41 protein-coding genes (2 of these 41 cut by a window edge) are annotated in these 57,671 nt (G+C 45.5%); 21 read left to right on the top strand and 20 right to left on the bottom strand.

The window, feature by feature from the left end; translation table 11 throughout:
* From X939_RS0115940 to X939_RS0115890, 10 genes are all read right to left on the bottom strand, one after another.
* Positions 1–1,733 carry the 5' portion of a SusC/RagA family TonB-linked outer membrane protein gene (locus X939_RS0115940; RefSeq protein WP_025764290.1) on the bottom strand. The gene continues 1,684 nt to the left of window position 1, outside the view, so 1,733 of the gene's 3,417 nt are visible here — the first part of the coding sequence; it begins with the start codon at positions 1,731–1,733; the stop codon falls past the left edge of the window.
* 19 nt (positions 1,734–1,752) lie between these two features.
* The gene (locus X939_RS0115935; protein WP_025764289.1) at positions 1,753–2,766 is read right to left on the bottom strand and encodes a FecR family protein; all 1,014 of its coding nucleotides are present in this window, start codon (positions 2,764–2,766) and stop codon (positions 1,753–1,755) included.
* A gap of 4 nt (positions 2,767–2,770) precedes the next feature.
* Positions 2,771–3,481 (bottom strand): RNA polymerase sigma-70 factor, encoded by a 711-nt coding sequence (locus X939_RS0115930; protein ID WP_025764288.1) that lies wholly within the window; start codon positions 3,479–3,481, stop codon positions 2,771–2,773.
* A 233-nt stretch (positions 3,482–3,714) separates the two neighbouring features.
* Positions 3,715–5,409 (bottom strand): RagB/SusD family nutrient uptake outer membrane protein, encoded by a 1,695-nt coding sequence (locus tag X939_RS0115925; protein ID WP_025764287.1) that lies wholly within the window; start codon positions 5,407–5,409, stop codon positions 3,715–3,717.
* Between the two features lie 21 nt (positions 5,410–5,430).
* The gene (locus tag X939_RS0115920; RefSeq protein WP_025764286.1) at positions 5,431–9,042 is read right to left on the bottom strand and encodes a TonB-dependent receptor; all 3,612 of its coding nucleotides are present in this window, start codon (positions 9,040–9,042) and stop codon (positions 5,431–5,433) included.
* A 123-nt stretch (positions 9,043–9,165) separates the two neighbouring features.
* Positions 9,166–10,062, bottom strand: coding sequence for a FecR family protein (locus X939_RS0115915; protein WP_025764285.1), 897 nt, complete (start codon positions 10,060–10,062; stop codon positions 9,166–9,168).
* 323 nt (positions 10,063–10,385) lie between these two features.
* A complete protein-coding gene (locus tag X939_RS0115910) occupies positions 10,386–11,498 on the bottom strand; it encodes a tail fiber domain-containing protein (protein WP_025764284.1) in 1,113 nt (370 codons plus the stop codon).
* 969 nt (positions 11,499–12,467) lie between these two features.
* Positions 12,468–13,013 (bottom strand): sigma-70 family RNA polymerase sigma factor, encoded by a 546-nt coding sequence (locus X939_RS0115900; RefSeq protein ID WP_025764283.1) that lies wholly within the window; start codon positions 13,011–13,013, stop codon positions 12,468–12,470.
* 204 nt (positions 13,014–13,217) lie between these two features.
* Positions 13,218–14,066, bottom strand: coding sequence for a CHRD domain-containing protein (locus X939_RS0115895; protein ID WP_025764282.1), 849 nt, complete (start codon positions 14,064–14,066; stop codon positions 13,218–13,220).
* Positions 14,067–14,203: 137 nt separating this feature from the next.
* Positions 14,204–19,555 (bottom strand): S8 family serine peptidase, encoded by a 5,352-nt coding sequence (locus tag X939_RS0115890; RefSeq protein ID WP_025764281.1) that lies wholly within the window; start codon positions 19,553–19,555, stop codon positions 14,204–14,206.
* A gap of 381 nt (positions 19,556–19,936) precedes the next feature.
* Here X939_RS0115890 and X939_RS0115885 point away from each other — a divergent pair, with 381 nt between their 5' ends.
* Positions 19,937–20,710, top strand: coding sequence for a shikimate dehydrogenase family protein (locus tag X939_RS0115885; RefSeq protein WP_025764279.1), 774 nt, complete (start codon positions 19,937–19,939; stop codon positions 20,708–20,710).
* Here X939_RS0115885 and ribD read toward each other — a convergent pair.
* Positions 20,696–21,769 carry a bifunctional diaminohydroxyphosphoribosylaminopyrimidine deaminase/5-amino-6-(5-phosphoribosylamino)uracil reductase RibD gene (gene ribD / locus X939_RS0115880; protein ID WP_025764278.1) on the bottom strand — a complete coding sequence of 358 codons (1,074 nt, stop codon included), beginning with the start codon at positions 21,767–21,769 and terminating at the stop codon, positions 20,696–20,698. The genes X939_RS0115885 and ribD overlap by 15 nt on opposite strands.
* Positions 21,770–21,860: 91 nt before the next feature.
* Here ribD and prmC point away from each other — a divergent pair, with 91 nt between their 5' ends.
* Both prmC and X939_RS0115870 read left to right on the top strand, forming a co-directional pair.
* Positions 21,861–22,724 (top strand): peptide chain release factor N(5)-glutamine methyltransferase, encoded by an 864-nt coding sequence (gene prmC, locus X939_RS0115875; RefSeq protein WP_025764277.1) that lies wholly within the window; start codon positions 21,861–21,863, stop codon positions 22,722–22,724.
* Between the two features lie 167 nt (positions 22,725–22,891).
* Positions 22,892–23,845, top strand: coding sequence for an AAA family ATPase (locus X939_RS0115870; RefSeq protein WP_025764276.1), 954 nt, complete (start codon positions 22,892–22,894; stop codon positions 23,843–23,845).
* Between the two features lie 12 nt (positions 23,846–23,857).
* Here X939_RS0115870 and yidD read toward each other — a convergent pair whose 3' ends face one another.
* On the bottom strand, positions 23,858–24,067 hold the full coding sequence (gene yidD / locus X939_RS23415) for a membrane protein insertion efficiency factor YidD (RefSeq protein ID WP_084299509.1): 210 nt from the start codon (positions 24,065–24,067) through the stop codon (positions 23,858–23,860).
* Between the two features lie 55 nt (positions 24,068–24,122).
* Between yidD and lgt the strand changes: the two genes are divergently transcribed.
* A complete protein-coding gene (gene lgt, locus X939_RS0115865) occupies positions 24,123–24,950 on the top strand; it encodes a prolipoprotein diacylglyceryl transferase (protein WP_025764275.1) in 828 nt (275 codons plus the stop codon).
* A 94-nt stretch (positions 24,951–25,044) separates the two neighbouring features.
* Complete coding sequence (locus tag X939_RS0115860; protein WP_025764274.1) at positions 25,045–25,653, top strand: hypothetical protein; 609 nt, start codon at positions 25,045–25,047, stop codon at positions 25,651–25,653.
* 78 nt (positions 25,654–25,731) lie between these two features.
* On the opposite strand, the gene X939_RS0115855 is transcribed toward X939_RS0115860, so the two are convergent.
* Positions 25,732–26,718, bottom strand: a complete 987-nt coding sequence (locus X939_RS0115855; RefSeq protein ID WP_025764273.1) for a peptidoglycan DD-metalloendopeptidase family protein — start codon at positions 26,716–26,718, stop codon at positions 25,732–25,734.
* Positions 26,719–26,894: 176 nt separating this feature from the next.
* The gene (locus X939_RS0115850; RefSeq protein WP_025764272.1) at positions 26,895–27,434 is read right to left on the bottom strand and encodes an RNA polymerase sigma factor; all 540 of its coding nucleotides are present in this window, start codon (positions 27,432–27,434) and stop codon (positions 26,895–26,897) included.
* Positions 27,435–27,982: 548 nt separating this feature from the next.
* Between X939_RS0115850 and X939_RS0115845 the strand changes: the two genes are divergently transcribed.
* The 5 genes from X939_RS0115845 to X939_RS0115825 all read left to right on the top strand — a co-directional run bounded on the left by X939_RS0115845 (position 27,983) and on the right by X939_RS0115825 (position 36,006).
* Positions 27,983–29,908: a PfkB family carbohydrate kinase gene (locus X939_RS0115845; protein WP_025764271.1), complete on the top strand. Its 1,926-nt coding sequence runs from the start codon at positions 27,983–27,985 to the stop codon at positions 29,906–29,908.
* 153 nt (positions 29,909–30,061) lie between these two features.
* Positions 30,062–31,123, top strand: a complete 1,062-nt coding sequence (locus X939_RS0115840; RefSeq protein WP_025764270.1) for a polysaccharide deacetylase family protein — start codon at positions 30,062–30,064, stop codon at positions 31,121–31,123.
* 12 nt (positions 31,124–31,135) lie between these two features.
* The gene (locus X939_RS0115835; protein WP_044199744.1) at positions 31,136–32,326 is read left to right on the top strand and encodes a sialidase family protein; all 1,191 of its coding nucleotides are present in this window, start codon (positions 31,136–31,138) and stop codon (positions 32,324–32,326) included.
* 28 nt (positions 32,327–32,354) lie between these two features.
* Positions 32,355–34,595, top strand: a complete 2,241-nt coding sequence (locus X939_RS0115830; protein ID WP_025764268.1) for a hypothetical protein — start codon at positions 32,355–32,357, stop codon at positions 34,593–34,595.
* Positions 34,596–34,626: 31 nt separating this feature from the next.
* Positions 34,627–36,006, top strand: coding sequence for a DUF3748 domain-containing protein (locus X939_RS0115825; protein WP_025764267.1), 1,380 nt, complete (start codon positions 34,627–34,629; stop codon positions 36,004–36,006).
* Positions 36,007–36,297: 291 nt separating this feature from the next.
* Here the strand turns inward: X939_RS0115825 and X939_RS0115820 are convergent, their stop codons facing one another.
* Entirely contained in the window at positions 36,298–36,969 is a 672-nt protein-coding gene (locus X939_RS0115820; protein WP_025764266.1) for a TetR/AcrR family transcriptional regulator, read from the bottom strand.
* Positions 36,970–37,116: 147 nt separating this feature from the next.
* On the opposite strand from X939_RS0115820, the gene X939_RS0115815 reads away from it, so the two are divergent.
* The 3 genes from X939_RS0115815 to X939_RS0115805 are packed head-to-tail and all read left to right on the top strand — an operon-like array spanning position 37,117 to position 41,542.
* Positions 37,117–38,778: an ATP-binding cassette domain-containing protein gene (locus X939_RS0115815; protein ID WP_025764265.1), complete on the top strand. Its 1,662-nt coding sequence runs from the start codon at positions 37,117–37,119 to the stop codon at positions 38,776–38,778.
* 3 nt (positions 38,779–38,781) lie between these two features.
* Positions 38,782–40,128 carry an HlyD family secretion protein gene (locus X939_RS0115810; protein ID WP_025764264.1) on the top strand — a complete coding sequence of 449 codons (1,347 nt, stop codon included), beginning with the start codon at positions 38,782–38,784 and terminating at the stop codon, positions 40,126–40,128.
* Position 40,129: 1 nt separating this feature from the next.
* Positions 40,130–41,542 (top strand): TolC family protein, encoded by a 1,413-nt coding sequence (locus X939_RS0115805; RefSeq protein ID WP_025764262.1) that lies wholly within the window; start codon positions 40,130–40,132, stop codon positions 41,540–41,542.
* 110 nt (positions 41,543–41,652) lie between these two features.
* Here the strand turns inward: X939_RS0115805 and X939_RS0115800 are convergent, their stop codons facing one another.
* Positions 41,653–42,684, bottom strand: coding sequence for a LacI family DNA-binding transcriptional regulator (locus X939_RS0115800; RefSeq protein ID WP_310588065.1), 1,032 nt, complete (start codon positions 42,682–42,684; stop codon positions 41,653–41,655).
* Positions 42,685–42,968: 284 nt separating this feature from the next.
* Here X939_RS0115800 and uxuA point away from each other — a divergent pair, with 284 nt between their 5' ends.
* From uxuA to X939_RS0115780, 4 genes are read left to right on the top strand one after another with little or no spacing between them, the layout of a single operon-like run.
* A complete protein-coding gene (uxuA, locus tag X939_RS24090) occupies positions 42,969–46,256 on the top strand; it encodes a mannonate dehydratase (RefSeq protein ID WP_198034432.1) in 3,288 nt (1,095 codons plus the stop codon).
* 41 nt (positions 46,257–46,297) lie between these two features.
* Positions 46,298–47,089 carry an SDR family NAD(P)-dependent oxidoreductase gene (locus X939_RS0115790; RefSeq protein WP_025764259.1) on the top strand — a complete coding sequence of 264 codons (792 nt, stop codon included), beginning with the start codon at positions 46,298–46,300 and terminating at the stop codon, positions 47,087–47,089.
* A 34-nt stretch (positions 47,090–47,123) separates the two neighbouring features.
* Positions 47,124–47,951, top strand: a complete 828-nt coding sequence (locus tag X939_RS0115785) for a ThuA domain-containing protein (protein WP_025764258.1) — start codon at positions 47,124–47,126, stop codon at positions 47,949–47,951.
* Positions 47,952–47,980: 29 nt separating this feature from the next.
* The gene (locus X939_RS0115780) at positions 47,981–49,417 is read left to right on the top strand and encodes a Gfo/Idh/MocA family protein (RefSeq protein ID WP_025764257.1); all 1,437 of its coding nucleotides are present in this window, start codon (positions 47,981–47,983) and stop codon (positions 49,415–49,417) included.
* A 70-nt stretch (positions 49,418–49,487) separates the two neighbouring features.
* Here X939_RS0115780 and X939_RS0115775 read toward each other — a convergent pair whose 3' ends face one another.
* Positions 49,488–51,053 (bottom strand): M81 family metallopeptidase, encoded by a 1,566-nt coding sequence (locus X939_RS0115775; RefSeq protein WP_025764256.1) that lies wholly within the window; start codon positions 51,051–51,053, stop codon positions 49,488–49,490.
* 168 nt (positions 51,054–51,221) lie between these two features.
* Between X939_RS0115775 and X939_RS23655 the strand changes: the two genes are divergently transcribed.
* The 4 genes from X939_RS23655 to X939_RS0115755 all read left to right on the top strand — a co-directional run bounded on the left by X939_RS23655 (position 51,222) and on the right by X939_RS0115755 (position 54,491).
* Positions 51,222–51,434: a hypothetical protein gene (locus X939_RS23655; RefSeq protein ID WP_131694797.1), complete on the top strand. Its 213-nt coding sequence runs from the start codon at positions 51,222–51,224 to the stop codon at positions 51,432–51,434.
* A 2-nt stretch (positions 51,435–51,436) separates the two neighbouring features.
* A complete protein-coding gene (locus X939_RS0115765; RefSeq protein ID WP_025764255.1) occupies positions 51,437–51,901 on the top strand; it encodes a hypothetical protein in 465 nt (154 codons plus the stop codon).
* Positions 51,902–52,405: 504 nt separating this feature from the next.
* A complete protein-coding gene (locus X939_RS0115760; RefSeq protein ID WP_025764254.1) occupies positions 52,406–54,007 on the top strand; it encodes a hypothetical protein in 1,602 nt (533 codons plus the stop codon).
* The gene (locus X939_RS0115755; RefSeq protein WP_025764253.1) at positions 53,997–54,491 is read left to right on the top strand and encodes a hypothetical protein; all 495 of its coding nucleotides are present in this window, start codon (positions 53,997–53,999) and stop codon (positions 54,489–54,491) included. Before X939_RS0115760 ends, X939_RS0115755 begins: the two co-directional genes overlap by 11 nt.
* Positions 54,492–54,666: 175 nt before the next feature.
* Here the strand turns inward: X939_RS0115755 and X939_RS0115750 are convergent, their stop codons facing one another.
* The 3 genes from X939_RS0115750 to X939_RS0115735 all read right to left on the bottom strand — a co-directional run.
* Positions 54,667–55,644: a sugar phosphate isomerase/epimerase family protein gene (locus X939_RS0115750; RefSeq protein WP_044199741.1), complete on the bottom strand. Its 978-nt coding sequence runs from the start codon at positions 55,642–55,644 to the stop codon at positions 54,667–54,669.
* Positions 55,645–55,931: 287 nt separating this feature from the next.
* The gene (locus X939_RS0115740) at positions 55,932–56,792 is read right to left on the bottom strand and encodes a phosphoenolpyruvate hydrolase family protein (RefSeq protein ID WP_025764251.1); all 861 of its coding nucleotides are present in this window, start codon (positions 56,790–56,792) and stop codon (positions 55,932–55,934) included.
* 49 nt (positions 56,793–56,841) lie between these two features.
* Positions 56,842–57,671: the 3' portion of a Tm-1-like ATP-binding domain-containing protein gene (locus X939_RS0115735; protein WP_025764250.1), read on the bottom strand. Its footprint extends 403 nt past the window's final position; the window shows 830 of its 1,233 coding nt (coding positions 404–1,233); the start codon falls outside the window, past its right edge — the gene reads right to left on this strand; it ends in the stop codon at positions 56,842–56,844.

The raw sequence follows: 57,671 nt of genomic DNA, 5'->3' as shown, positions 1-57,671 counted from the left end.
CCTGCATTGGCCGTTAACTGGAGATTCGGTGCCAGCTGGAAATCAAATTTTATATTACCCAGTAGTCGGGAAACCCTATTTATGCGGTCGGGGAGCAACAAATCGATGAGCGGATTGTCATTAGCTCCGAAATATGGGGCCGCCGTAGTGGAAATCGCCGACAAGTTCCCCTGCTCATCATAGGGCTTGGTAAAAGAATGTTGGTAGGCCAATCCCCGATATCCGCTAGCCCCCCAGCTATCATTATTTTGGAAGTTTTGCGACTGAAAACTACCGGAAAGGTTGGATGTAATCTTAATCCAATCATTTATTTTCGATTGCAAATTCAGGCGAAGACTATACGTCTGCAGGTCGGTTTTGGCCAATATCCCTTGCCGGTTAAGGTATGACACGGATCCAGAATAGATAGTTTTCTCAGTCCCCCCGCTAAAACCCAGGTTATAATTTTGTCTAAAACCTACCCGGGTGCCCAGTTTCTGCCAATCGGTATCGACCTGCCAGGCAGGATTTTCGGGATCATTATAAACAGATATATCCCTGTTGGCATTTTTAAATCCCTCAACAAATAAGAGACGTTGCTCCTCGGTAGTCATCACGTCATAGCTTTTGGATATTTTCTCAAATCCCAGGTCTGTATTAAAATTGAAGCGCACTTTCCCTGATTTCCCTTGTTTGGTAGTCACTATCACGACACCGTTGGCTGCTCTGGCCCCATATATAGCCGTAGCGGAGGCATCCTTTAATATGTCTATACTTGCTATGTCCTGAGGATTAATAGTCGAGAAATTGGTACTGAAAAGCGGGACTCCATCTACCACGATGAGCGGATCATTATTTCCGGTCACCGATCCGGTACCTCGAATGGAAATAGAGAAATTACCACTCAAATCTCCTCCTGACTGCCTAACCTGTACCCCTCCAGATCGTCCTTGCAGGGCATCGTTAAAGCCAGCCACAGGTCTGCTCTGAATTTTTTCTTCCGAAACTGATGAGACCGCCCCCGTCAAATCACTCTTTTTTTGCGTTCCATACCCTACTACCACTATCTCCTCCAACGCCTGCTTATCTTCCAGTAAGGTAATATTCAGCCGGGTTTGATTTCCAATCGTTATTTCCTGAGAAACGTAACCTACATAAGAGAATTTGAGAACCGCTGTCGTGTCGGGAACCTCCAGGCTAAACTGCCCGTCAGTCTGCGATATTACCCCCGTACTCGTACCACGGATCAAAATATTTACTCCAGGAAGTCCTTCTCCCCTCTCGTCCATTACTTTACCAGATACTCTTATCGTGAGCGGCTTGTTTGACTTGATGGCATTGTCGGCTCCCTTCTGGATAGCCTCAGGGCTAACCCCTGCCGATGATTTGCCCAGCCTGCTGGATTTTTCTTTTTTAATAATAGCATAGGTATCCTTTTTCAACAGCTTATAGGTCAGCTCGGTCCCTGATAACACAGCATCCAGATTCTCTTCGAAGCTACGGTCAAAATCGATTAGGGAAACCTTCGTTTGACGATCCTCTATGTTTTTATCTCCGAAAAGCAGATCCTGCTTGTAATACTGGCCCAGCCGTAACAGAGCATCCTGTAAACTGATGAGACTCTGACTCGCTTTTTGATTTTGTCCATAGTGGGTCAGGCTTACCGTACTCTGAGTGAATCCAAAAGGCACTGCCAGAGTTAATAGCATGGACAAGGCTATCGCAGGCCAACTTGGAGGAAGTGGTTTTTTCATTGCCAATCTGTTTAAATTGTTAAGGGGTTTGTTTAGAAATAAATATGTGGTCCTTTTTCCTAATGATCTGAAGGTCGAGCACTTGACTTATCAAATCCAACATTTCATTTTCACTTTTTGCGGTAAAAGTGCCTGAGAGCGTCAGATTTAATAGCGCCTTATCATTAACAGTGGTATGAATACTATAATTATCTTCCAGAATCTGGCTTAACTCTAAAAGGGTGGTTCTCTCAAACACAAAACGATGATCGGCCCATAAGGTATGGATGTCCGGGTTAGCAGAATGGCTTAACTTTCCCTTGTTTTTCTTATCCAATACGATTAAATCGCCCGGTTTCATGGAAACAGATTTTTCGAACTCCTCAGACTCTAGATTGAGCCGAACCTTGCCCCTCCTGAGCATTACTTTCGACCCTCTAGACCTGGCATAAACTGTAAACTCGGTTCCGAGTACTTCAATATCCAATCTATTGGGTGTCTCCACGACGAACCTTTGATGGGAAGAGGTATGAACCACGTTAAAATTGGCTTCACCAATTAAAACCACATGTCTGGTTCCGGAACCAAAGAAGTAGCGTGGCACCTTTAGTGTCGAATTGGCATTTAACACTACCGAACTCCCATCGCTCAATATCAATGATTTGATTTCTCCATTTTGGGTGCTATAAGCTTGGTATAAAAGCCGATCGCGAAATAGGTAACTCCCCATCATTACCAACAAAAGAACGGATGAAGCAACGGCCCAGTGGATAGATAGCCCTTTTACTCCTTTAGTTTTACCAGGCCCTTCTGTCGGACTATCCTCATTCATGGTACCTAACTGATGGCGTGCATGCTGATGGTAACGGTCGATGGCGCCATCCAGGTTGACCTGATATTCAGGGTACAACTGCTCGTACTCATCTAGCCACCGATAGTAGGTTTCTTCGTTGGCAATTTCCCTGGCCCACTCGTCTATCATCTTTTTTTGAATAGGAGAAGTCCTCCCAGAGAAATGACTAAAAAGCAGCTCCTTAGTGATATGGGATCTCATATTATTATGCGTAAAAAATGGTGAAGGAGGTCAGTACCAGGCTAGACTCAATGGTCTTAACTAAAGTCCCATAGACGACCAGAAGCCATTTTTGCTTTAAAAGAGTTCGAATAAATTTATTAGCTCTGTAGAGTTGAACCTCTACGGTTTTGACCGATAAATTCAACTCGCTGGCTATTTCCTGATAGCGTTTTCCTTCAAAGCGGTTCATCAGGTAGATACGGCGACGGTCTAAGGGCAAGGCCCCCACCGCATTCTGCACGTCCTGATAAAGCTCCTCAAACTGACTAATGCTTTCCGGAGTTTCAGAATTCAGCCCTTCCCACTCATCCTGGACCTCCAGATATTCCGTCCTTCTCAAATCTGATTTCAAATAATTATAGCATCTATTCCTTACGGAACGATATAGATAAAAGCGGTAGGAACTATTGATTTTGAGGAATATCTTAGCATTATAAAACTCTAGAAATATTTCTGATACGAGGTCTTCGGCCAAAGCTTTTGAGCCCACATATTTTACAGCATGACTGCATAACGGTTGAAAATACCTTCTATAAAGCAGCTCCACGCCTTTGTGAGCATCAGTACCGAAAACATGATGTATAAAAAGTTCATCGTTTTGAGGGAAAGCAGAACAGAAGGGTTCGGAATTAATAACCTGCGTCCCCGTCGCTGCTAACCTATCGCCATGATTTAATTCTGGAGTCTGGCTCATTCTTGTGAGTGATATTAGGCATCTGTTTTATGCTGTACAATCTGGCATGTACCTACAAGACATTAAATCAACTTTTATCACTTACAGCAATTGCATTTTATTTTAAAAAAATATAAAAAAAGCCAATAGAATAATTTCCCCTACTCACCTACAAAATAACCCCCGGCTCCGGCGCCAGAGGCACGGAGTCGGGGGTTAAGGTAAACTCAGGAAGAATATCTATAGAATTTTGGCTATTCCCAACCAGGATTCTGTTTAAGTTCAACGCCTGCTTCCTGGTAAAGCTTTATTTGATCTAGCGGCAAAGGTGAAAGATATACCTTCGGATCTGTAAACAGTCGCTGAGACTCAGGCTTAGAGGCCGGAATGATATATCCTTCCGTTGCCCCACCTTCAATAATAGCGTCCGTATTGGGATAGTCAGCCTTTTTTATCCAGGCACCCCGGTTAATGTCGGCATTAGCCTTGGTATCCGAATATTCAAGCTTTTTCCAACGAATCAAATCATTTAATCGGAACCCTTCCATCATCAGCTCTACCCGCCTTTCTCTGCGTATTTCCCAAATCATGGGAGGAACAGACTGGTCCCGGTTCGGGTCGTCGTAGGCGACACCATTTACTGCGGGAGAACCGCCCAGGATTTCTAATGCTGGCATACCTACCCCGGGTCTCGAACGAAGTTTATTGATAGATTTATCCAGGTCGGCTTGGGAGATTTGCCCCAGTTCTGCTACCGCTTCGGCATAATTCAATAACACTTCTCCATAGCGTATTACCGGCCCGTCGGTCTGGTTCAAAGACCCACTGCCTTCGGGTAATTCTTTAGTCTCTTCGTTCAAAAATTTATGGGTAGCATACCCGCTAGAGGAGGCATTAGGCGCATATTTACTTATGCGCAGTGCATCCACGAATGTAGACTTCAATCGGGGGTCCCGATCGGTCATAACCTGCGCGATAGTCTTGTCTCCGACATAGAGCGGAGAAACGGAAATGGGACGGCCATCTTTAGACAAATAGCTTTCTATAGCATCCTTGGACGGACCCGACTGGGGCTCCTTGTTATTATAGCTGTTTAAACTATGAGTAAGCTGACCCGTTTCATATTTACGATACATGATTATTCCCTTCGCTCCTGCCAAGCTTAATGAATTGAACAAAGAGCGGTATGGATCCATAATGCTATACCTCCCGGAGGCTATCACCTGGTCTGCTGCCCAGCGAGCGGCTTCAAGGTAGGTCTTAGACCTTGCCTGATCCAGGCCATGATACTTCTGATAGGTTCCCTCATAAAGCATGATACGCGACATAAAGGCTTGAACTACGGAGCGGTTTACCACAAGACCTTTCTCTCCATCGTCTACCCGCACATTTTCAGCGGCATATTTCAGATCGGCCAACACCTGATCCATTACAAATCCTCGAGGGTCGCGAGGCTTGTATAGGTTAGCCTGATCGCTTTCCTCCAGCACCTGATCGTACCAGGGAACATCGCCAAAGTCCTTCACCAGGTCGTGATATTCCAAGGCTCGGAAGAACCTGGCCACACCACTCCAATGCGCCTTGGCGGCATCATCCATAGGAACGGTCTGAATTCTATTTAAAAAGAGATTAGCTTTCCGTACCCATGCAAAAGTCCAGGAAGTTCCCGATGCACTGGCAGGCACATTTCTGGTAAATTGAGCAGGACTATATGGAGCAAAATCATCATTGAGGTTCTGCCCGGAAAAATATTTCCCCCAGGTGAAACCCGATCCATAGCCAGAAAAATAGGCGGGATAAAAGGCCCAGGCAAAGGTCCGAACGTTTTTTTCATTGGTCCAATACGTATCGTCGGTTAGCGCATCCAGAGGATCACGGGTAAGAAAATCCTCTTTACAACCGGTGGTAGCGAGCACCGACAAGCAAAGTATAAAAAATAACTTTTTCATAAGTTCTATATATTTCTTGTTTTAGAGCGTTAACTGAAGTCCTAGGGAGACCGTACGACGGTAGGGATATACCCGTCCAAATGTTGCCGAAGCGATGGAAGGGGTACGATAGTCCACTTCTGGATCGATAGGAATGCCTACCTTATCAAATTCGAAAAGGTTTTCTCCGTTAACATAAACCCTTAAGTTCTGCACCCGAATTTTTTCCAGGAGACGGGAAGGTAGTCGATAACCAAAATTTACGCTCTTCATTCTCATATAAGCCATATTGAGCATATACCGGTCTTGGATTCGGAAATTCTGGGTATTATTGGATTGTCCAGTGTTGGTAGGTCTTGGGTAATAAGCGTTGGGGTTGTCCTCCGTCCAATAGTCCATCTGGTGGGCATACATGGCATCGCTGGGATTATTCCCAGGAATAAAGATAGAGCCTGCTGCCCATAGGTCCCGCTTCCCTACTCCCTGAATAAAGGCGTTAAGGTCGAACCCTTTCCAGTCGGCACCTAGTCGTATTCCATATTGGTAACGGGGTGTACTATTACCTATGACCGTTAGGTCGCCATGGTCGTCCAAACTACTGCTACCTGTAAATATGGTGCCATCTCCATTGAGATCCTTGTATTTCACATCTCCAGGGCCATAAAAGAAGGTGCCTGACTCATGCTTAGTCTGTGTCGGAATGCCATCTTTCATGATATAACGTCCCGATGCATCTTTGACCAATGTCCCATCAGAATTTTGCTGAAAGTCATCATTGGTAAAAAAGCGGTCTGTTCGGTAGCCCCAAATTTCGCCAAGGGTCTTACCCTTGTAATTTCCATTCACTAGGTTGCCGTCGAATTTTGTAATTTTCTCCTGGAAGTCCGAGAAAGATAGACCCAGGCTAAAGTTCAAACCATTGGACAGGCTGTGTTTATAATCTACCGCCACTTCCCAGCCTGTCGTTTGCATTTCACCATAATTGCGTCGGGGAGCACTGGCACCGAAACTGCTAGGCAGAACAATCCCACCAGTAATCATATTACTTGTGGTCCGTTGATACCAGTCGTAGGTTACATTCAGTCTATTTTTGAAAAAACTAGCATCCACACCCAAGTCCAGGGTGCTTATTTTTTCCCAGGTTAGTGAAGGAGGCACGAGTGACGGGGTGGATACCGTCAACATATTGCTTGAACCTATCCACCAATTGGAACCAGAAGACCCCATAGTAGGCCTGAAAGTGGTGCTTCCCACATCTGTGTTTCCTAAAGACCCCCACGAAGCACGGATCTTCAGGTTGTCCAATACTGGCTTGGTGAAATCCATAAACGATTCTTTTGTCAGAATATATCCCGCCGAGACCGAGGGGAAGAAAGCCCATTGACTGCCTGAAGGGAAGAAGGATGAGCCGTCATACCGACCGTTTGCTTCCAGAAGAAGCTTATCAGCGAAGGTGTAATTAATCCTGGCGAAATATCCCTGAGTAGCCCAATGGCCTCGGCTACCGCCGGCATACTGGTCACCAGTGGCCAGGGAGAGCTCACCCAGATTCATGTCTAGCAGATCTCTGCGCTCCGATGACTGACTCCAGCTTTTAAACAAGTCAACATCCATCCCGCCCAGAATTTTAAACGAATGTCTATTTATATCCTTATAATAAGTAGCAAACGCTTTGAAAGTGTGCATTTCGTCCCAGCTCGAATTGTAGCGTACCCGATCATAGGTCGCACTGGTATAGGATTCGTATTTCAGGGGTACCCCATTCCATTGATTCCAAGCCGTTACACTTCCACCAACCTCCCGAAAGTGGTCGTTGGTATTGGAATAAGTATAATTGGTATTAATTGTAAGGTCTTTGCCTAGTTTGAATGTTCCACCCAATGTAGCCCTTACAAAATTGGAGGTATTATTATTCATATTGGCCTGCTCTACTTCAGTTACCGCATTTCTAAAGGGCTTTCCTTCGTAGGTTCCATAGGGGTATACAGCATGCCAACGGTAAAGGTAATAGAGTGGATCGTAGGTAGTTCCTCCAAAGGAGAAAGGAGCTTCCACCACATTTTTGGAAAGTAAAAGCTTGGCGTTAAGGGTAAACCAATTGTTTAAGTCAGAATTAATGGTAAAGGTACCACTGTATCTTTTGAAGACATCGGTTTTCATTTTCAATACCCCTTCCTGACCCATATAGCCCAAACTAACGTTATAGCTTGTTTTGTCATTTCCTCCACTAAAACCCAGGTTATGGTTATTCTGAGGTGCCCAATTACGCATATACATTTTACCAGCGTCCCAGGTACGGTAGAAGTAAAGGCGACCATCTTTAATTTCAAAGTCTCTCCCCAAGACCATTTCATTTCCTAGGTCCTGACCTCCGTATTGAGTGTTCCAATCCCGTATTTTCTGGATACTTTCATCTGTAAAATACATTCCCACCGTCCCGAAAGTGGTCAAGGCAGGGTTGATACGCCTAGCAGCAGATAGGGCATATTCCGCACCTTCTGCAGCAGGGGCTAGCTTAGGCATATTGGTAGGGGTACTTTGAGAAAAATTAGCTGAATAGGTTATCCGGTTCGGGGTATTTTTCTTTCCCGATTTAGAAGTAATCAAGATGACTCCCCAAGCTGCACGACTACCATAAATAGAGGTAGAAGCCGCATCTTTGAGTACAGAAATGGACTCAATATCGTCGGGGTTTACGAGTAGCAAACTTTGGATTTCAACATTGTCTAGCAAAATAAGGGGTTGAGCCCCGTTTCCTGCATTGAGCGAGCCTACAAGTCCACGAAGCCTGATTTTGGGGCTAGTCCCCAAATCTCCGGTAGTTGTGGTGATGGTAAGCCCAGGGACAGCTCCCTGCAATGCTCGTCCTACATCCGTTACCGGGCGCGACTGCATGGTCTTGTCAACGTCTACGGTGCTGACCGCACCGGTAAGATTGGCCTTCTTTTGCGTACCATATCCTACCACCACTACCTCATTTAGGCTTTTAGTATCCTCTTTAAGCGAAATAGATAAATTGGTTTGATTTCCAATCGGCATTTCCTGGGTCACAAAGCCGATAAAAGAAAACACTAAAATCCCATTAGCATCGTCCACGGATAACTGAAACTGTCCCTGGGCATCTGTCAAGGTTCCCAAAGAAGTACCTTTTAGCAATACGCTAACCCCTGGCAATGGATTTTGATCTTTATCGGTTACTTTACCTCGAATATTCTGAGCCATATGAATACCTGGCAAATTTCCGGTAGAGGCGGTAGCCAGCTCTCTAAAGGCCATGGGAAGCATGGCTTGAGGCTTATCCTTTTTTTGAAATACCACAATACTCTGGTCTGCTTCCCTATAGGTATAGTCGGTTTGATTCAGGACTTGGTCCAGAATCTGCCCTAGGCTAGCCTCCTTAAAACTCCCTGCTTGAATCTTAACCTTTCGCAGTTCCTTATTATTAAAGGTAAAATCTACCTGACTGAGCTTACTGATTTTCTCAATAGCCTTCTCTAAGGTGGTCTCTCCCAGATGTACTGACATTTTCTTCTGGGTAAACCGCTGTCCATAACCGTGCTCGGCGAGCAGAATCCCTGCCGTGGCCAATAACACCCCAAACGCGATCAATCCGGTCCTCATGACTCTGATTAGTTTAGTAGTTCTTCTTTTCATACATTAGTACGTTTATTAATCATAATTAAACAGGGCAATACAGGGGTACTTATCCGTCAAAATTTGTCCCCCATATTGCTTCAACTTGGAGTCGGACCTGTTGGCGCAGGTCCGGCTTTTTACTTACAAACAGCCTTTACCGGATATTATCACCTCCTTTCCGGATATACTATAGGTAATTCCCTGGATGTCCCGAACCAAGTCGAGCACGTCTTCCAGGCGCTGGTCGGTACCGAAACGAATACTGCTTTCACAGCCCTCAAATTTTTGATGTTCGAAATGGATATTTACCTGATAGACATTCTCAATAGCTAAAATGATATCCTCAAACCGAACCGATTTCAGTGTCACCTGACCTGAGGTCCATTCCACCATATCATCGGCTTTTACCCTGGATTCCAATGCCTTAAGTGTGTGTTTAGAGAATGATATTTCCTGATCTTTTTCTAGAATGCCAAGGGGTTTGTTACCCTCCGACACAGAGACTTTCCCACTGACCACCGTCACCACTTCATGTGAGAGTTTTTGATAGGCCTTTACCCGGAAGGAGGTCCCCAGCACTCTGGTGTTTAAATGTTGGCTACGCACGGTAAATGGGGATGTTGTATCACGTTTTACCTGAAAAAATCCCTCACCTTCTTCCAGGTACACCTCCCGGTTTTCTCCAAATTCAGCCGGATATTTTAACACACTGGCAGCATTAAGCCATACCCTAGACCCGTCTGGAAGTTCCACCTGACGGGTTGTACCTGGCGGCACCACCACCGTGAGCATGGTATGATGAGCGACCGGGCCTTTCAGGAACCAATATAAACCCAGAATACTGAATAACGCTATAGAAGCCGCAGCAGTAAATAGGTACCTTCGAAGAGGTCTTGCCTTACTTTCGACGCTCCACCCCAGGGTTCTGTCTACTCTATTTTTAATTTTTGTCTTCTTTTGTGACAAAGAATTCTCTGTCTCCCCATCTTCTGACGATGGGTCCAGCCCAAAACTGTTATATAGATCGTCGATATTCATAAATTACTGACTAGATAAATTGCCGTAGATCAAGATGACTATAGAAAACCGGCTTTATTTCCATGACGGATGAGACAAGCCGTCGTACTACAGGTCGGGCATAAAAAATTTATAATTTCAAGAAAAACAATATTAACGAACAGATTTACAAGTAGTTATTACGATAATAATAAAATAAAAATGGGCCCCTACTATCTTCGAAAAGCCGAGATAGCAGGGACCCATTCCGTCCTCTTAATTTTTTATATAAAGGCCCGCCATGATTCATTTATGGAGGGCTTACCACCATTTACTTCAATCTTATGCGGTGATTTACACGCCTATTACTTCTGTGCTGTTAGCATGGAACCGGAATTTTCACTAACTGCCAACTTTGCTTCTATCTCAGTAAGACGAGCAGTAATGGCCTCCATTTTAGACAATTGGGATTTTAATGATGCATTTTCGGCTTCCAAAGCTTCAATACGATCATCCTGCTCCTGAACTGCCTTGGTTAATAAGGAGATTATTGGAAACGCCTTAAGGGTTTGTGGTTGAATTTTCCCTTCGGCTGTCAATGCATCCTTTTCTCCACTTACGGCGCTGGGCACAATTGCCTGTAGTTCGTGGGCAATAAAACCTTCATGAACATTATGATCCGACTTGAAAATATCACCCTCTACATCCTTGTACTCAAAAGATACGGGTCTTAGCTGGTTCACTCGTGTGGTAGCTGAATTGCTCATGTTTGCTACATTTTTTTTCAAACGATAGTCACTGGTAGTTTCGAGTACGCCTAGATTGACGGCATCAATCCATAAGCGAGCATTGGAGCCATCCCAAGAAACATTGAAGGAATTGTTCTGACTGGCACCATTTGTTCCATTACGAGTACTGTAACCATAACCAGCGATTTGTCCGTAAACACTCAGCTTAGCAACCCCGAGCTGCCCCGCAGTTCCCATGCTAATGCGCCCTCCGTTATGTACATAAAATGGAAAGGCATTGATATCGGAACTTCCTTGAGGGCAAAGGCCAAAAAAGTTTCCATATTGACTCAAGCGCCATCCATTACTCTCTGCCAGCCCTATCAAATCCAAATAACCACCCACATGCGGAGCTATGGTCTTGGAAGCACCTACCCGCTTTACGGTGATGCCGCCATTGGCACTAGCATAAATCGAGGAGGAAGCGTCTGCCACATCTATTAATAGCCCCTGATTTTCCAAACCAGAAACATGCACCAAATTGGCGGGAGTCATCGTATTCACCCCTACGTAGCCGTTGCTCTTTTTAACAACAAAGGGACTACTATTGGTGGCTTCAACCTCTAGATTCGTATTGGTTCCAATAACGGTTGGGTTCGACCCGATTTTTACCTGTGCAAATGATACAAAAGTTGCGCCTACAAATGTGGCAGTGATCAAAAACCTTCTAGCAAATAAATTAGCTTTCATAGATGTTCGTTTAAGTGTTTCCTACAATATTGTCTTCAGAAAGATTCTACCAATTTTTTAAGGTCTGCCCCGCTGTCTCTTTCCATTACGACTTCCTTTTTTGCGAGAAAAATTTTTATTAGACTGACATCCATCTGAGTAATGAAATCTATTTAAAGATGTAAAAATATATACTATCAGATCTGACAAATAAATAGACAAAAAGGCAACATAAATCAATGGAATCTTAGATCAAATTAAATGAATTTAGGATAGCAAATTCTAAAAAATATTTACTTATATGCTAGTAAATACTTTCTCGTAGAAGTCATGTAATACCTAATTTGGAATTCTAGACAATCCTGACTATATGCCGGATCTGGCAGATGCAGCCTCAGGGGCGCCTTGGCATTCCCGAAGGCTAGAGGGTTGGCAAAAAGTCCCCTGGCCAACGACTCATACCGGCATGCTGAACAATATTGACATCTATTACTCAGTAGTTTAGGACAAAAATAGGTAGAGGAGTTCGCAAGCCACTTAACACTCTGCCGCTGGCCTCTTAGCGCCGGAGAGTCATTGATCCTGATGCTAGGCCCACATTGGAATTGGGCTATACGTTGAAGTGAAATATAGAAATCCTGTTAGTTAATCTAGATAAATCAGGAAGTATTGCTAAATTCTAAATTTAGTAATACAGAAATGTTTCTACAGCACACCTAACCCTTTTGTATAAAATATTCCGTTTCAAAATCGAGACATTTCCTAATGAAGAGTCAGAGACCAATCCCAGGACTAGATTGATTTCTATATACAGAGGATCACTTTTGACCTTGAATCTAAAAATCCATAGAACGGGGCAGCGCGCCATACGCGAAGTTAATGTAGCCCGACCATCCCGACTGAAATGCCCAGCATTTATGTTACGCCAAGTCGGGAAATCCCTAATAAGTAGCGAAGTAGAATGAAAAGGAGATAATTCGGCACGAAAAGTTAGCTATGAAGCCCCTTCATCCGAAGGCGTTTCACTGCTCCACCGATCTGATTTTTAACAGTTTGTACGGAGAGGGAGAGTTTCTCGGCAATTTCGCTGGGGCTGAGCTGTTCCTGGCGGCTAAGCAAAAAAATCTGTCTCATGCCCGAAGGAAAACGATCAACCTCGAGCATTAATCTCTGTTCGAGATCGGCGCAGGCAAAATCCTCGAAGAGTTGATCACTCCCATCAGATGAATTTCTGCGAATTTCAGCATGTACTTTACGACGGTAGCTGTCTTTCCGGTACTCGTCGACCAGGCGATTTTTCAGACAGGTATGTATATAGCCCGCAAAAGTGGTATGAATCTCTAAATCAGCTCGTCTAATCCATAGATCCACAAATATATCGTGGACCAGATCTTCCGCTAGGTCTTCATCTTCCAGGTTCTTCAACCCCACCTGATAAATCACCTTCCAGTAACGGCCATACAGCTCGTTGAAAGCGGACTGGTTATTGTCCTCTTTCACTAGGCTTAATAGTGCTATGTCTGATAGGTCTTTCAAGTTTCAGAGAGAAAAAGAGGTCGATGGATAAAATACCCAATGAATAATCCCCTAACTTATAGAAACCTAAAATAACATACAATAATTACCCGACATATTCTAACACATCAGGAAACACATGCTTCATCACGACCCGGTATCGGCCCGTGACGAAGCATGGTCATTAGACAAGGATAGGAAGGCGAGTGTGGCCAGGATATCCTTTCAAAAAACGATTTGACCCCTAATCTCACCACTTGGATGGGCTGCTGTATGTATATTTACATAGTACTTCCCAGCCAGCAAGTCAGCTTCGTTTAATGTGGTTCCATCTACATCCAATGAATGAGAAAAGACTCCCATACCTGCACTAGGAAGAAAGGAGCTGAGATCGACTTTGACTCCTCCATTGGTGCCTGCTGCAGCTGGTCCATGAATATGAGCCATCGTTGGATTGCCCGAAAGCCCCCTAAAAGCGAGGGTAAAGCTCAGCTTTTTGGTCGTTTTATTATACACTACGTCCATCATCCCCTCTGCGGAACTACTCACAGCTGGCACCTCTTGGGCAGGACTAATAGGAAGGTCTCTGTTTTGTACCAGCTTCATCGGATCATAAAATTCAATTTGGCCCCGGATCTCTCCTCCTGGATGAGTAGCCGTATGTATATTAAAGTAATACAGACCATTCAAAAGATCATCTTCCTTGAGAGTAGCCCCATCTATAGTCACTTGACCCATATAGATTCCTGATGGAGTGGCAGGCAAAGAGGCTCCAAAATTATGCAATACCGAAGCATTACTACCTCTTAGTGCTGGGCCATGGATATGGGCCCCGGTAGGCGCTCCCGTCAGCCCATCCCATCGAATGGTATATGAAAGTATTTTTGTGATCTCGTTATAGGAGACATCCACGCTTCCTACGGCTGCAGTGCCCACCGCAGGGTTCTCCTGATGGCCAGATAGTTTCAGTCCCATTTGCACATATGCTTTTGGCGGATTATGGTCCTGCGAACAACCTACCAGTAACCCGACCAATGCCAGAAGGGTCCAGAATTTAGTAATATTGCTTTTCATGATCTTTTCAAGTTAAAAGTGAGATAATTGCTTCAAAATTAATCATATAAAGGCATACTAAGCTTTATTTAGGGTGAGTAATGAGTGAATGGTCAGTCCCTCCTCAGCGCCCTTAGGACGCCACCTTTTTCCAATGGCTAATCTTTAATGAATTTATAAACTTCCATGTGACCCTGATAAGAAACCTCTAACAAATAGAGTCCCGCTTGAAATGCTGATTTGCGAAAGCTATAGTGCCAATACTGATTGCCACCTTTAGAGGCAATCGCTTCGGTAGCCAGAACGCGACCGGAGGGATCTAGGAGCCTGATCATTAGCTGTTGACCTGCCTCGGCCTGGTACTTAAAAGTAAGCCGTTCAGCAACGGGATTTGGGAAAACAACTGCTTCACGGTCATAAGTCAATGCCACCATCCGTATTGAGGAATAAGCGAAACTCCCGTCTTTATCTATCATTTTTAAGCGAAAGTATAAATTGCGAGCTGGACTGAATACGGGATAATCGAAGGTATAATTTCCCCCACTCTGACTTCCTGAAGCCTCTATACGACCTACTACTTCAAAATGGCTCCTTGCCATTTCTTCATCGCCATGGGCCAATTCAATTTCAAAATGATCAAAATCTCTTTCCTCCGCTGTGGTCCATAGGAGATGCACCTCCGATTGCTCTTCATTCTTTTTTGCTAAAAACTGCACCAACCTTACAGGTAAAGGACTTTCGTCCCCCAGAATTTCTTTACTAAACCAGAATTCAGAGAAATTCCGAACCTTAAACTGAGTATAATATCCCTTTTCGTAGGGTACCCTGGCCACCGATCGTTTAAACTGCCAGCCTCCACTGCCATTATTGCCTAGGTCCCCGTCTTCTATCAGTCCAGTTAAACTCGAATACTGAGATATCCCCAGCTCATAGGCCGAATGTACAGGGGTACATGAAGCGCAGTCTGTAGCCAGTATCAATTGCTGCGCCTCCGACTCTAGAAAGTACAATCGGATTTCTACCGAATCCGTCAGTGTGCTGAGTTGAGGCTTAATAGTAATATTACGGTTGAGATAATATTGATCATTGGCATGACGAACACTTCCCGGATGAATATAAGCCTGTACCTGGGTGGCCCCAAGGAGCTGGCTTCCCGATTTGATGGAGGCTACCATTTTCCCATTTACTTTAAAATCTACCCATTCACCCGAGGGTGCCAGGGTATGGCTGACAGGCCCAGCCATGCTTGGACCATCATAAATCCCCCCCTGTAAATCATAAACATGGATATCATCCAATGCGACACCCTCATTTTGTACGAAAGGATCGGTCTGTATTACGAATCGCAGACGAATCGTAGAATATCCGGTCGGCAAAGGGAGCGTGGCCACGTGCCAATAAGCCCTGTCTGCGGACCAGGCAGGGTTTCCACCGAAGGCAAAATCGTACCAGTTGGTACCTTGGCCATTGGTTCCCAGCCTTGTCCAGGCACCTCCATCACCCGAGTATTCTACGTAGGCGACATCGCAGGGTTCCGGGTCGCAGACTTCCATCTCTAGCGCCATGCTAAAGCTTAAAGTAGGGGCTGTTAGTCCTCCAATGCTAAAACAGGGGCTGTATAAAAAGGAGTATTCATGATCATTATACGCTCCCGTCAGATTGGTTTTCCAGGCCTTACTGCCACTGGCAGCATTCTTAATTTTACTAGCAGAAGGGCTGCCATAGGCCCAGGAGCTTCGTTGTCCCTCCGAATAAAAATAACCGTCGTTCGACTCAAAGTCCTGTAAATACGGGAAAGAACTGATTAAAGGTGCATGAAAGTATGTTATTATTTGTTCGTTATTGGAGGGATAACTGTCGGTAGGATAATCGACCCGCACCTTAATCGTATGCGCTCCGGGAACGGACAAATCTGCCGTGGCGGCAAAGGTATAATCCATATTGCTGCGGGCAGCAATTGTTGGAATATTTTCGGTAATGGGGCTGCCCCCGTCCACCCAAAAGGTCACGGGTATATTCGTTAGTGACCTAGATGCACTGTTGCGTATCTGCACCCTTACTGGCTCGGATGCGCCATAGCTACACAATTCTTTGGCTGGCATACTCAAGGTGGAGAGCTGAAGGTCGTCAGTTGCCGTATACAATAACAGATCATCGATGGTATAGCCATTGGCACTGTTCCAGTCGGCCGCAATATTGGTACCCCACTGTCCCCAGCGAATTTGAAAACTACTCGTTAGGGACTGATTGTTTTCTAGTAAAAGTCGACTTACTTCAATTCCCGATACAGAACGGTACCCTTCTTCCTTCCCGTTTTGATTGGCAAAAAGATCGAAAGCCTCTATCCAGCCGGCAGAGTCATTGCCACGTATCCACACCTTGTTATTGGCATGAGCCGATTGACCATGATTTTTGTATTTGAAATCGAAACGAAGATCGATGGCATTCAGATCATACGCCGCCATGTTATATGTTCCTATTAAAAAGCTGCTAACCCCTTCTGCCGTATATTTTCCGGCATCTAAAGTCATGGCCCGGCTACCAGATGCAGCAATACCCGGACCCATATAGGTACGCACTCTTCCTTCGGGCCGGGTACTCATTAAATCGTAGCGATCGCCCCCCGCCAAACCTATCTGATTACCCGTGGCAGTTTGAGAACTTAGGGACTCAAAAGTATCCTGATAGGGTAAAGTCACGGCTGGGTTGGCCAGTTGTTTATAGGTAACAGTTAGGGTATTATTGCTAGTGACCGGATCGCCGCTATGGTTAATAATGACGGAAACTTTATAAGACCCAACAGCCGAAAAATCGAAGGTTACAGGAAAAGTATGATCATAGAACCCTCCTGCAGCAATAGAAGCATTTACGTTCTGAGAATAAATGACATTATCATTGACTGAGAAATTGATGACGAAGACAGGATTGGAGGGGTCATCATCCAGATTTTTGATGCGAACCATTACCTGCTGGTTTGCGCTGAGGGCCGTCGAGGTAAGCTTCCGCCCCGAAGCATTGGGCAGAAGGATCTGTTCCACCATCAGGTCGTGGTCGGAAGCGGCCCCCACCCCAGAACCACTGGCAGGTTGATAACGTACCGCAAGCCCACGTCGTCCCGGATTAGTATTCAGTCGGGCCCGAACGGTCGCATAATAAGTCCGATCGGAAGCCAATCCCGAAAACACATAACTATTACCTGAAACAATCCCCTTCGACACCATCTCGTCCCCTTCCAGCAACATGACTTCGTAATCCGTTGCGCCTGTAACGCTGGTCCATTCAATGCCCATATATCCCTCCGACTGCGCAGCCGCCAGGCTTATCACGGGCTGCCCTAAAATAGTAAACGTTTCGCTGGTAGAGCTGACACCAGAGCCGTTTTGAATTACCCTGACTTGTACCTGATCCGAAACAATATTCGGAACTGTCCATTCTAACTGGCGGGTAGAAGCAGGTAAGTTAGCACTTCCGATGGTGGTCCAGGAAGTGCCAAGGTTGGTGGAATACTGGACCTGATAAGTACTCACTGCATCTCCAAAAGCATCCCAGGCAATCTGAACAGGCTCATTCCCCACTAATTTTTCCTTGCCTATCGGAAAAGTTAATACGGTAGAAACGGGAACGGCATCATAAACCAAGAAGTAGGCTTGCCTCGGATTTTGTGCGATACTCGTTCCGGATATTGTAAATGTATAATTACCGGGAGCGGGTTGATTCAGGACAACCTGTTCTATATTATTTAGATTGTCGACTCCTTCTGTCGCCAGATCATTGACGTTCCCCGGATTTGAAGACAATACCAAAGGTCTTTTAATTTCTCCCGCTGGAGTAGTCACGGTCAGATCCAGGTTATTAACTAAGGCCTGAGCCGACAGCGTGGAAGCTGCCGGGTCGTTCCAGTATAACATTACCTTTAATTGAGCGGTATTAGCTGGTATACTCACGGAAACAGATTTTTGCTGACCATGCGATACCGAGTCATTTCTAAATTGTGCCGACTCTAAAATCTGTAATGAACGCACCAGGTTCATCCAGCCAAATCCATATTTATAATCGGGCCCGGCATTGCCCAGGTCAGTGGCTCCATTACAGATCAGAGCTTTCATCAAACCGTTTTTTGGATTTTGACCTCCATTCAACTGCCTGTATCGCTGATATAACAAAGTGAGCCCTCCCGAGACAGCCGGAGACGCCATGCTGGTCCCGGTCGAACTGACATAAGTATCTGTGGGAACCGAGGAGCTTACAAGCGTTCCTTGGGCCATAATTTCCGGTTTTAGACGCCCGTCCCGCACTGGCCCGCGACTAGACATGCCGTTTACCACTCCCGCACTCGTGCTATTCCCTACGGTTAACACATTTTTGGAGGCCTGATATCCCCCTAACACATTGCCAAAACCAGAAGGATACTGGGCGCAAGTAATCGACCCACTATTGCCTGCAGCAAATACATGCTGTAAATGGGGCATGTCGAAAGCCTGCTGATCCAGGATTTGAGAGTACAAATCATATTTACCGAAGGTCTCGCAATTATTCACATCGGCTCCATAGCTGTTATTGGTGAGCACCATCCCATAATCCGCTACATAACTGGGGGCATAAGAAAATATCTTACCAAAATATTGTACTACCATTGTCGCTTTAGGGGCATAGCCGGTATAGCGTTCATTTTGCAAACCAGCTCCTGCCAGCGTCCCCATCACATGGACGCCATGCCTTCCGGCAGACACGCCGGCATGGTTGATAATACGACCCGTAAAGTCGACATGCTGGAAGGGATTGGAGTCATCCCCTACCCCTACTACTACCCCAGCACCTGTAAGATTGCGACCACCGGTAGTGACAGAACGCAATACGTTCGCCCTGCTATTGGCAATACTTTTATCGTTAATGGCTTCGTCGGGACCGGGTGCTGCCTGAATGAACTGAACCAGAGGTAGGGCAGCCAACCGTAATATTTCATCAGGGACCAGACGTACGGATACTATGGCAGCATGATCTACTGGATCGGGCAACAAGGAAAAGCCTTCCTTCTTCAGCGAGGCACGAAACTCTTCCAAGGACAAGACCGATACCGGACTTACCCATACCTCAATCGCTGTATCCTGGTCTGTAAGGCTAAGAAGCAAGTCTGGATCCAGCTTTTGCTCTGCTGCCAAGGGGAAAACTGCCCGCACCTTGTGACGTTGCAACAGGGAAAGCGATAATTCCCCTTTTACGTAGGCAGAAAAGGCTCGGTTTGGAATATAATCCAGCAGTTCCACACCTTCTGCTCGCATGGCATTTCGCACCACTGAGTCGGGCATTTGTTCGAACTGAATAACCAGTAACTGTCCGGGCAATGAGGGCGAGGTCATTCCATTCCGCATGCGCTTAAGGCCTTGCTCGCTAACGTTAGCCGATGGTATTATTATGCCTGATTTAAAATGTATGCTATATTCCTCAGCCTGCTGGGCCCGGACCACACCTATGGCAATCAGAAAAAAGAGGATACTGTAAATTGTTTTCATAAGGTTTTTGTATAGTGTATGTGCCCAAAAAACAGAAGGGAATCCTGGCGAAAGGATAACATAATAAAGATAAAATTTAGTAAATTTTAAACAGCTTTGATACTATTATAAGAAAAATCCCAAACTTAGATAATTTCGGATTGGAGGGAGCTTTTCAACCCAAAACATTTTTTGGAGAAAGACCAAGAAATATAGAAGTTGTTCATTTGGGTTTCTTATGACATTCGGGGCTCTCTGCCGTCCTTTTTCTTAGAAGATCCTTAAAATAATTGAATCCACTTCTATCCTACCTATTGGAATTAGTCCAAAGTCCACTTACATTTGGCTACATACAAGTAACCCTAAAGGGTAGTATTTTCTTTGCATTATCCAAAAAACATCATGAATATTTACGGACTTATCGGATTCCCTCTGACGCATTCTTTTTCTAAACGTTATTTTACAGATAAGTTTGAGCGAGAAGGAATCAAAGAAAGTATATATAACCTGAACGAAATGGAGACCTTGGATGGTCTTCTGGATTTCATCAAAAACACCCCTGAATTACGGGGACTGAATGTTACCATCCCACACAAAAAGAATGTTGTACAATATTTGGACGACCTCGACGAGGCCTCGGCTGAAAGAATCGGAGCGGTCAACACCATTAAAATATATGCCGATGGTTCTACCAAGGGATTTAACACCGACTATTACGGCTTCAAGCAGTCCCTCGAAGAGTGGTTTGACAAAAGGGGAGAAGACTGCGAAGGAATCAAGGCATTGGTACTGGGCGATGGTGGGGCTGCAAAAGCGGTAAAAGTAGCCTTGGAAGACCTACATATCCCCTTTCATATAGTCTCCCGAAGTAAGTCGGAGCATACCCTTCAATATGAGGAGCTCACAGAAGAGATCATAAAAAACCACAGACTTATTGTGAATACCACTCCCTTGGGCACTTATCCGAATACCGACTCTTTCCCTGACCTACCTTATCAATGGATTACTACAGGCCACTATCTCTATGACCTTGTATATAATCCAGCGGAGACTCAATTTTTAAAGAAAGGGATGGCCATGGGAGCTCAGGGCCTTAACGGACTTAAAATGCTGGAAATGCAGGCAGAAAAATCGTGGAATATCTGGGTTCACGAAGATTCTTTATGGAGTGTCTAAAGGGCAGTAATAGGTCCAAAGGTCTTGATCCATCTTTTCCGAATGGAATAAGCGGCCTATGGGCTTGGGAGCTGCTACCCCTTCCTTGAGCATGAGTGGGCTCTGACATCTTCTAATTTCGTCCCATAACCCGGCCTCCATAAACGATTGTAAGGTAGCGGTCCCCCCTTCTACCAGTACGGAATAGATTTTTCGCGCATAGAGGCCCTCCAACATACCTGCAATGTCCTGTAGAGACGTACATTGCAGGTAAGCCAATGTTTCTGAGTTCCCGTAACGTTCCGGCTCCAGAGGAACTGGGCTGCCCAGCTCCGTATTTACGATTATGGTGGGCTGGCTGCGGTCCAGCAAATTGGATCCTGGTGGTAAGGTCAATTTCCTATCGATAAAGATTCTGACAGGGTTGAGACCAGGCCAATGCCGCGCATTTAGGCGTGGATTGTCCAAAACTGCCGTACGGTACCCCACCAAAATGGCATCTTCCTGGGTTCTCCATTGATGCACGAGCATATTTGAGGAGGGGCCACTGATCGCAACAGGGTTGCCATGAGCTCCCCCAATGTATCCATCGGCCGATTCGGCCCATTTCAAGATCACATAGGGGCGATGAAGTCGCATGGCTCCTAAAAATCTCTTATTCAGTAAGGCTCCTGCTTCGGCTTCCACACCACAGGACACCTCTATCCCCGCTGCACGTAACCGGGCTATCCCCCTCCCGCCCACCAAGGGGTTAGGGTCGGGGTTGGCCACTACGACTCGCGCTATTTTATGTTGGATAAGCAAATCGGCACAGGGGGGAGTCTTTCCAAAATGGGAGCATGGCTCTAGGGTAACATAGGCTGTAGCACCTTCCAAAAGAGATTCATTACCTCTTTTGATTGCATCCGCTACGGCATTGACCTCGGCATGAGCTTCCCCGTAATGGCGGTGCCAGCCCTCACCTATCGCCCGGCCTTGACCTACCAAAACACAGCCCACCATGGGGTTGGGACTCACCCGACCTAAACCATATTGGGCCAGCTGCAAGGCCCTTTTCATCCATTGATTATCTGTATACATGCTACAAAAATAAGAACCAGTTTTCAAACTCAACTTTCGTGAGTTCTTATAATTTGCTAACTTTCCGCAATTAGAATAAAACATCTTTAAAATGACCTCGGCACGTCAGCTATATCAACATATATTTAAAGGCATCACGGTTTATCCTGAAAAGGAGTCTCAAGCCATCGCATTCATGCTTTTGGAGCATTTTTTAAGACTTCGTAATATCGATGTCCTCGTCGACAGACCCGTTCCAGAAGGAACTGTTCAGCCCGACTGGGATAATATAATCGGTAGGCTCAACGATAATGAGCCGGTGCAGCATATCATTGGCTCCACCGAATTTTGTGGTCTGGAGTTTCGCGTTTCTTCCTCGGTGCTTATCCCCCGTCCCGAAACAGAGGAGCTCGTAAGGATGGTAACCCGCGACTATGCCGAGCCCGATCAAGACATTGAAATCCTTGATATTGGTACCGGTAGCGGATGTATTGCCATTGTTCTGGCCCGGTTTCTACCCCATGTTAAGGTTCATGCCTGGGATGTATCTGATGAGGCCCTGGAAGTGGCTCGGGAAAATGCTCGGCAACTGATTGCCGATGTGGAATTTGCCAAGCAAGATATGCTCAACGTTAGCTTTCCTTTACCCGGAAATACCCAGAAGTTTGACTGCCTGGTTAGCAACCCCCCGTATGTTACCTATTCGGAACAAGAGCATATGCGCCCCAATGTCCTTCGGTTCGAGCCTCATGAAGCTCTTTTCGTAGAAGACAGCGACCCCTTACTTTTTTACAAGGCTATCGCCGACTTTGGCCGCCATCATATTAAGCCCAACGGCCGTTGTTATGTAGAAATTAATGAGCATTTCGGAACAGAAACTAAGGCTGTCTTTGAAGAACGGGGATATCAAAACGTTGAAATCCTAAGGGATATACATGGGAAAGACAGATTTGTGAGGGCATTTTGGACTAAATAATCCGAATCTTTTACCCTAAACAATTGCAGGAGTGGCTGGTCAGAAACCAATTGACGACCACTCCTTTTTATATTCGCTGTCGTTTGCCACAGTAAAACAGGCACGCAACAAACCTATTCCATTGAGAAGACAGGGTTCGATTTAACGATCTATTTAAAAAAATATAGATGTATTTAGAAAAAATAAAAGATGTACTCGACGAGATGGGCAAAGTAGTGGTTGGGCAAGACAAGCTCCTCAACCGTTTGCTTATCGGACTTTTTACAGGAGGGCATGTGCTGCTGGAAGGAGTACCGGGCTTAGCCAAAACCCTAACCATCAACTCCCTGGCAAGGGTGCTTCATTTAGATTTCCGTCGTATACAATTCACCCCTGACCTGCTTCCTGCCGATTTGATTGGAACGATGATTTATAAGCCAAAAATCGGGGATTATGAAGTTAAAAAAGGACCCATCTTTTCGAATATCATCCTAGCCGATGAGGTGAACCGTTCCCCGGCCAAAGTGCAGTCGGCCCTGTTGGAAGCCATGCAGGAAAAACAGGTTACTATCGGAGATGAAACCTACCAACTAGATAGGCCATTTATCGTTTTGGCTACCCAAAACCCAGTGGAGCAAGAGGGTACCTACCCTCTTCCGGAGGCGCAAATTGACCGTTTTATGATGAAGGTTTATGTAGACTATCTCAATAAACAGGAAGAATTGGAGGTGATGCGTCGTATGTCCGACATTACTTATTCTTATCAGATTCAGCCTATATTAAACAAGGAAGATATTTTTGCGATAAGGGAAAAGGTAAATAATGTGAATATTTCGGAGACCCTGGAACGGTATATAATTGAGCTGGTCTTCGCCACCAGGAAACCATTGGAATACAACCTCAAGGAAGAGGCGCGTTATATCCAATTTGGGGTCTCCCCCCGGGCAACCATATATCTTAACCGGGCGGCCAAGGCCCTGGCTTTCCTGGAAGGTCGGGATTATGTACTGCCCGAGGACATAAAAGAGTTGGCTCCAGATATCATGAATCACCGGATTCTGCTTAATTATGAAGCAGAGGCCGATGGCGTACGGACCATTTCGATTATCGAATCAATTCTTAGCAAGGTGGCAATCGGATAATCTCTGCTGGAGTTAAGGTACCGGATCGTGCCCATGACCACCCCATGGGTGACAGCTTGCCAGTCGACGTAAGCCCATCCATCCACCCTTCAAAAACCCGTGCTTCTGCACGGCTTCAATCATATACTGGGAGCAGGTGGGGGTATATCGGCACGAGTCAGGCAAGTAGGGAGATAATACACCCTGATAGATTCGGACCAACCAAATGAGTAAAAATTTCATTTTGCTTCTTGGGTATTATAGTATCTTTGAGTTTGACAATAAACATTAATAAAACATGATTTCCTATATACTTTGGGATGTAAGTCCTGAAATCTTTACCATTCCCGAGTTTATGGGAATTGGCCCCCTTCCCATCCGCTGGTACGGTTTGCTTTTCGCAGCAGGATTTTTGATAGGCCAGCAAATCATGATTCATGTATTCCGCAAAGAGAACAAAGCATTAGATGATATTGATTCCCTGACACTTTATATGGTTTTGTCCACGGTTCTCGGAGCGCGTTTTGGTCATTATTTATTCTATCAGCCCGAAGTTCTGTTTAAAAATCCATTGGAAGTGATTCTACCTCCCTACGCTGGTCTGGCCAGTCATGGAGCCATCATCGGTATCATCACCGGACTTTACCTGTATTCCCGCTCTCGAAAAGACAAAGGACAAACCTTTCTCTGGGTGGCCGACCGAATTGTGATTGTGGTGGCCCTTGCAGGCGCCTTTATCCGATTTGGGAATCTGATGAATTCCGAAATTGTAGGCCGCCCTACCGATTTGCCCTGGGGATTTATTTTTATGCAAAACCTGGAATTTGCACAGATTCCACGTCATGCGGCTCAGCTTTATGAATCCATTACCTGCTTCATTTTGTTCTGGATCCTTTTAGGCCTCTGGAATAAATACAAAGCCTCTACACCACGTGGATTGCTGGTAGGAATATTCTTCATCTGGATTTTTACCCTACGTTTTCTTTATGAGTTCTTAAAAGAGAATCAAGAAGCATTTGAGGCGAATTATATCTTAAATATGGGTCAGATTTTGAGTATACCCGCCGTAGTTCTAGGGATTTACTTCGTAATGCAATCGAGGAAAAAGGCGATAAAGGTCGGTTAATCAGCCAACTAAGGGAGTTACTCAACGGTAAAGCATTCACCAGTATTTTCATGTAAATTAGGGATAATTTAAATCCTTAATCAACTTGAATCAGATGAAAACGCAATACTTAGTACCGATGACCCTTGCCCTTACCTTATCCCTTGCAGGCTGTGGAAGTGACAAACCAGAAGAGAGAGAAGAACCCAAAAATGCCCTAGAAGCTTTCCAGCAGATGGCGGATCAGGTAGAAGAAAATGCTGGAAAGGAAGCTGTTGACCCGGTGGATTTCAGGGAATTAAAAGCCCTCCTTCCTGAAAAAATTGGTAACGTCAAACGCAAGGAAGCCGATGGAGAGAAATCGGGAGCCATGGGTTTCACTATTTCCAAAACCAAGGGCGTGTACCAAAACGAAGGGGAAGATAGCCATATATCTGTTGAAATAATGGACACGGGGGGTATCGCTGGCATAGGAGCCATGGCTCTGGCCGCTTGGACGATGGCCGATATTGACAAAGAAACCAACGATGGTTACGAAAAGACAACTAAAATCATGGGCCATAAGGCTTTTGAAAAATACAATAGTAAAAGCCAGCGCGGAGAACTAAATGTGATGGTGTCCCAACGCTTCATTGTCAATATCAACACCCGAAACCTGAGTGTTGATCAAATGCACGATGTCCTGGAAGACCTGGACTTGAGCAAACTGGAAAGCCTGGAATAACGGTTATAAAAGCCAACCCCCTCTTTATGCAAACGGAAGAGGGGGTTTTTATATCTCACCTGCCTGTTAAGTCTCTGTTCAGCGCTTCCGGACCGTTATATTTTTCACCTTATCACCCCGAAGCGGGGAATAGTTCTGCCTTGGAGTCTCATTAACTCCTACATTTTCAAAGAAGATTTTGACTCCCGTAGCTCGATTCATATCCTCTATATTTTGCATATGAAAATGTAAATGAGGCTCGGAAGAATTACCCGAATTTCCGCATAACCCCAACGGGTCTCCCTGCCTGACAGACTGCCCCTGCTTTACCAGTATAGAATGCTGCTTGAAATGAGCAAGTACAATATATTCCTGCTTACTGGTACGCAAAATCACGGTATTGCCCGGTACATAAGTGGGATTTAGAACGCCCGGTTCATTGTCTTTAATTCCATCTACTACCAATACCACTTCTCCTTCACAAGGTGCTATGATATCCCTTCCAAAGGCGTAATAATCTTCATTGGTGATGCCGTTGGTTTTAAAGGACAGGCCTCGTTGATCGCGCATCACCATGTCGAAGGCATGCTTTTGCGCCTGATTTTCTATATGGTAATTCTGCTCTTTTGTATCTCCTCCCCATACCACATGCCATTCCTCCCGAAAAGGCAGAATCAATGGACTCAGATTCCGTTCCAGGCGGGGATTAACAAGCGGCTCAAAAGGCTTTACGAGTAAGCCTCCAATTTTGCCATCTTCCGTGCTGAATATATTGAGGGTTAAAAGATTCCTTTCAAATTGCGTTTTATAGGAGGCGTAAGATTTTTCATAACCGACAAAAGACCTTTTAAGAATATTCCCCGACTGGGATCTCAATCCAATAAGGAATTTTTGGGCCTCCGTCCAGGGTAAGGCACGTTGCATTTCAAGGGAAAAATTCTCAAAAATAGCCTCGAAATCTCCCCGGTTATAAGCTAATTCGAACTGTGTAGCTGCAAGCCTGCTGACTTCCTTCTCGGTTTGGGCGAAACATAAGTCCGTCTTCAGAAAAAAAAGGATGAATATTAGATAAGGGACAATTTTCATAATCAAAAGGAATTGGTACACTAATCATAAAATCTTATGGTGCCTCCAGATCTGGCAGGAGTAGCCAAAGAACTCTATTATAGCTTTATATTCCTAGATTGTTTTCAAAAAAACACCCTTTCTATCCGAAAAAATAGAATAAATAAAAAAGTTTTAAGATAGGGGTTTAGGAGCTGTCAGCTCACGGCGTAGTCTACGCGTTCTCGCAGTAGTTGTTTGGCCTTAACCAATTGGTTTTTAACCGTATTCTTAGATATCCGTAAGAACTCAGCGATCTCCTGGTAGGATTTACCTTCCTCTAAATTCAATTTTAGAATCTGTCGACGTTTAGTGGATAGTTCTTCTACGGCCTCCTGTATCATTACCAATCTTTGTTCCTTTTCATCCAGCTCATCGTCAACCATAGCGTCCATAGCGTCCAGATAGTTAAGCCTCATCTGCTGGTTCTTCTCCATTTTTTTAAAATGATCGAAGGCCATGTTCCGCAAGCAAGTAAACAAATAGGAGTTGAAATTTTGCTCGGGTTTGATCTGCGTACGACGCAGCCATAACTTTAAAAATAATTCCTGGGTCAAATTCTCCGCTTCCTCCTCGTCTTTTAACAAAGATATGGAGAACCTTAATGCAGGTATCCTATAGTAATTGTACAGCTGAGCGAAGGCTACTTCGTCTCCCAATGTTACATTTCTTAGGGTATTTTCGTCAGGATGGTTCACGGCAGTAGGGTTTAAAAGATTCTTTTTAGAAAAATTTTGTTCAGGTATATCACCTCAATAGATTCTATTAATTCTTTGCATTTTTATATACAATAATCACCTGACAGGCATTTTAATCCTTAATGTATATTTTATAAAATCTCAATTTTACCAAATAATACAGCAATCTAAAATCAACCTGTCAACTAAAAACACTAAGAACTAAACACAAGAGAATAAATTATTTTGCGCTGGACTGCTCATTTTCTGATGATAAATATACGAGACTTGTCGCTCCCCCTAAATCGCATTATGCGTAAAATTATCCTCAAAACACGCAAAACGGTCTGAATTAACATTTAGGTTAACTTAAAGGCATTATTTGGTAATATTGGCGGGAGAATTCTCCCAGGATTCGGTGCGTCAGCCAAGAAAATTGCCTGGTATGCTTCATCAATTTACTTCTGACGGATAGCCTTCATTTGAACAGGTAGCGTATATTAGGCATATAGCTCTACCCCGATCACACCCCGGCCCTGACAAAGAAGATTCCTAAAACTTACACTGAAATGCAGACACCAGAAATTAAAGACATCCTTGAAAAAATTAGAAAAGTAAATATTGCCGTATATGGAGATTTTTGCTTAGATGCCTATTGGATCATGGACAATAGGGCTTCGGAGGTTTCTATAGAGACTGGCCTCTACACAAAGACCGTAGGACGACATTATTACAGTCCGGGTGGGGCAGGTAATGTGGTTGCCAATCTCGCTGCCTTACGACCTGCCTCTATCCGCGCCATTGGCACCGTTGGCGACGATCTGTTTGGACGGGAATTAACGAGTCAGCTTCAGGCGTTGGGGACGGACACCAGCAACTTATTCATTCAGAAAGAGCAGTTTGATACCTACACCTATCTAAAAAGACATGTTGACGAGCAGGAACAGCCTCGTATTGATTTTGGCTCGTACAACCACCGTAGCGAGGCAACAGACCAGTCTTTACTGCTAGCCATAGAAAACGCATTACAAGAATGTGAGGCACTGATATTTAATCAACAGGTTACCGGAAGCATTAGCAATAATAGTTTTATTGAGGGAGTAAATAAGCTTTTTTCTCTCTATACAGATAAGATCGTAATGTTGGACTCCCGGCATTTTAACGATAAAATCGGCCCTACGTATAGAAAACTCAATGACCGGGAATTAGCCAATCTAAGGGGATGGGCTGCCCCAGAGGAAGGGCCCATCCCCTTACGAAATATAAATTCTTTAGGAATTCAAGTATATCAAGAGACTCAAAAACCAATTTTTGTTACTTGTGGAGAAAGAGGAATTCTTTCTTTCGATCAGGAAGGGCAGCACTATACTCCTGGACTTCAGTTAAAAGGCAAACTTGACACGGTAGGGGCTGGCGACACGACCATAAGTGCGCTTACACTCTGCTTAGCCGCTGGGGTACCGGCAAAACATGCTGCAATAATGGCCAATTTTGCCGCTGGGGTAACCGTTCAAAAATGCTATACCACAGGGACGGCTAGTGCTGAAGAGATTATGCATATCGGAGCCGAACCCCATTATATTTACAATCCGGACCTTGCCATCAACGAGCGACTTGCCCATTACCTTCCGCATACCGAATTCGAAATTTGCGAGCCCGATGCCTTGCATAAATTAGGCCATATTAAGCATGCGGTTTTCGATCATGATGGCACTATTTCCACCCTGCGACAGGGCTGGGAAGAAATTATGGAACCTGTGATGATCCGTTCCATTTTAGGACCCGAGTATGACCGTGTGGATAACAATACCTATAATAAGGTGAGAAAAGTATCACTGGATTTCATCCAAAAAACCACAGGCATACAGACTATCTACCAAATGGAGGGACTGGTTGATTTGGTAAGGGATTTCGGTTTCGTTCCTGCCGATGAAATTTTGGATAAATTCCAGTACAAGGAATTATATAATAATGGTCTTATGGAAATGGTAAATATACGTATGGCCAAGCTTATCGCCGGAGAGTTGCACCAGTCGGATTATACCATGAAAGGTGCTGTCACATTCCTGCAGGCCCTTAAACAACGGGGAGTAAAGCTCTATTTGGCCAGTGGCACCGATGTTGAGGATGTTCGAACAGAAGCGGAGACACTAGGCTATGCCAACCTGTTTGAAGGAGGGATACATGGGGCATTAAAAGAATACACCAGGTTCTCCAAGAAAATGATTATTGAGAAAATTATCCGGGAGAACAACCTGCAGGGACACGAACTCGTCGTCTTTGGAGATGGTCCCGACGAGGTCCGCGAGGGGCGACGGGCCGGTGGCATCTCTGTAGGCATCACCAGCAATGAGGTTCAGCGATTCGGACATCATGCCGCTAAACGACCCAGGCTGGTTCAGGCAGGGGCCCATATACTTATTCCCGACTTCTCCCAGCATCAGAAATTACTCTCCTTACTATTTCAGAAAAATCAAAATTTGGCTCAAGCATAAACCTTTGGGGTAAGCTTTTGTGCATAATTAATTCGATATAACGCTTACCAACGGCTGGAAATTAACATCATTCTCGAGGGCAAATTCTCCAAGGTAGTTCCCGGCATTACGAAATGATGGTTAGGCAATGATAGCATCAATATCAACAAGAGCATGAAAAAAACTAAATCAATTTTCTCATCACTAGGCGTGCTTCTGGCAACAGTAGCCATGCCCCTGCATGCGCAGACCACTTATGCTGAAAAGCTCGGTTGGCCGAAAGGCACTAAGGCTGTTATATTCCATGTTGACGATGCCGGTATGTCTTACAGCTCTAACATGGGAGCAATACGTTCAATAGAGGAGGGTGTTGCCACTTCCGCCAGTATTATGATGCCCTGCTCCTGGGCAGCAAGTTTTGGAAAGTATGTCAAGAAGAATCCTTCTGTTGATGCCGGCTTACACCTAACCCTCACCTCGGAGTGGAAAGACTATCGTTGGCCACCTTTAAATGGTATTAGCCATTCACCAGGCCTGGTAGACGATGAAGGCTGTATGTGGCACGAGGTGGCAGAGGTGGTAAGGCATGCCAGTGCAGATATAGTGGAAACGGAAATCAGGGCACAGATAGAACGGGCCTTAAAAATGGGGATCAGCCCCACACATCTTGACTCCCATATGGGAACCCTCTTCGCCCACGGCCCCTTTCTGGAGCGTTATATGAAGGTAGGTATAGAATATGGGATCCCGGTGATGTTTCCAGGGGGCAATAACCGCTTGATTACGGAATGCTTACTGATGCCCGAAATAGAACAACTCAAGGCTCAAGGACTTTACCAAGAGGGCATGAAACTCCCAGCCCCCGAAGTGCTAAAAAAGGCTCCAGCAGTAGGCGAAATGCTATGGAATGCCGGACTTCCTGTCCTAGATGACTTACATACAAAAAGTGGAGAGTGGAAGCCAGAAGGCCCTAATCCAACTCCTGAGGCCTGGGGTAAATACAAGGCCCAACAATGGATTAAGGTGATGGAAAGAATGCAGCCTGGTGTGGCTATGTTTATCGTCCATAGCAGTGATATTACCGATGTATTTCAACATATCAGCGCCTCGGGGGGCTCTCGTTATGCCGACCTGCTATCGATGCTGGACCCAGAACTAAAAGCATATATTCAGAAGAATAATATTGTTCTGACCACCTGGCGGGAACTCCTGGAGAGAAGAAAAAAAAGTAAATAAATCTATAAATCCATGATCACAAAAAACCTTGGAGCCCTCCTTATATTAGCCCTTTGGCTAACTTGCTCCACTTCCTATGGCCAAGCCATTTTGGAAGAAACCATCATTTTTCCTTTACAGCCCGAACATGCTCACGGGAGCAGCCTGGTGGCACTTCCCAATGGCGATATGCTGGCCACCTGGTTTCAGGGCAGTGGAGAGCGCAAATCAGACGACGTGCGCATTATGGGAGCAAGGCTTAAAAAAGGATCAAAACAATGGAGTACGCCCTTTCTTATGGCCGACACCCCTCATATTCCCGACTGTAACCCAGTCCTTTTTCTGAACGCCTCGGGTAAGCTTTTTCTCGTATGGATTGCCGTTCAAGCCAACCTGTGGGAGCAATCGATCTTGCGCGTAAGAACTTCTACCCATTATGCTCAAGAGGGCCCACCACAATGGGACTGGCAAGACAATATTCTGCTAAAACCAGACGACTCCTTTTATGTGGAATTGCAGAAAAAATTCAAGGATCTTCCCGATCACCAGATCGGATGGGCGGGTTATGCTCCCAAATATGATGAAATGATTGTGGAGGCGGGTAAGGATCCTGTCAAACGAAGTATCGGCTGGATGACCCGCATTAAGCCCACCCAACTAGCATCAGGACGAATTATTCTGCCCTTATATTCCGATGGCTACAACCTATCTTTGATGGCTATTTCCGACGACCAGGGAGAAAGCTGGCTCCCCAGTCTGCCTGTAGTGGGGCGTGGACCTATCCAGCCCGCAATTGCTAAAAGAAAGAATGGTAACCTGGTAGCCTATATGCGCGATAGCGGCGATGCACCTCCCCATGTACATATGAGCGAATCTGCGGATGAAGGGCAATCCTGGACCGCCACGCACAAATTGAATATCCCCAATACTGCAAGCGTCGAACTCCTGACTCTTGCCGACGGCAGCTGGGCCTTTCTGGGCAACGATCTGGTAGATGGAAGGAATCGGATGAGCCTGTATTTGTCGTCCGACGAGGGCAAGACCTGGCCCAAAAAAATAAGATTAGAGGATCATCCGAAGGGCAAAGGAGGCTATTCTTATCCATCCCTGATTCAAACCCCCGATGGGCTTTTAAGAATGACCTACTCTTATCACCCACAAAGTGATCAAAAATCAATCAAATATGTCACTGTAGACCCCAAAAAAGTCCCTTTGGCGAATTAATGCCAATTTCCTTAAACCCAATCCAATTATGTTAAAAAATTGCCTCTCATTCATTTTAACCGTAGGCCTTGCTGTAGGATTTATGGCTTGCAGCAATAACAGCGTAAAACAACCTGTTTATCAAGACAAACCCTTCCTCCAAGATCTCAGCATCAAATATTATGCAGATACTACCGACCTGCGCCTGTTGGGAGCAGCGGCCGATCGCAACGGGAAAATTCAGGTATTGTCTTCAAAAGGTGTGCTCCATCCCCATGACGGACAATTCCTTTATCCCGGTACCCTTGAGACCGATAATAGCTATCGATTCCTTTCCGATAAAACGATTCAAGCTATTGGAAGGTATCAGAATCAGATCGTTTATCTTACAGACTCCGTAGTCTTCAGCAATGCCTGGGCGGGTCGTCTCTTCAGCCCACACGCCATGCCTGAGGCACGTTTAATGGCTGGAGGCAAGGACTTCCAGTTTCTAATTTCTGACGGACAGCAACTTAAGCTCATTTCAAAGGCAGCAACGCAATGGAACCAAACACTTTCTGATGAAACCGTTCGGCAAATCATTTACCAACCTGAGCTTGAACATTATCTAGTGTTAACGGACAAGACACTTTACACCCTGAGTGCCGATAAGGCATTTAGTAGTATTTATCAGGGAAAGGACCTTCGGGCCATGGCACCCTGGAAAGCTAGGAAGCAGGTGGCCATTGGAACGGGAAATGGTTACTTGTTAATCGACTTAGCTTCAAAAAAACCAGTTGGAGATAAAAGATCTGACTTGCCCGTTCCAGCTATCAGTACCATGGCCAATATCAATGATAGACTATGGTTTGGGAGCTCGGAAGGGGCATACGCCCTGCGCGAAGATGGTAAGTTCGATTATTATTATGGCGAACGCTGGCTCCCTGGAAGCCAGGTGATTAGTATCGAGTCCGGCCCGGAGCGCTCCGTATTGATACTTACGACAGGAGGAGTAGGTCAAATCCAGTTTAAAGAGATGACCCTTGCCGATAAGGCCGAATATTACGATAAGCAGGTAAGGCTTCGCCACATTCGGGTAGGCTTCAATTCCAGCCTGAGCAGAATGACAAAAGGTGATTTGTCAACAGGCTACCTTTCCGATTCGGATAATGACGGACTTTGGACCTCCATGTATCTGGGAGGAGAGATTTTCCGATATGCTGTAACAAAGGATCCAGAAGCCTTACAGAATTGTAGAGAATCTATGGAGGCCATGGAGCGCCTCTACGATATCAACCCCGTGGCAGGCTTCCCCTCCAGATCCTTCGAAAGAAGTGGACATATAGAAAGCCTTTCGGATCCTGAGCGCTGGCAGCATGCTACTGATAAAGAATGGGACTGGAAGTCCACTACCAGCAGCGATGAGGTGATCGGCCATGTATTTGCCTTTGGAGCCATGGCAGAACTAGTGGATGACGAAAACCTAAAAAACAGAGCCATCACCCTGATCGACACCCTGATGTCCCATATTATCAGCAATGATATGTACCTGATCGACTTCGATGGAAAGCCTACCATGTGGGGAAAATGGAATCCTTCCTATGTGAATAGCTTCCCTACGAATGTTGGGGACCGCAAATTAAACTCTTCTAATATTGTGGCGATGCTTCAAACGGCTTATCATTTCACTAAAAAAGAAAAATACAAGGAGAAAGCTTTCGAACTAATGAACCAACATGGCTACTTTGAAAATATGATGCGTCCAATGTCTGAAATTGGAAAAGCACCGGATGATGCCGACGAACATGCCAAAAATATGTCGGACGGCTGGAACCACTCCGACGATGAAATGTACTTCATAGGCTATTGGGGACTGTACCGATACGCATTTAACGACAGTCTTAAGGCGCATTATAAAACCCAAATACTAGATCATTGGGAGGCAGAACGCCCCGAAAAGGAAGGTGCCTGGAATATTTTCACAGCACTGACAGGAGTCCAGGAGTTCGATCTGGATGAAGCGGCTTGGTATCTTCGAGAATACCCGATGGACCTCATTGGCTGGGACGTAAAAAATAGCCATAGAAAAGACATAGAACTTCTAGAGCCTAATTTCAGAAAGCAGTCGACCAAAGAAGTACTCCCTCCCGATGAAAGACCCGTGCGCCGGCATAATGCCAATATGTTTGACATGGACCGGGTAGGTGCGAATGGAAATAATGAAAGCAGTGCGGGTGATATCTGGCTCCTGCCCTACTGGATGGGGCGCTATCTGGGTGTAATCAGTGCGCCCATATCGGAAAATGAGTAAGGGGCCGTATTCCAATTTTTTCCCGATATTTATGCCCGAAAAAATAGTAATACCTTTCGTTTATTTAGCAGTATTTGCCCTTATGAGTGCATGCCAGCAGTCAGCAGAAAATCGCCTTGAGAAACAATTGACCCACGATCTGAGTTACCATCATGATCTGGACAATAATGATAACTTCTCACCTGACGGGCATTGGTTGGCCTACGACACCCGTACCGACTCGGGCGGCATCGCTGAGTCGGGGCGTATAGAAAGGGTCCATACCGAAACAGGTGAAATCAAAATCACCTACGCACTGGAGCAAAATAAAGTATGGGGGCCTGGCGTTGGGGCGGTTAGTTACAGCCCCAAAGAGAACGCCGTGGTATTCATCCACGGGCTCTCCGACTGTAGCCAGGAAAACCCTTACCAGCAATGGAGGCGCACCGGGGCGATTGTTAAAGACAATCATCCGGACAGCCCCATATGGATGGACGCACGAGATGTTACCTATCCATTCACCCCCGGAGCCTTGAGAGGAGGCACTCACCGCCACGAATGGAGCGGTGATGGACAGTGGATAGGTTATACTTATAATGACGCAATTCTTCAGGAAATTGAAGCCAAAACGGGAATAAAAAGAAACCTTCGGACGATAGGAGTCTCCAAAAACCTAGCTTCAGTAGAGGTGGACCAGGCACCGGGAAATATCTCTGGAAACTGGTTCAGCGCATTGGTGGTACGGGTGGTTCCCGAGCCCACTCCTGGGAGCGATGAGATCAGCCATGCCGCCGGCGACAGCTGGGTGGGATTTAACGGCTACACGCGTAATGATGGTGGAAAGCAGATGGCTAGAGCCTTCTTAGGAACGGTCCGTAATCTGAAGGGCGAAGATGTTCCAGAAGTTTTCGTGGTCGATATTCCTGACGACATCACGGTTCCCGGCTCACTAGGCCCGCTGGAAGGCACGTTGGACGACTTTCCCATGCCTCCCAAAGGAGCAATACAGCGCAGGTTAACCTTTACGGCCGAAACCAGTCAACCAGGCTGTAGCGGTATCGTCCGATCAGCTCCCGACGGGTCGGCATTATGTTATCTGGCCAAAGACGAGAAAGGGATAATGCAAGTATATTTAATTTCTCCGCTCGAAGGCAAACCAAGACAGCTTACCTACCATACTTCCGACGTAAGTGGAAATTTGCGTTGGAATACTAATGGCAAGGAAATTAGTTACTTCTGGAATGATTGCCTGGTGGTGTGCCTTCTTGGAGAACAAGAATTCGAGGAGCGCTATGAGCTACTTACCCTTCCGGGAACCCCGCTTCCCTCCAATGCCGTTTGGTCACCCGATGGTAAACAAATTGCCTATAACCGACTCCTAAAATCCCCGGAAGGCACCCTGACCCAACAAATTTTTATTCAACAGCGATAATTTCAGTTTATAAAAAAGCCAGAGCCCCTGTGATTCTGGCTTTTTTTGTGGACCGTTACCCATTTTAGGGGCCTCAGCCTTAGATCGTCCTGAGGACAAGGGCGAACCCTCTGAGGTCGGTTGCGGTCATTTCTGCCATTTATCGAAATCGCTTTAAATAGCATGACCCGAAGCAACAAAGTGTAAACTATTGGGGCATGGCAGTATAAAATAATGGTTTACAAAATAGAAAAAATCCATGATATAGACTCAAACCCCGATGATTATCGGACAGCCAGTATCCTTTCCGCACTACTCGATGGCTTTAAAGAGTAAATTTTTTAGAAAACTTCCCGTGAAATCTTTAGCTCCCCGTTCTCCTACATCGGTTAACTTCGGCAAGTGACTGCTAAAAAACTGCTGATGATGTGAGGTTTCTATCAGGGTTGTACTCAGAGAGCGAGGATATAAATATTGCGGATTATGTTCGGATATGATGTCGGCAATACGAGTACATAGATCTTTATACGGTTTAAAAACGGCATCTTTATTGATCTCTTCAACCTCTTTTACCAGATAAACTTTACTACTTTCAGAAATAACGATCTGGTTCAGAAACCGCTTATTATAGTCCATTTGCCCAGAGCTTTCAGGCAATTCATGTGTAAGCAACTCGACTACCGTCTCAAGTTTCTCCCTGGAATCTTTAATATTTACTATTCCATACATCACGAGAAACTCCATATAACTCCAGTACCAATTAAGGATATAAAGAAGAAGGCGATGTTTATTTTCAAAATATCGGTAAATAGTTGCCTCCGTAGTACTGATCTCTACTGCTAACTTTCTAAAGGTAAAATGCTCAAATCCCAGTTGATGTATCAAATCAATGGCACTTTTTACTATTTTACGCCCAATCTCGCTTCCCTCTGGATCGCGGAGATAAACTTTCTGATTTACCTGAAAATTTAAATGAAAATCCATATATCCTGTTCCTTTTGAATGCAAGTAAGCAAAAATATCATTAATAAAAGTAATTTAATCAAATGAAAAATATTTACTCTTATTTACGATAGCAATACTATCATAAAATAAAGTATTTGTATATTTGTCCAAACAATTTATTCAGGCATGAGCAAAAAACCGTTTACGCGACTGTGGAACCTCGTTCTGCTCGACAAATCTGACATTATTGCAATCTATTTTTACGCCATATTAAGCGGTTTGGTGCAACTAAGCTTGCCCTTGGGCATACAGTCCATCATTGGATTTGTACTAGGAGCATCCATGGTCACTTCCATTTATGTACTGATCTTCCTGGTTGTGATCGGGGTAGCAGCCGTTGGGATCATGCAGATCAATCAGATGAAAATTATCGAAAAAATAAAACAGAAAATTTTCACCCGATACGCCCTGGAATTTGCTCATACCATTCCTCAATTCGATAGTCTGAAGACCGACGCTTATTATTTACCAGAAAAAATCAATCGCTTTTTTGACACGTTAAATGTGCAAAAAGGGCTATCAAAATTGTTATTGGACGTTCCTGTAGCCAGTATTCAAATCATATTGGGGCTACTTTTATTGGGATTATATGACTCAACCTTTATCATAGCCGGGGTAGCGCTTCTGCTCATTTTATGGTTGGTATTCTATATCTCCGGATCGATGGGTATAAAAACCAGCTTGAAAGAAAGCGATGACAAATATAAAGTTGCTTCATGGCTGGAAGAGATGGCAAGGGTCATCAATCCTTTTAAAAATAACCACCATACGCAAATCAACCTTAAGAAAACCGACCATTTCATCAGCGAATACCTTGACTCAAAAACCTCGCACTTTAAAATCCTCCTGGTTCAATATCAGGTTTTAGTGGCCATAAAAGTGGCCATTACGGCTACAATGCTGATAGTAGGTACAGTACTTCTTCTGGATCAACAATTAAATATTGGAGAATTTATTGCTGCTGAAATCGTAATTCTCATGGTGATAAACGCCGTAGAAAAACTAATTATAAATTTGGACAGCGTATATGATGTGGCCACGGGCTTAGAAAAACTGGCCTCAGTGACGGAGCCCTTAGCCGAGCCAGGAGGAAAACTTTTATTACAATCGCCGGGAAGGGGCATTCAATTGGAGCTGAAGGGTTTCTCCTTTCTATTCTCCAATTCGCGAAAAATGTTTCAGGGCTTGGATCTGTATCTACCTCAAGGTTCCTTTACGACCATAGGCACAGGAGGTCAAGCAGGCAAATCTGTACTCCTGCAGGCTTTAGCAGGCTACTACACACAGTTTGAAGGCACCCTTCACATCAATGGGCTTCCTCTGGGCAATTATGACCTAGCCTCTTATCGACGTCATATAGGAATGTATCTCAATCAGAAAGACATATTTATTGGCACCGTTGGTGAAAATATCCTGATGGGTCGGGAATATATAAGTCCTGAACAAATCATGGATATGGCAACGAAACTGGGCCTAGATGAAATCATTTCGACATTGCCTCAGGCTTTCAACACAGAGGTAGCTCCTAACGCCCGCAATCTAGATAGCAGGACCATACGATGCATCCTGTTACTCAGGGCCTTTATAAAATTACCCGCTTTACTTCTTCTGGAAACTCCCTGGGATGGGTTGCCGGAAAAGAGCCGGCAAAGCATGCTCAGTTATCTAAGAAGCCTGCATGGTCAGACGACCCTGGTCATTGCGACAGACGAGGAAGCACTTCAGGAGCTGAGTGACTATCACTATGAATTACAAAATGGGAGACTCATCCCAGGTAAAACAATTTAAGCTATGGATCTGGAACAATATAACCTACCCTTATCCGCCAAGGAAAAAATATACCGGTATCATAAAAAGAGCAAGGTTAGGCAATGGTCAGTAGGTATTTTCCTATTTCTAACGCTCATCTTATTCTTGCCTTGGACACAGAACATCAAGGCCCGTGGCGACATCACGTCCTTATACCAGGAACAGCGTCCTCAGAACATTAACTCACCCATTTCGGGAAAAATCGTTCGCTGGTGGGTAAAGGAAGGCGATGTCGTTCAGAAGGGCGACACCATCCTTCAACTGTCAGAAATCAAGGAAGATTATCTGGATCCCGATCTGGTGGGCCGGACGCAAGAGCAGGTCGTTGCCAAGGAAGGAGCTATCCAGTATTATCAGCAAAAAGCGCGCACCTCCCTGGTCCAGATCGAAGCACTTAAAAAGGCCCAAGAACTAAAATCTAAGCAGCTTCTCAACAAATTGGATCAGCTTAACAGCAAGCTGGATGCGGAAAGAGCGGACCTCATAGCAGTAGAAAACGAACTCAAACTACTGAAGGATCAGTATGAGCGTCAGGAGAAAATGTTTGCGCAAGGCCTGGTATCACAAACCCAGCTTCAGCAACGTAATGCCAGCTATCAGAACGCTTTGGCCAAACGCATATCGGCCCAAAACAAAATTGCTCAGACACAGCAGGAAATCCTCAATAACCAAATAGAACAGAATGCTGTAGAACAGGAATATTTAGAGAAGATCAGCAAAGCAGAAGGCGACCGTTTGTCCAGTATGGGCAATATGGTCAGTGGTCAAGGAGAAAAGGCCAAGCTTGAGAATATGGCTAGTAATTACCGCATTCGTAACGGTATGTACATCATTCTAGCACCACAGGACGGACAGATCGTACAAGCCAATAAAGCTGGAATTGGGGAAATTTTAAAAGACTCGGAAAGTCTGGCTACAATCGTTCCGACCCGGGTTAACTATGCGGTCGAAATGTATGTAAGACCGGTGGATCTACCCCTCATTTCGGTAGGTCAAAAAGTTCGGTTTATGTTTGATGGATTTCCGGCTATCGTTTTTAGTGGGTGGCCCGAAAGCAGTTATGGAACCTTTGGTGGCAAGGTAGTAGCCTTTGAAAATACAATTAGTAAAAATGGCCTTTTTAGGGTACTGATCGCAGAAGATGCCAGTGACAAACCCTGGCCCAGCCAACTCAAAATGGGAACCGGCGCTCAGGGAATCGCCTTACTAAAAAATGTACCGATCTGGTATGAACTATGGCGCAATATCAATGGTTTCCCTCCCGATTACTATAGTGAGCAGCAAGCCAGCTCAGCGGCAGGGTATACCTCCAAAACCCCGGAAAAATAAGATGCTTAATATCCTAAAATATAGTCGTTTGGCTGCGATAATTTGCTTATGGCTGGCCGGTTCCGCGCAGGCGCAGCCCCCCACGCTTCAGGTAGAAGAAGTATTGAGTATAGTAAGCCAATATCACCCTCTGGCTGTCCAGGCTCGGCTCCAGATTCAGGATGCGCAGGCCGGCTTACGCATAGCCCGCGGAGGTTTTGACCCCCTCTTGGGCGCATATGCTGCTCAGAAAAATTTTGGGGGGACACATTATTATACCCAGTTCTCCCCAACTTTGCAGCTGCCCACCTGGTTTGGCGTGGAGCTCTATGCCGGTATAGACAATCTGGAGGGGGAGCGACTCAATCCCAGCCAAACCAAGGGCAAGTCCAGCTATGTGGGGATCAGTATCCCCCTTGCCAAAGACCTGCTCCTGGACAAGCGCCGGGCAGCCCTTAAACAGGCCCGGTTGTTTACGCAGTTATCTGAAATCGAACAGCGCCAGGCCCTCAATCAGCTTCTAATGGATGTAACGGCCGACTATTGGGAGTGGGTACAGTCCTATCAAAGTTACTTGATCATGGAAAGCGCACGAGAGGTCAACGAGAAACGACTGCAACTGGTGATACAAGCTTATAACTTTGGGGAGCGGCCTGCAATTGACACAGTTGAAGCGCTCGGACAACTTCAGCAATTTCAGAATTTAGCTGCCCAATATGCTTTGGAATACCAAAATGCTACCTTAAATCTATCGGCTCATCTCTGGACAGAACAAGAACAGCCCTATATGCTGCCAGCGGAGGTTATCCCTCCCCAATCGTGGGACCAACAGGCGGATCTACTTGCCTATGAGCCCGACGCAAATGTGCTTTTAGGCACGGCCCTTAGCAACCACCCCGAACTACAGACCTATGACTACAAGCTTGATATATTGGATATAAACCGCAGGCTTAAATTCCAGGAGCTGCTACCTAAGGCGGACTTTAATTATAATTTCTTACGGAAAGGCTATCAGGTAATTCCCGAAGCTCCTGGGGCCTTTTTCGATAACAACTATCAGTATGGTTTTAAGTTCGAGCTCCCTCTTCGTCTCTCAGAAGGGCGGGGGGCATACCGCCAGGCCAAAATAAAAATTGCTGCGACCGAGATAGCCCGTAGCCAAAAAAAGCTGCAGCTAGAGGTGAAAATCAAATCCTACCTTAACGAGTTGTCAATACTTAAAAAGCAAATGGAAATCCAAAGTCAGCAGTTAGTCAACAGCCAAAAATTGGTGGAAGCTGAAGAGATTCGATACCAAAACGGCGAAAGCTCCTTGTTTATGATCAACAGCCGGGAAAATAAGGCTTTAGAGGTTCAGAAGAAACTCATCGAGCTAAAGGCAAAATATTTTAAGACCATATTTACACTGCAGGGAACTGCAGGCTTGCTGTATTAACCTTTTCCGGGCAGCAGTCATACACCCATCGTTCAAGGAGAAGACGAGCCAGAATTTTACCGCATACGACCACAAGCCTGACACCTGGGTCAAAGCAGACCCCTAGAAACCTAAGACTTCGCTCGCTGGGAAGAGGCTCGTACAATAAGCCGGGTATGCATGGTGATGCTGGAGGTAGAATCAATGGCCTGAATTCCTTTCAGATGATTGATCATCGTACTTACAGCCAGTTCCCCCATCTGTTTACCGGGATAATCGATGGTAGTTAGCTTGGGCTCAATAATTTCTGAAACATGATCATTATTAAATCCTACAAAAGCAATATCCTCAGGTAGCTGATAGCCCGCACCCTGAAGGGTCTTCATACAATTGACAGCACAAACATCACTGGAAACGAAAACCCCGTCCGGGCGATGCTCCATATGCATAATAGCCTGGGCCAAATCCACCCCCGCTTCAGCACTGAGATCATTGACTACCACCAATTCCTCCCGGACTTCTATTCCTGCTTTCCTAAGCGCCTGTCGATACCCCGCCAGTCTGTCGGCATATACATTCCTGAGCAGATTTCCTGTAACATGAAGGATTCGAACACATCCCTGCTGAATCAAATGTTCGGTGGCCTCCTGCCCTGCTTTGATATTATCGATAACGATTCCCGGGCATCCTAAATAATCTGTTACCCGGTCGAAGAAAAGGAGTGGGACTTTTTTCTTAACGAAACCGGCAAAATGATCGTAAGTCTCCGTGTCATAAGCCAGAGACACCAGTAAGCCGTCCACCCGATTATTAAACATGGTACGCACATTGGATTTCTCATTTTGAAACGACTCCAAAGATTGACTTATTAGCATATGATAGCCTGCCTTGTTGGCTACTACTTCCATCCCAGCCAACACCGACGACATAAAATGACTGTTGAGTCGGGGAACAATAACGCCTAGTGTTTGAGTCGTTTTCTTTCTTAAATTACTAGCAAAGGTATTGGACCTATAACCCAATTCCAGAGCCTTGGCATTCACTTTCTGCCGGGTTTTAATGTTGATGGCCGGATGGTCGTTTAATGCCCTGCTTACGGTTGCTGCCGAAAGCTGCAGAAGCTCTGCAATATCATAAATAGTTACCTCTTTTTCCATATTCATACATCTCCAGTAGGGTTGGCTCTGTAAATAATTACAATCGATTACATTCTACCAGCCTAAATCCGGCCCAAATAATTCCGTAAATATGATAAGTAATTAGTAGAAACAGCATGATTTTCTCTTTGCAATCGGTTGCATTTTGAAAATTTCTTCGGATATTGAAGACTGATTATCAGTGATATAAAAAAATCAGCCATTCTAAAAACCCTGATTTGTAGGGATAAATCCCACACAATCACGTCATTAAAAGGTGTAAACAAAATATTTTTTCAATTTATATTATTATGATACATACCATGCGTTGGTTTGGGCCCCAGGATCCGGTATCCCTTATGGATATTCGCCAGGCCGGCTGTACAGGAGTTGTGAGTGCCCTGCACCAAATTCCGGTCGGAGCGCTGTGGACTGTAGACGACATTCGGGAACGGAAGGCGACGATAGAACGGGATAACGACCGATATACAGCTCTTCACTGGATGGTGGTAGAAAGCCTCCCCGTGCATGAACATATCAAGAAGGGACTTCCCGATCGAGACCAGTATATAGAAACATACAAAGCCTCATTACGGAATCTGGCCGCCTGTGGCATTGACACAGTATGCTATAACTTTATGCCGGTTCTGGATTGGTCTCGCACTTCCTTATTTCATACCCTGCCCTCGGGAGCCACCACCCTACGCTTCGTATTATTAGATTTCGCCATTTTTGACCTGTTCATTCTGAAAAGGGCGAAAGCTGCGCAGGATTATAGTCCCGAACTGGTAAAGAGAGCAAAGAACAAGTTCGAAGCAATGAGTGCCGGGGAGCTGGCCAACCTTAGAGACACCGTCTTGCTAGGCTTACCGGGCTCTGGCGAAACCTTTGAACTTGACATTTTCCAGGGGCTTCTGGATCAGTATGCACAGATAGACGAACGACAGTTACAGGCAAACCTGCACTACTTCGTTCGTGCGGTAGCCCCTCTGGCCCAGGAGCTGGGAATAAAGCTCTGCATACACCCCGACGATCCGCCCCGACCCTTACTGGGCCTACCCCGGGTGGTGAAAACCCGAAAAGATCTGGCCGAACTCATGAAAGCCTGCGATGTACCAGCCAATGGTATCACCTTCTGCACTGGCTCTTTGGGTGTACGGTCCGACAATGATCTTCCGGCCATGATACGTGAGTTTGCCAATCGCATTCATTTTATCCACCTGCGTACTACCAAACGCGAAGAAAATCCCGCAAATTTTCATGAGGCTCCCCATTTGGAAGGGGACGTTGACATGTATGCTGTGGTGGAGGCTCTATTGCAGGAAGAAAACCGCCGAAGAGCCACAGATGCCAAGGCTCCAGAAATCCCCATGCGCCCCGACCATGGTTTCCAGATGATGGACGACCTTCATAAAAAAACTTACCCAGGCTATTCTGCCATTGGGCGCCTGAAAGCACTCGCCGAACTGAGAGGCTTGGAATATTCTCTGAAACGGAGTATGAAATCGTTATTGGTCGTTTTTTTGACCTGCATTTCCTGTACCCTCCAGGCCGATGACGGTTACCGGCTCTGGCTCAAATTTGATAAAATAGAAAACAAATCAAAGCTAAAATCCTACCAAAGCCTCATCCAGAGTATCCAAACGCAAGAGAAAGGCCCCATCGCTCATACAGCCGTTCTCGAATTACAACAGGGGCTGCAAGGATTATTAGGGAAACAGATTCCCATTAACCAAACCAGTCAGCCCGGTGCAGGACAAGTAGTTCTAAAAATTGACTCTCAGGCCAACCTCTCCAACGAAGAGGGCTATCTTATCAGAAAAACAAAAGAGGGAATTACAATTTTGTCCAAATCTGGTAAAGGATTGCTCTACGGTAGTTTTGCCCTGTTACGTGAGTTGCAGACCGGCCATAGCATCGACCTTATAGACATTTCCTCCAGTCCGAAAATACGCCTTCGCATGCTCAACCATTGGGACAATCCCAATGGCACCATAGAAAGAGGCTATGCCGGAGCATCACTCTGGAAGTGGTTTGAACTCCCTGAAACGGTAGATCCGCGCTACACAGACTATGCCCGAGCCAATGCATCGATTGGTATCAACTCTGTGGTGGTCAATAACGTCAATGCCAGTGCACGATTCTTAACCCCGGAGTATATCATCAAAGTCCGACAACTTGCCGAGGTCTTTCGCCCTTATGGTATACAGGTATTCATGTCCATCAATTTTGCTGCGCCCAAAATCTTGGGCGAGCTAAAAACCTCTGATCCTCAGGACCCTCAGGTTCAGAAATGGTGGAAGGAAAAAATAAAAGAAGTATATGCCTCGATTCCCGACTTTGGAGGCTTTCTGGTTAAAGCTAATTCGGAAGGTGAGCCTGGGCCACAGGATTATGGGCGCACCCATGCCGATGGCGCCAATATGCTTGCCAGCGCTCTGAAGCCCTTCCATGGGACGGTGATATGGAGGGCCTTCGTGTACAAGGCAGATGCCCAAGGGGATCGTTTCAAGGCGGCATACGAAGAATTCAAGCCCCTTGATGGTCGTTTTAACGATAATGTCATGGTGCAGGTCAAAAATGGCCCTATTGATTTTCAGCCCAGAGAGCCATTCAGCCCATTATTTGGCTCCATGCCTAAAACACCCCTAGCCATGGAGTTCCAGCTCACCCAGGAGTATCTGGGCTTCTCGACTAATTTGGTGTATCTCGCCCCCTTATTCAAGGAATGCCTGGATAGCGACACCTTCGCCCAGGGCCCCCACTCTATCGTCGCCCGGGTGGTCGATGGAAGTCTTCACGGATATGAGCTCACAGCCATGGCCGGAGTCGCCAACACGGGCTCCGACCGTAATTGGACAGGTCATACCCTATCGCAAGCCAACTGGTATGCTTTTGGCCGTTTGGCCTGGGATCACGTCCTGTCTTCCGAATCGATTGCCAACGAGTGGATTCATATGACACTCACCCAACATCCTGATGCGGTAAATGTTATTCAGGACTTGATGCTGAATTCCCGAGAAAACTACGTTAATTTCACCACACCCCTAGGGCTGCATCACCTGATGGGTGAAGGTCTGCATTATGGCCCTCAGCCCTGGTTATCGACTAGTGCCCGTCCCGACTGGACGGCCATCTACTACCACCGGGCAGATCAAAAAGGATTGGGTTTCGACCGTACTAAATCGGGCAGCAACGCCTTGGCACAATATGCAAGGCCTGTCCAGAAAAAATGGAGTGACCCTGAAACCTGTCCCTTGCCCTATTTGATGTGGTTTCACCACATTGCTTGGGACAAAAAACTATCTACAGGACGCACGCTCTGGGACGAGCTCTGCACCCGCTATTATCTGGGGGCACAATCGGTAAAACAAATGCAACAACAATGGCACTCTGTTGCTGCTCATGTCAACTCCAGCCTTCACCAAGATGTGGCAGGCCGACTCCGGGCTCAAGAAAGGGAGGCTCTATGGTGGAGAGACGCCTGCGTACTGTATTTCCAGGAATTTTCTAAGCTTCCCATTCCCATACCCTTTGTAAAACCTGAAAGAACTCTGGAAGATGTAAAACAAATTACCAATACTTACCAATTAAAATAATATTCAAAGAGGCTCTTCTCTTTACTAATCTTAAAAAACATATGTCACCTGAATCAAACGTTGAAAACAATACTACCAATCCTGCCTTTTCCTTGCAGGGAAAATTGGCACTTATTACTGGAGGAGGCAGTGGTATTGGCTTTTATATTGCCCAAGCCATGGTCGCTTCTGGTGCCCGGGTGGTCATCACCGGGCGCCGGGAGGATGTATTACAAGAGTCGGTAAGTAAACTTGGCCCCGCGGCCGCTTATGTGCAGAATGACATCACCGACCTGCAAGGAATTCCTAACTTGGTCGACCATATAGAATCTACCCACGGTCCCGTGGATATTCTGGTCAATAACGCGGGCATAAACATGAAAAAGTATGCTTTAGAAGTCACTGACGAAGATTTTGACCGGGTTGTACAAACGAATCTTCATGCCGTATTTTCCCTAACCCGGGAATGTGGAAAAAAAATGGTGGCTCGCAAGTCGGGATCAATACTGATGATCACTTCCATGGCTGCCCTATATGGCATAGACCGGGTGGTAGCCTACACCGCTTCCAAATCGGCCATTGGAGGGATGGTAAAGGCTCTGACTACCGAATTCTCTCCTTATAACGTTCGGGTCAATGCCATTGCTCCCGGCTTTATAGAAACGCCTATGATGCTCACGGCTATGAACGGAGATATAAGCCGGAGAGACAAAGCTATGGATCGCACGCCTATGCAGCGCTGGGGAAAGCCTGAGGACATAGGCTGGGCTTCCGTATTCCTATCCTCTCCTGCTGCACAATTTATCACTGGTGTCACCCTTCCTGTAGATGGAGGCAACTCCATCGGATTTTAATTTTAACATTTTCCTAACCTTTAATACCTCATAAATGAAAAAAATTACAAGACTATTATGCTCCCTAATTGCCCTATGCCTGATCGTAGGGAAGGCAGAGGCACAAAAAATAAAATGGGATAAAGTTAAAATCTTATTTTATACCAAAAATGGAAAAGGATTTGTACATGACAACATTCCCAACTCTATTATTGCTATAGAAACCCTGAGCAAAAAACATGGGTTCAAAGTGGATGTGACTGACGATCCCTCCAAATTCTCTGACGAAAATTTAAAACAGTACGACGCCCTCGTATTCTCCAATACCAATAATGAGGTTTTCGACACGGATGCTCAAAAAGTGGCACTGATGCGTTACATTCAAGCAGGTGGTAATTTCATAGGTCTGCATTCGGCATCCGGCACCGAACGCCAGTGGCGTTGGTTTAAGGATATGTTAGGTGGAACTTTTTTCTGGCATGAGCCGGGACAGCAGTTTTCCGTCAAAATTCTTGACCCCAAAAATCCCGCACTTGCACACCTTCCCGAGACTTGGGTTCGTGAGAAGGATGAATTCTATTTTATCAAAGAAATGGCTGTTAACCTGAATGTGCTGGCAGTGAATGATCATTCCACCATCCAAAAGCTTGGAGGAAAGGCCCTGGATACCTTTGGTACCGTATTCCCTAGTGTCTGGTGGCATGAATATGACGGGGGCCGTGCCTTTTATACCTCTCTAGGCCATCAGAAGGAAGACTATTTGAAAGAGGACCTTCAAAACCATATACTCGGTGCCATTGCTTTTACCATCGGCAAGCCCAAGGCCCGGGATTATAGCAAGGCCTATGCTACTAGTCCAAACGACCAGGTCCGTAAAAAGTAATTTGATTTAAACCTTCATACCTTTCTATTATGACTAAAATCATCAAAGACCTTCATGCCGACAGAAGAGATTTCCTAAAGAAATCGGCGACAGGAATGGCGGGCATTATTGCCGCATCCGTTTTTCCTACCATTGTACCCAGTACCGTATTCGGGAAAAATGCCCCTAGCAATAAGATCAACATTGGCCAGGTAGGCTTCGGCCGTATTGCCAGTGGACACGACCTGCCCGAGGTGATTAAAAATGAAGCGGCTCATGTCATTGCCGTGGCAGATCTGGACTCGAATCGCCTGGCTATGGGCAAAAAATGGATCGAGGCGAGATATGCTAAGCGTACAGGCAAGGATAATTATCTGGATGTAAAAACTTATGACGACTATCATGAGATGATCGCCCGGAAAGATATTGATGCCATCATCATTAGCACACCCGACCATTGGCATGCACAACCTGCCATGGAGGCCGCCGCAGCTGGCAAACATGTATATATGCAAAAGCCCACTTCCCTTACCATCAGCGAAGGCCGAATGATGGCCGATATGATCATTAAAAAGGGAGTAAAGTTCCAGCTAGGGAGTCAGCAACGTTCGGTAAATCCCTGGCCTCAATTTAAGCGTACCTGTGAGCTGGTACGCAACGGCCGCATAGGGCAGCTTAAAAAGGTTTATATAGGTCTTCCAGGAGACCCTGCCGGTGGCAATACAGCGAAGATGCCCGTTCCTTCAAATCTCAATTACGACATGTGGCTCGGATCTACACCCGAGGTTTACTATACCCTTGACCGGGTACACTCACAAACGGATATAAATGACCGCCCAGGCTGGCTCCGGCTCGAGCAATTTGGCGCCGGGATGATTACGGGTTGGGGGTCTCACCATCTTGACATCGCCCACTGGGGGATGGATACGGAGCTCACAGGCCCCATCGAAGCTTACGGAAAAGCTACGTTCCCAGCCCCAGATTCGGGATTATGGAACGTGCATGGCGACTTCTTGGTCAATATGAAATATGCCAATGGAGTAGAAATGGAGATCGGCGGGGATCATCCTAACGGAGTCAAATTTGAGGGTACCGACGGCTGGATTTTCGTCTCCCGGGGCAACGTTGGCGTTACAGCCTCCGATCCGGGTGCTGCCGCATCGGGAAAGGAAAATGAAGCCTTCAAGGCTAGCGATAAGAAGATCCTCGGCTCCGTAATAGGGCCCGATGAAATTCATCTTTACGAGAGTCCGGAGCAGCACCAAAACTGGATCGAAAGTATCCTGAATGACAAGCAAACCATCAGCCATGCAGAAATCGCCCAACGTTCCTGCTCGGCCTGCCTCATCGCCCATGCAGCCATGAAGCTTAACCGCAAGCTAAAATGGGATCCGAAAAAAGAGAAGTTTATTGGAGACAAAGAGGCGAATGCCATGCTCTCACGACCTCAGCGTGGCATCTATGGCACCTCAAAAGTAAAGGGTTGATCTAAACCACACTAATAAAACCGGGAAGCATGGGGTTGCTTCCCGGTTTTATTTTAGTTGATTACATCTTTTACTGGTCAGAAGCGGGCACAAACTGCGCCTTCAGATCTGGGTCTGCCATATCGGGGTCCAAGGGATACATGGGGCGCTTAATGCGCTTGTAGCCTAACCGCAACAGATCCTGGTCTACCCCTCCCGGCGTAAGTGCAAGCAGCCAGTCGGCCCGCATATTGTAAAGCTCAGGCTCCAGATAACCAATTTTTACTACCACAATATCCGCTTTCCGTGGCGCCAGACCCAGTCGGGTAAAGTCGGCCTCTTTATGGTAGGGCTTGCGGCGAGAAGTGACAATAACCTTGACACTACCTACCTGAACCACCACCTCGGTGCCTGCGTTGCGATCTCCATCTTCTATGGCCAACACCTTTCCCTGCAAGCGTAATGGAGGAGCGAAACGAGCGTCTACTGCCGCACCTGCCAGGGCATCCACCATTCCTCCTACACCCACTTTACGTGCCGCCTCTACCAGCTCAGGGCCTGGTATAGAAGCATAAATCAGCTCCGGGCCATCCTGAGTTTGCAATTCGGGCCGCGCCAATATCTCTTTCAAACTCCAGGTAACGTCCCCTGCCCCACCGGCTGTAGGATTATCACCCGAATCACTAATAAAAAACGGCTTCTTTTTACTCACCAATGCCTTGTCCAGACTCTCTTCTAGGGTAGCGGTAGGTGCCACAAAAACGAAGTCTTTCCTGGCCTTCCAAAAACTAGTGGCTAGTTGTTCGGCAGTTTCGGCCACCACTTTCTTATCATCGCCTGTCACCATCACCACCGCATGGTTGCGGGGCTCGTCGGCCCAAGCATAGCCCACCCAAATGGCGGCGTCGATCACACCCTTGCGAGCCGCAGCAGGGGCGACCTCGGCATAGATGGATTTCCCTGGTTCGATGCGCGTACTGGTCTTCTCTCCAGGTAGCAGCACCGGAATGGGCACATAGGCTTTGTAGGCGGGCTTTCCTTGGCCACTTTCCAATCGGATAAGCATATTTTCCACAGCCCTTTCCTTACTCTCCAGTGCATCCTCATGAGGGGCCATTCTGTAGCAGGTAATCAGGTCGGATTGCTGAGCCAGGCGCCAGGACACGTTGCCATGCAAGTCCATACTGGTTGAAATCAAGGTTTTAGGACCTACCACTTTACGTATACGAGCAATCATATCCCCCTCTGGATCGTCCAGGTCCACGACACTCATGGCACCATGAATATCGAAAAATAGTCCGTCATAGGGCAAATTCTTTTTTAGCAAGTCCAGCATCTGGGCCATTAGCGATTCATAGGCCTCACGGGTAACTGTTCCTCCCGGCAGGGACTTTCCTACCAATGCAGGAAACCACTGGGCGCGCCGGCGTATGGGGGCATTTTTCTCAAAAAATGGGTAAGGTGTATACACCTCATCGCCTGTCCGGGCATGAAAGGCCGGCTCCAGCGTCCGGGCAGGAGAAAAGGTACTCGACTCGATGCCCAGGCCCGCTATGGCAATTCGGGGCTGCTTAGCCGGCCCATTTGCCGATGTTCCGGCCCAAACGCCTGTCAGCCCTACCCAAAGCGACATACATAAAAATAATACTGCTTTCATTTTTTAGGATTTAGGTCAATTAAATAAGATAATCGACTGTAAAATACAGAGGGTTTGGCAAAAATGTAGCATTAGAAGGGAAATTAAAGCCTAGCTTTCAAAGCTATTACGCACAATTTGCGATGTTTTACAGAAAAAATCACTTCATGAATTTAAACGTTCATTCAGATGAAACCACTACATACCTTATTCTTGGGCAGGCCGAGGTGGACTGGATTCATGGATTGGACGGAGGTAGCCAATTATTATCAGGCACAGCGGCCGATCGTCAACCCTACTCGGTATTCTTTTCCGACCGGAAACGGAATCCCCTTTATGGCCTCCGATATTCGAAACCGCATCGGAGGCAATGATCGCAATACTTTCAGAATCAGCTATTAACGATGAAAGCGCTTTTCATCACCCTCGTTGTCTTCTGCGGACTACTTTCCTGTAACCCGCAGAAGGAACCCATAGCCAAAGATCCCGACGGCGTCATCACCCGCATGCCCTTTGTGTGGAAGTCGGCCCTGAGTGATCTGGTGCTTGGAGGCGGGTTATTTCATGGTTATGTGATCGGAGGCCAAGGAACCCGCCGCCCGTCCCTGCTCTGTGTGGGGCTTAGAAAACATGCCAATCCAAAGCTCCACCATGAGTCGTACCTGATGCTCAAGGACCTTGAGACCGGAAAGAATATCTGGGTTTGGGACGACTTGTTTGGTAAAATGCTCAAAAACACTTTAAACAGGAGTATTGCCGTGTATAATAACCTGCTGCTGCTGCATGACTACGGGGCCGATTATTGTATTGACATCCAAAAAGGCACCCTTAAAATCAATTGTTTTGAGAGCGGAAGTATTTCTTTATAAAGCTTTTCTATCCTTTCCTAAAAATTGACACATGACAATTTGGCCCGACATACAAAGCCTATGAACCCAGAAGATTGGTAATAGTATAGTTCGCCCCTCTTATACTTGAAGCAATAATTTCAGCAGCTGGTACCGCACAAATCCTGCTTAATCACTGAAAATAATTTATAAAATCTCTATTATGCTTAATAATATTACTATATTTACTACAGTACAATACACTAAACAATATTACTAAATATATATTCATGTATAATTATAATGGCATATGATTTCATTCTTATACTCGATTTAATATAATCTAGAATGTCATTTTAGTACAGTATTTTTTCAAATATTTTCTAATACTCATAAGCTTTACTTAAGCTATAGCCTTAAATAATGGGTAAATAATGCTCGTACCCCAAATTACTGGCAGGCAAATATAGTTTATAAGTATATCCTGCAAGTATGATTGGATCCAATTTTGGTAACCTGTGATGTCACACTATAAAAGCTCATATCATGGACAAAAAAAACAGCTATTACCTGGTGCCCCTGATTTTAGTCATTATTGGTATACAATCTTGTGCCCGTCACTTTTTTCGTTCCAACTATACTGAAACGAATCGGGTACTTCATGAAACCAAGAATTTGCAGACCAGACCCTATTTAAAAGCGCATCTCAAAAATGGTGATGTATGCATATTAAAAGACAGTTGGCAAATAGACACCATTTTAAATATGGTTAATGGAGACGGGATACGATACAATTTTAACCGTTATAAACTTCAAGAAGGAAGCATTTCAATTCCGATTGACCATGTAGCCATTTTTGAAACGAACCAGAAAATTAAAAATCCAGAATCTAAAAGGATTAAAGCCCTAAGTATTTTGGCGGGTGTAGATGCCGCGATAGGTATATTTTGCCTTATAAATCCAAAGGCATGTTTTGGGTCCTGCCCAACCTTTTATATCAATGAAAACGACAATTTTCATGATGCAGATGCTGAAGGCTTCTCAAATGCAATAGCCCCTTCCATGGAGTATTATGATATCGATGCCTTAGATAATAAGGAACGGCTCGGTGAGACATTTTCTATTACCATGAAAAATGAAGCATTAGAAACACACTGTGTTAGGGAAGTGAAGCTTCTGGCTTATCCCCGACAAGAAGGGGAACGCATCTATCAATCTCCGACAAATGATTTCTATCTCTGTCAAAATATTTATCCCCTTTCTCAAGGGAAGGCGAACGAAGGTGATATTACAGCATTACTTGAAAAGCAGGATAGAAATGAACGTTTTTCGATGTCGGATGAGAATAACCTCATTAGTAAGGAAGAAATATATTTGGATTTCGATCAGGTCGATACCGAAGATAGTTTGGGATTGATATTAAACTTTCGGCAGACCCTCATGACCACCTATTTTATATATAGCGCTATGGGCTATATGGGGGATGAGGTTGGAGATATTTTTGCTAAAATAGAAAGGGGTTCGGATACAAAAGAGAAGTTAAAAGGAGGTATAAAAAAGGAGCTAGGAGATATAGACGTCTATTTGTGGAATGAGCCAAATAACAGCTGGGAACTCCAGAACCGGTTTTATGAAACCGGACCTATTTCGATCAATAAGCAATTTATCCCCTTAAAAAATACCTCTTCCCACTCAAAATTGAAATTAAAATTAGTGCTAAATAAAGGATTATGGCGCATGGATTATACGGCATTAACGTCAATCAAAAAACTAGTGAGCCCAATTGAGGTTTTACCCTCCAGCATATTAAATAAAGGAAATCTTGACAATACAGCCCTTAATGAAATAATTCATGCCGATAAACATCTGATTTCCATGCCTGGAAGTGAATACAAATTCAACTTTAAAATTCCAGATCCCAATATAGATTACGAGCTATTTCTGTATTCAAAAGGATACTATTTGGAATGGATGCGTGAAAATTGGATAAAGGATAAGGACTTATTAAAGTTGAAACAAATGGTGGATCATCCAAAAGCATATCTTAAGGGAGAGGCTAAAAACTATAAACGCTACGAATCTACCATGGAGCAGGAATTTTGGAATTCAAAATTGGATACAAAAACCTTTTCATATCATGAAAACTAACCTTGCTATTGCAGTGCTGCTAGCAATGATTATCTGTAGCTGTGCTGCACCCAAATATCTACCACACCCCGATGATATTGACATTAATAAAAATGGCTCGTATACTAAAATCAAATGTAAAACTACGGATGATATTCGTGGAGAATTAATTGCTATCGATAGCAGCCAGATTGTCGTCCTCTCCGAGGTCAGTAAGCGATGTATTACCATCCCGATCACAGAAATTGAAAGCTTTAAGTTGCAGTATGCAGCTCCAACGCATCATGGATGGACTATTCCGGTTTATACCCTGGCTACCCTAAGCCATGGTATAATTCTACTGGGCACTGCCCCCCTAAACCTACTCGTGACTATTATAGTAACGACAGGTGGCGTTAGGTCATATCAATACCGAAAAAAAGATATCTCCTATGAGGACCTAAGAATGTTTGCAAGATTTCCTCAGGGCATACCTGCGAACGTTAAAATAGCCAGTATTAAATAAATCTTAAACCGAATCAAGGCTCTAGATGGATCATAGTGGGTGAGCTAATATTCGAAATTTCAACCACTTGTTCTCTCACTCCAAACGACAATTGCCATTTTACAAAAGAAAGGAGGGTTATGGACTGAGAATATCCAATACCCTCCACTCAATCAAAGTTCCTCTCAAAATCTCTTTAGCCTACAAACGTAAAGGCCTTTCTCAACAATTCCAGACTTTTGGGTACCGACGTTTTGGGATCTTCCTTGCCCTCCATTTCCAAGGAAACATAGCCTTTGTAATTTGCTTTTTGGAAGATCTTACCAATCCGTTCGTAATCCATTTCTTTATCATAGAAAGTGCCACCGCCATAGTAGGTTTTTGCCTGTACAATGGTGGCATAAGGTGCCAGTTTCTCCAGACCGGCATAAGGTTCTCCTACAAAATTCCCCGTATCTACATTCAATCCCATAGCTGGAGAGCCTTTCAGGGCATTGTACATCCGTAACAGATAATCGATGTTGGAAGAAAGCCCCCAATGATTCTCAAGGGCGAGTAACACCCCAGCTTTTTCGGCATATTGAAGACACTCCCCCATTCCATCGATCGTCCATTTGATTCCGTCTTCGTCTGAATAGCCTTCGATGGGCGGCTCAATTCCGTGGGAGTAATAGTCACCCTGGCGCTTGTTTTTGACAGTCCCCCAGGAGCCTGTATTCATACGAACACAGGGAATACCCATCTGTACTGCCATGTTTATACATTTAAAAGTATGTTCAATATCGGCTTTGCGTTTGGCCACATCGGGTTGTAGAAAGTTCTGGTGAATGGATAGCAGAGGTAGCGCCATCCCATTGTCGAAGGCCAAGCGTTTCAGTTTGTTCTGGTAGGAGACCGTTTCTTCTTCCATGGAGCGGTGTAGAATCTCTACCCCGTCAAAACCCAATCGAGCCGCATCTTCTATGACATTTTTGATGGGATATTTAGCACCTTGTAGGGGCCAGTACGAATACGTAGAAACGGCGATGGGCAATCGCCTGATATTAGTAGGTTTTGCAACAGGCTCTTCCGCATGAGCCAAGGAACCAGTAAGCAATGCCGATCCGATCAAAGATGATTTTTTCAGCCAGTCTCTTCTGGTGTCGAGTGCCTCAATTTTGCTTTTATTTATCATAGTAACAATTGTTGATAGGTAAAGGAATTATTGTAATTTGAATTTTTTTTATGAATATAACATCAAAAAGCATTGGCTCGACAAGTGGCTCTGAAATCATCGCCAGGAACTATGACATGGTCCAAAATATCAGTTTATCTTATAAAAATATAGGGTACGATATCAATCACGAAAGGGGCTTTGTATTTAAAACCTAGAGAAGAGTCAGTGTGATCTACGACAAACGAAATCGGCCGGTCAGGAATATACCCGACCGGCCGAAATTTTATTGCATTAAAATCTTCTCCCTATTTCAAGGTCAGCTCCTTAAAGCGCTTGGTGAGGTCGGTGAGAGACTGCTCTACGCCCATGCGCTCCAATGAAGAGGCACCTACAAAGCCGTGTACACTGGTTTTGGACAGGATTTCGGCTACATCTTCCGGGGTGTTCACCGGCCCTCCGTGGGCCAAAAAGAAAATATCTGGATTAACGCCCTGTGCGGCGTCCATAATCTCTTGGGTTCGGGCGATGGCATCGTCCATGGTACAGGAAGCATTCACTACCCCTATGGACCCTCCAACGGTGGTGCCCACATGCGCAATAATGGCATCGGCGCCAGCCTCGGCCATTTGCCTGGCCTCCTCAGCCGTAGCCACATATACGATAGAAAACAGATCCATCTTACTGGCGATAGCGACCATCTCTACTTCTTTCTGGAAACCCATACCCGTTTCCTCCAGTACGGCTCTAAAATGACCATCGACGATGGAGTGGGTAGGGAAATTATTGATTCCAGAAAAACCCATTTCTTTCACTTTCAAAAGGTGATGCCACATGCGCCGACGCGGGTCGGAGCCGTGAACTCCACAGATAACGGGTACTTCCTCTACCACGGGGAGTACCTCAAATTCTCCGATTTCCATGGCCACCGCATTGGCATCGCCGTAGGCCATCAAACCGGCCGTAGAGCCATGTCCCGACATACGGAAACGTCCGGAATTATATATAATAATCAGATCAGCTCCGCCTTTTTCAATGAATTTGGCACTAATGCCCGTGCCGGCGCCCGCAGCTATAATCGCCTTTTTCTGATTGACCGTGGCACGTAATCGTTCTCTTACTTCTTCCCGGGTGTAGGGATTCCCTTTACCCGTCCATGGATTTGGCATAAATATTTAATATTTAACTAAAACAAATGATTTCCCGATTTAATAAGGGTCAAACGTGACCTTTCCGGCTCAGCGCTATTAACCCCAGCAGTTGCCCCACTAGATGTTCGGCGAAACTGGCGTCGTTAATATGCGCATCAACCTCTACCACTTGTAGCCTTTCGTTCGCACCTTCCCTGATACTGTCAAAAAGTGACTGGTTTGCGGAAGGATTATGAAAAAGGCCATCCACATCGTCCATCTGCGATACGCCTCGCAAGGGCAGGGTAATCTGAGTCGGAGCCCTATTGGGCGACAATTTACTAACAATCTCCTTGCCCAGCACCCGATTTTCCTCTTCATTGGTACGCATGAGTGTAACATCTGGTGCCCAGCTGTATAATTGTCGGTGCCGAAATTGCTGGGGAACCGTGTCCAGATGCCCAAAATTAACCATGTCCAGACAACCCGGGACTACTACTTGCGGCAGCCCCATCTCCACCGCTGCCAGCAGCCGATCGGGCCCTGCGCTACATATTCCTCCACTGAGATTATCGGCGAGTTCGGTAGTAGTTATGTCCAGTACAGCCTCGAAACACCCCTCCCTAATCAGCAATTCCATGGTCTTGCCCCCCACTCCAGTGGCATGAAAAGCATACACCTCATAGCCTGCCGCATTGAGCAATTCTGTACATCGGTCCACACATTTTGTGGTGTTGCCAAACATGCTGATGGCGATACTTTTCTGCATGGGAATGGGATATACTGCCGCTTGAGACATCCCGGTAATGGCGGCGGCGGCTTGTGCCACGAAGGCTTTGATGATGGGGTTGAGGCCTGCAATGTCGACTACTGAGGGCATGAGGGTAATATCCTTATCGCCAATCTGCCGGGATAGGT

It is taken from the genome of Dyadobacter tibetensis Y620-1 (genome assembly GCF_000566685.1).
In the GTDB taxonomy this organism is placed as follows: domain Bacteria; phylum Bacteroidota; class Bacteroidia; order Cytophagales; family Spirosomataceae; genus Dyadobacter; species Dyadobacter tibetensis.
The sequence above is the reverse complement of the archived record's forward strand: the minus strand, read 5'-3'. Positions and strand labels throughout refer to the sequence as shown.

Coding starts and splice junctions, on each gene's coding strand:
- X939_RS0115935 (WP_025764289.1), bottom strand. CDS start 2,766: ATGAGATCCCATATCACTAAGGAGCTGCTTTTTAGTCATTTCTCTGGG.
- X939_RS0115930 (WP_025764288.1), bottom strand. CDS start 3,481: ATGAGCCAGACTCCAGAATTAAATCATGGCGATAGGTTAGCAGCGACG.
- X939_RS0115925 (WP_025764287.1), bottom strand. CDS start 5,409: ATGAAAAAGTTATTTTTTATACTTTGCTTGTCGGTGCTCGCTACCACC.
- X939_RS0115920 (WP_025764286.1), bottom strand. CDS start 9,042: ATGAAAAGAAGAACTACTAAACTAATCAGAGTCATGAGGACCGGATTG.
- X939_RS0115915 (WP_025764285.1), bottom strand. CDS start 10,062: ATGAATATCGACGATCTATATAACAGTTTTGGGCTGGACCCATCGTCA.
- X939_RS0115910 (WP_025764284.1), bottom strand. CDS start 11,498: ATGAAAGCTAATTTATTTGCTAGAAGGTTTTTGATCACTGCCACATTT.
- X939_RS0115895 (WP_025764282.1), bottom strand. CDS start 14,066: ATGAAAAGCAATATTACTAAATTCTGGACCCTTCTGGCATTGGTCGGG.
- X939_RS0115890 (WP_025764281.1), bottom strand. CDS start 19,555: ATGAAAACAATTTACAGTATCCTCTTTTTTCTGATTGCCATAGGTGTG.
- X939_RS0115885 (WP_025764279.1), top strand. CDS start 19,937: ATGAATATTTACGGACTTATCGGATTCCCTCTGACGCATTCTTTTTCT.
- ribD (WP_025764278.1), bottom strand. CDS start 21,769: ATGTATACAGATAATCAATGGATGAAAAGGGCCTTGCAGCTGGCCCAA.
- prmC (WP_025764277.1), top strand. CDS start 21,861: ATGACCTCGGCACGTCAGCTATATCAACATATATTTAAAGGCATCACG.
- X939_RS0115870 (WP_025764276.1), top strand. CDS start 22,892: ATGTATTTAGAAAAAATAAAAGATGTACTCGACGAGATGGGCAAAGTA.
- yidD (WP_084299509.1), bottom strand. CDS start 24,067: ATGAAATTTTTACTCATTTGGTTGGTCCGAATCTATCAGGGTGTATTA.
- lgt (WP_025764275.1), top strand. CDS start 24,123: ATGATTTCCTATATACTTTGGGATGTAAGTCCTGAAATCTTTACCATT.
- X939_RS0115860 (WP_025764274.1), top strand. CDS start 25,045: ATGAAAACGCAATACTTAGTACCGATGACCCTTGCCCTTACCTTATCC.
- X939_RS0115855 (WP_025764273.1), bottom strand. CDS start 26,718: ATGAAAATTGTCCCTTATCTAATATTCATCCTTTTTTTTCTGAAGACG.
- X939_RS0115845 (WP_025764271.1), top strand. CDS start 27,983: ATGCAGACACCAGAAATTAAAGACATCCTTGAAAAAATTAGAAAAGTA.
- X939_RS0115840 (WP_025764270.1), top strand. CDS start 30,062: ATGAAAAAAACTAAATCAATTTTCTCATCACTAGGCGTGCTTCTGGCA.
- X939_RS0115835 (WP_044199744.1), top strand. CDS start 31,136: ATGATCACAAAAAACCTTGGAGCCCTCCTTATATTAGCCCTTTGGCTA.
- X939_RS0115830 (WP_025764268.1), top strand. CDS start 32,355: ATGTTAAAAAATTGCCTCTCATTCATTTTAACCGTAGGCCTTGCTGTA.
- X939_RS0115825 (WP_025764267.1), top strand. CDS start 34,627: ATGCCCGAAAAAATAGTAATACCTTTCGTTTATTTAGCAGTATTTGCC.
- X939_RS0115820 (WP_025764266.1), bottom strand. CDS start 36,969: ATGGATTTTCATTTAAATTTTCAGGTAAATCAGAAAGTTTATCTCCGC.
- X939_RS0115815 (WP_025764265.1), top strand. CDS start 37,117: ATGAGCAAAAAACCGTTTACGCGACTGTGGAACCTCGTTCTGCTCGAC.
- X939_RS0115810 (WP_025764264.1), top strand. CDS start 38,782: ATGGATCTGGAACAATATAACCTACCCTTATCCGCCAAGGAAAAAATA.
- X939_RS0115805 (WP_025764262.1), top strand. CDS start 40,130: ATGCTTAATATCCTAAAATATAGTCGTTTGGCTGCGATAATTTGCTTA.
- X939_RS0115800 (WP_310588065.1), bottom strand. CDS start 42,684: ATGAATATGGAAAAAGAGGTAACTATTTATGATATTGCAGAGCTTCTG.
- uxuA (WP_198034432.1), top strand. CDS start 42,969: ATGATACATACCATGCGTTGGTTTGGGCCCCAGGATCCGGTATCCCTT.
- X939_RS0115790 (WP_025764259.1), top strand. CDS start 46,298: ATGTCACCTGAATCAAACGTTGAAAACAATACTACCAATCCTGCCTTT.
- X939_RS0115785 (WP_025764258.1), top strand. CDS start 47,124: ATGAAAAAAATTACAAGACTATTATGCTCCCTAATTGCCCTATGCCTG.
- X939_RS0115780 (WP_025764257.1), top strand. CDS start 47,981: ATGACTAAAATCATCAAAGACCTTCATGCCGACAGAAGAGATTTCCTA.
- X939_RS0115775 (WP_025764256.1), bottom strand. CDS start 51,053: ATGAAAGCAGTATTATTTTTATGTATGTCGCTTTGGGTAGGGCTGACA.
- X939_RS23655 (WP_131694797.1), top strand. CDS start 51,222: ATGAAACCACTACATACCTTATTCTTGGGCAGGCCGAGGTGGACTGGA.
- X939_RS0115765 (WP_025764255.1), top strand. CDS start 51,437: ATGAAAGCGCTTTTCATCACCCTCGTTGTCTTCTGCGGACTACTTTCC.
- X939_RS0115760 (WP_025764254.1), top strand. CDS start 52,406: ATGGACAAAAAAAACAGCTATTACCTGGTGCCCCTGATTTTAGTCATT.
- X939_RS0115755 (WP_025764253.1), top strand. CDS start 53,997: ATGAAAACTAACCTTGCTATTGCAGTGCTGCTAGCAATGATTATCTGT.
- X939_RS0115750 (WP_044199741.1), bottom strand. CDS start 55,644: ATGATAAATAAAAGCAAAATTGAGGCACTCGACACCAGAAGAGACTGG.
- X939_RS0115740 (WP_025764251.1), bottom strand. CDS start 56,792: ATGCCAAATCCATGGACGGGTAAAGGGAATCCCTACACCCGGGAAGAA.